The organism is Aquibium sp. ELW1220 (genome assembly GCF_030398385.1).
In the GTDB taxonomy this organism is placed as follows: domain Bacteria; phylum Pseudomonadota; class Alphaproteobacteria; order Rhizobiales; family Rhizobiaceae; genus Aquibium.
Window position 1 is genome coordinate 114,053 of the sequence record NZ_JAOAOQ010000003.1, and the last position, 55,773, is coordinate 169,825.

Annotated in this window: 52 protein-coding genes and 1 riboswitch (2 of these 53 only partly in view); of the genes, 16 read left to right on the plus strand and 36 right to left on the minus strand. The window is 69.2% G+C overall.

From position 1 onward, the window contains the following. Positions 1 to 283: the 3' end of an ABC transporter ATP-binding protein gene (locus tag N1F91_RS03825; RefSeq protein WP_289990413.1), read on the plus strand. Its footprint begins 740 nt before the window's first position; 283 of the gene's 1,023 nt are visible here — the last part of the coding sequence; its start codon lies beyond the left edge, outside the window; it ends in the stop codon at positions 281 to 283. Further along, positions 280 to 1,236, plus strand: coding sequence for a hypothetical protein (locus N1F91_RS03830; protein WP_289990414.1), 957 nt, complete (start codon positions 280 to 282; stop codon positions 1,234 to 1,236). Before N1F91_RS03825 ends, N1F91_RS03830 begins: the two co-directional genes overlap by 4 nt. A gap of 29 nt (positions 1,237 to 1,265) precedes the next feature. Here the strand turns inward: N1F91_RS03830 and modC are convergent, their stop codons facing one another. From modC to N1F91_RS03850, 4 genes are all read right to left on the minus strand, one after another. Next, the gene (gene modC, locus N1F91_RS03835; protein ID WP_289990415.1) at positions 1,266 to 2,381 is read right to left on the minus strand and encodes a molybdenum ABC transporter ATP-binding protein; all 1,116 of its coding nucleotides are present in this window, start codon (positions 2,379 to 2,381) and stop codon (positions 1,266 to 1,268) included. Further along, positions 2,378 to 3,079, minus strand: coding sequence for a molybdate ABC transporter permease subunit (gene modB / locus N1F91_RS03840; protein WP_289990416.1), 702 nt, complete (start codon positions 3,077 to 3,079; stop codon positions 2,378 to 2,380). The genes modC and modB overlap by 4 nt, the downstream gene beginning before the upstream one ends. A 17-nt stretch (positions 3,080 to 3,096) precedes the next feature. Then, positions 3,097 to 3,816: a molybdate ABC transporter substrate-binding protein gene (gene modA / locus N1F91_RS03845; RefSeq protein ID WP_289990574.1), complete on the minus strand. Its 720-nt coding sequence runs from the start codon at positions 3,814 to 3,816 to the stop codon at positions 3,097 to 3,099. 383 nt (positions 3,817 to 4,199) lie between these two features. Next, positions 4,200 to 6,482: an FdhF/YdeP family oxidoreductase gene (locus N1F91_RS03850; RefSeq protein ID WP_289990417.1), complete on the minus strand. Its 2,283-nt coding sequence runs from the start codon at positions 6,480 to 6,482 to the stop codon at positions 4,200 to 4,202. Positions 6,483 to 6,647: 165 nt separating this feature from the next. On the opposite strand from N1F91_RS03850, the gene N1F91_RS03855 reads away from it, so the two are divergent. The 3 genes from N1F91_RS03855 to N1F91_RS03865 all read left to right on the plus strand — a co-directional run bounded on the left by N1F91_RS03855 (position 6,648) and on the right by N1F91_RS03865 (position 8,666). Then, the gene (locus N1F91_RS03855; protein WP_289990418.1) at positions 6,648 to 6,818 is read left to right on the plus strand and encodes a hypothetical protein; all 171 of its coding nucleotides are present in this window, start codon (positions 6,648 to 6,650) and stop codon (positions 6,816 to 6,818) included. Between the two features lie 85 nt (positions 6,819 to 6,903). Next, positions 6,904 to 7,680: a DUF2243 domain-containing protein gene (locus tag N1F91_RS03860; protein ID WP_289990419.1), complete on the plus strand. Its 777-nt coding sequence runs from the start codon at positions 6,904 to 6,906 to the stop codon at positions 7,678 to 7,680. Positions 7,681 to 7,730: 50 nt separating this feature from the next. Beyond that, positions 7,731 to 8,666, plus strand: a complete 936-nt coding sequence (locus tag N1F91_RS03865) for an NAD(P)/FAD-dependent oxidoreductase (protein WP_289990420.1) — start codon at positions 7,731 to 7,733, stop codon at positions 8,664 to 8,666. Positions 8,667 to 8,690: 24 nt separating this feature from the next. On the opposite strand, the gene N1F91_RS03870 is transcribed toward N1F91_RS03865, so the two are convergent. From N1F91_RS03870 to N1F91_RS03930, 13 genes are all read right to left on the minus strand, one after another. After that, the gene (locus N1F91_RS03870; RefSeq protein ID WP_289990421.1) at positions 8,691 to 9,563 is read right to left on the minus strand and encodes an SDR family oxidoreductase; all 873 of its coding nucleotides are present in this window, start codon (positions 9,561 to 9,563) and stop codon (positions 8,691 to 8,693) included. Positions 9,564 to 9,718: 155 nt separating this feature from the next. After that, on the minus strand, positions 9,719 to 10,045 hold the full coding sequence (locus N1F91_RS03875) for a hypothetical protein (RefSeq protein WP_289990422.1): 327 nt from the start codon (positions 10,043 to 10,045) through the stop codon (positions 9,719 to 9,721). A gap of 70 nt (positions 10,046 to 10,115) precedes the next feature. Next, positions 10,116 to 11,306, minus strand: a complete 1,191-nt coding sequence (locus N1F91_RS03880; protein ID WP_289990423.1) for a zinc-dependent alcohol dehydrogenase — start codon at positions 11,304 to 11,306, stop codon at positions 10,116 to 10,118. Between the two features lie 10 nt (positions 11,307 to 11,316). Next, positions 11,317 to 11,979, minus strand: coding sequence for an SRPBCC family protein (locus N1F91_RS03885; protein WP_289990424.1), 663 nt, complete (start codon positions 11,977 to 11,979; stop codon positions 11,317 to 11,319). Beyond that, positions 11,976 to 12,131, minus strand: coding sequence for a hypothetical protein (locus tag N1F91_RS03890; protein WP_289990425.1), 156 nt, complete (start codon positions 12,129 to 12,131; stop codon positions 11,976 to 11,978). The genes N1F91_RS03885 and N1F91_RS03890 overlap by 4 nt, the downstream gene beginning before the upstream one ends. A gap of 246 nt (positions 12,132 to 12,377) precedes the next feature. Next, entirely contained in the window at positions 12,378 to 13,124 is a 747-nt protein-coding gene (locus tag N1F91_RS03895) for a TIGR04290 family methyltransferase (RefSeq protein ID WP_289990426.1), read from the minus strand. Then, the gene (locus tag N1F91_RS03900; protein ID WP_289990427.1) at positions 13,124 to 14,119 is read right to left on the minus strand and encodes a UDP-glucuronic acid decarboxylase family protein; all 996 of its coding nucleotides are present in this window, start codon (positions 14,117 to 14,119) and stop codon (positions 13,124 to 13,126) included. Before N1F91_RS03900 ends, N1F91_RS03895 begins: the two co-directional genes overlap by 1 nt. Beyond that, entirely contained in the window at positions 14,106 to 15,224 is a 1,119-nt protein-coding gene (locus N1F91_RS03905) for a glycosyltransferase (RefSeq protein ID WP_289990428.1), read from the minus strand. The genes N1F91_RS03900 and N1F91_RS03905 overlap by 14 nt, the downstream gene beginning before the upstream one ends. Next, positions 15,221 to 16,315, minus strand: coding sequence for a glycosyltransferase (locus tag N1F91_RS03910; protein ID WP_289990429.1), 1,095 nt, complete (start codon positions 16,313 to 16,315; stop codon positions 15,221 to 15,223). Before N1F91_RS03910 ends, N1F91_RS03905 begins: the two co-directional genes overlap by 4 nt. Further along, positions 16,312 to 17,424, minus strand: a complete 1,113-nt coding sequence (locus N1F91_RS03915; protein ID WP_289990430.1) for a glycosyltransferase — start codon at positions 17,422 to 17,424, stop codon at positions 16,312 to 16,314. The genes N1F91_RS03910 and N1F91_RS03915 overlap by 4 nt, the downstream gene beginning before the upstream one ends. Next, positions 17,424 to 18,587 (minus strand): glycosyltransferase family 4 protein, encoded by a 1,164-nt coding sequence (locus N1F91_RS03920; protein ID WP_289990431.1) that lies wholly within the window; start codon positions 18,585 to 18,587, stop codon positions 17,424 to 17,426. The genes N1F91_RS03915 and N1F91_RS03920 overlap by 1 nt, the downstream gene beginning before the upstream one ends. Then, complete coding sequence (locus tag N1F91_RS03925) at positions 18,584 to 20,608, minus strand: NAD-dependent epimerase/dehydratase family protein (RefSeq protein ID WP_289990432.1); 2,025 nt, start codon at positions 20,606 to 20,608, stop codon at positions 18,584 to 18,586. The genes N1F91_RS03920 and N1F91_RS03925 overlap by 4 nt, the downstream gene beginning before the upstream one ends. Further along, positions 20,605 to 21,714: an SDR family NAD(P)-dependent oxidoreductase gene (locus tag N1F91_RS03930; protein ID WP_289990433.1), complete on the minus strand. Its 1,110-nt coding sequence runs from the start codon at positions 21,712 to 21,714 to the stop codon at positions 20,605 to 20,607. Before N1F91_RS03930 ends, N1F91_RS03925 begins: the two co-directional genes overlap by 4 nt. 11 nt (positions 21,715 to 21,725) lie before the next feature. Between N1F91_RS03930 and N1F91_RS03935 the strand changes: the two genes are divergently transcribed. The 5 genes from N1F91_RS03935 to N1F91_RS03955 all read left to right on the plus strand — a co-directional run bounded on the left by N1F91_RS03935 (position 21,726) and on the right by N1F91_RS03955 (position 24,858). Continuing rightward, positions 21,726 to 22,031, plus strand: coding sequence for a hypothetical protein (locus N1F91_RS03935; protein ID WP_289990434.1), 306 nt, complete (start codon positions 21,726 to 21,728; stop codon positions 22,029 to 22,031). After that, the gene (locus N1F91_RS03940; protein WP_289990435.1) at positions 22,028 to 23,029 is read left to right on the plus strand and encodes a zinc-binding dehydrogenase; all 1,002 of its coding nucleotides are present in this window, start codon (positions 22,028 to 22,030) and stop codon (positions 23,027 to 23,029) included. Before N1F91_RS03935 ends, N1F91_RS03940 begins: the two co-directional genes overlap by 4 nt. Next, entirely contained in the window at positions 23,026 to 24,084 is a 1,059-nt protein-coding gene (locus N1F91_RS03945; protein ID WP_289990436.1) for a Gfo/Idh/MocA family oxidoreductase, read from the plus strand. The genes N1F91_RS03940 and N1F91_RS03945 overlap by 4 nt, the downstream gene beginning before the upstream one ends. 86 nt (positions 24,085 to 24,170) lie before the next feature. Next, on the plus strand, positions 24,171 to 24,395 hold the full coding sequence (locus N1F91_RS03950) for a hypothetical protein (RefSeq protein WP_289990437.1): 225 nt from the start codon (positions 24,171 to 24,173) through the stop codon (positions 24,393 to 24,395). Between the two features lie 85 nt (positions 24,396 to 24,480). Beyond that, positions 24,481 to 24,858, plus strand: coding sequence for an STAS/SEC14 domain-containing protein (locus tag N1F91_RS03955; protein WP_289990438.1), 378 nt, complete (start codon positions 24,481 to 24,483; stop codon positions 24,856 to 24,858). A 10-nt stretch (positions 24,859 to 24,868) separates the two neighbouring features. Here the strand turns inward: N1F91_RS03955 and N1F91_RS03960 are convergent, their stop codons facing one another. Then, positions 24,869 to 26,314: a ferredoxin reductase family protein gene (locus tag N1F91_RS03960; protein ID WP_289990439.1), complete on the minus strand. Its 1,446-nt coding sequence runs from the start codon at positions 26,312 to 26,314 to the stop codon at positions 24,869 to 24,871. 173 nt (positions 26,315 to 26,487) lie between these two features. Here N1F91_RS03960 and N1F91_RS03965 point away from each other — a divergent pair, with 173 nt between their 5' ends. Next, a complete protein-coding gene (locus tag N1F91_RS03965; RefSeq protein ID WP_289990440.1) occupies positions 26,488 to 27,579 on the plus strand; it encodes a polyheme membrane-associated cytochrome C in 1,092 nt (363 codons plus the stop codon). A 62-nt stretch (positions 27,580 to 27,641) separates the two neighbouring features. Here the strand turns inward: N1F91_RS03965 and N1F91_RS03970 are convergent, their stop codons facing one another. From N1F91_RS03970 to N1F91_RS04025, 12 genes are all read right to left on the minus strand, one after another. After that, positions 27,642 to 28,973, minus strand: a complete 1,332-nt coding sequence (locus tag N1F91_RS03970) for a sigma-54 dependent transcriptional regulator (protein ID WP_289990441.1) — start codon at positions 28,971 to 28,973, stop codon at positions 27,642 to 27,644. A 2-nt stretch (positions 28,974 to 28,975) separates the two neighbouring features. Next, positions 28,976 to 30,412 carry an ATP-binding protein gene (locus N1F91_RS03975; protein ID WP_289990442.1) on the minus strand — a complete coding sequence of 479 codons (1,437 nt, stop codon included), beginning with the start codon at positions 30,410 to 30,412 and terminating at the stop codon, positions 28,976 to 28,978. Positions 30,413 to 30,485: 73 nt separating this feature from the next. Beyond that, on the minus strand, positions 30,486 to 31,751 hold the full coding sequence (mnhG, locus tag N1F91_RS03980) for a monovalent cation/H(+) antiporter subunit G (RefSeq protein WP_289990443.1): 1,266 nt from the start codon (positions 31,749 to 31,751) through the stop codon (positions 30,486 to 30,488). Then, complete coding sequence (locus N1F91_RS03985) at positions 31,748 to 32,041, minus strand: monovalent cation/H+ antiporter complex subunit F (RefSeq protein ID WP_289990444.1); 294 nt, start codon at positions 32,039 to 32,041, stop codon at positions 31,748 to 31,750. Before N1F91_RS03985 ends, mnhG begins: the two co-directional genes overlap by 4 nt. Beyond that, entirely contained in the window at positions 32,038 to 32,376 is a 339-nt protein-coding gene (locus tag N1F91_RS03990; RefSeq protein ID WP_289990445.1) for a Na+/H+ antiporter subunit E, read from the minus strand. The genes N1F91_RS03985 and N1F91_RS03990 overlap by 4 nt, the downstream gene beginning before the upstream one ends. Continuing rightward, a complete protein-coding gene (locus N1F91_RS03995; protein WP_289990446.1) occupies positions 32,373 to 33,893 on the minus strand; it encodes a Na+/H+ antiporter subunit D in 1,521 nt (506 codons plus the stop codon). Before N1F91_RS03995 ends, N1F91_RS03990 begins: the two co-directional genes overlap by 4 nt. Then, entirely contained in the window at positions 33,886 to 34,272 is a 387-nt protein-coding gene (locus N1F91_RS04000) for an NADH-quinone oxidoreductase subunit K (protein ID WP_289990447.1), read from the minus strand. Before N1F91_RS04000 ends, N1F91_RS03995 begins: the two co-directional genes overlap by 8 nt. Beyond that, the gene (locus tag N1F91_RS04005; protein ID WP_289990448.1) at positions 34,269 to 34,673 is read right to left on the minus strand and encodes an MnhB domain-containing protein; all 405 of its coding nucleotides are present in this window, start codon (positions 34,671 to 34,673) and stop codon (positions 34,269 to 34,271) included. Before N1F91_RS04005 ends, N1F91_RS04000 begins: the two co-directional genes overlap by 4 nt. 4 nt (positions 34,674 to 34,677) lie before the next feature. Then, positions 34,678 to 36,993, minus strand: a complete 2,316-nt coding sequence (mbhE, locus tag N1F91_RS04010; RefSeq protein ID WP_289990449.1) for a hydrogen gas-evolving membrane-bound hydrogenase subunit E — start codon at positions 36,991 to 36,993, stop codon at positions 34,678 to 34,680. A gap of 173 nt (positions 36,994 to 37,166) precedes the next feature. Beyond that, a complete protein-coding gene (locus N1F91_RS04015; protein ID WP_289990450.1) occupies positions 37,167 to 37,418 on the minus strand; it encodes a hypothetical protein in 252 nt (83 codons plus the stop codon). Beyond that, positions 37,415 to 38,521: a hybrid-cluster NAD(P)-dependent oxidoreductase gene (locus N1F91_RS04020; protein WP_289990451.1), complete on the minus strand. Its 1,107-nt coding sequence runs from the start codon at positions 38,519 to 38,521 to the stop codon at positions 37,415 to 37,417. The genes N1F91_RS04015 and N1F91_RS04020 overlap by 4 nt, the downstream gene beginning before the upstream one ends. A 223-nt stretch (positions 38,522 to 38,744) precedes the next feature. Next, positions 38,745 to 39,992 (minus strand): aromatic ring-hydroxylating dioxygenase subunit alpha, encoded by a 1,248-nt coding sequence (locus tag N1F91_RS04025; protein ID WP_289990452.1) that lies wholly within the window; start codon positions 39,990 to 39,992, stop codon positions 38,745 to 38,747. A 118-nt stretch (positions 39,993 to 40,110) separates the two neighbouring features. Then, positions 40,111 to 40,330, minus strand: a riboswitch (cobalamin riboswitch). Positions 40,331 to 40,572: 242 nt separating this feature from the next. Between N1F91_RS04025 and N1F91_RS04030 the strand changes: the two genes are divergently transcribed. After that, on the plus strand, positions 40,573 to 42,696 hold the full coding sequence (locus tag N1F91_RS04030) for a DUF294 nucleotidyltransferase-like domain-containing protein (protein ID WP_289990453.1): 2,124 nt from the start codon (positions 40,573 to 40,575) through the stop codon (positions 42,694 to 42,696). A gap of 189 nt (positions 42,697 to 42,885) precedes the next feature. Further along, complete coding sequence (locus tag N1F91_RS04035) at positions 42,886 to 47,394, plus strand: autotransporter domain-containing protein (protein WP_289990454.1); 4,509 nt, start codon at positions 42,886 to 42,888, stop codon at positions 47,392 to 47,394. Positions 47,395 to 47,462: 68 nt separating this feature from the next. Here N1F91_RS04035 and N1F91_RS04040 read toward each other — a convergent pair whose 3' ends face one another. From N1F91_RS04040 to N1F91_RS04055, 4 genes are all read right to left on the minus strand, one after another. After that, a complete protein-coding gene (locus N1F91_RS04040) occupies positions 47,463 to 48,332 on the minus strand; it encodes an NAD(P)-dependent oxidoreductase (RefSeq protein ID WP_289990455.1) in 870 nt (289 codons plus the stop codon). Positions 48,333 to 48,399: 67 nt separating this feature from the next. After that, positions 48,400 to 48,588 (minus strand): hypothetical protein, encoded by a 189-nt coding sequence (locus tag N1F91_RS04045; RefSeq protein ID WP_289990456.1) that lies wholly within the window; start codon positions 48,586 to 48,588, stop codon positions 48,400 to 48,402. 137 nt (positions 48,589 to 48,725) lie between these two features. Beyond that, positions 48,726 to 49,133 carry a hypothetical protein gene (locus tag N1F91_RS04050; RefSeq protein WP_289990457.1) on the minus strand — a complete coding sequence of 136 codons (408 nt, stop codon included), beginning with the start codon at positions 49,131 to 49,133 and terminating at the stop codon, positions 48,726 to 48,728. A 123-nt stretch (positions 49,134 to 49,256) separates the two neighbouring features. Then, positions 49,257 to 49,817, minus strand: coding sequence for a glyoxalase superfamily protein (locus N1F91_RS04055; RefSeq protein ID WP_289990458.1), 561 nt, complete (start codon positions 49,815 to 49,817; stop codon positions 49,257 to 49,259). Between the two features lie 278 nt (positions 49,818 to 50,095). Here N1F91_RS04055 and N1F91_RS04060 point away from each other — a divergent pair, with 278 nt between their 5' ends. Continuing rightward, positions 50,096 to 52,897 carry a UvrD-helicase domain-containing protein gene (locus tag N1F91_RS04060; protein WP_289990459.1) on the plus strand — a complete coding sequence of 934 codons (2,802 nt, stop codon included), beginning with the start codon at positions 50,096 to 50,098 and terminating at the stop codon, positions 52,895 to 52,897. A 406-nt stretch (positions 52,898 to 53,303) separates the two neighbouring features. Further along, a complete protein-coding gene (locus tag N1F91_RS04065) occupies positions 53,304 to 54,038 on the plus strand; it encodes an isochorismatase family cysteine hydrolase (protein ID WP_289990460.1) in 735 nt (244 codons plus the stop codon). A 300-nt stretch (positions 54,039 to 54,338) separates the two neighbouring features. Here N1F91_RS04065 and N1F91_RS04070 read toward each other — a convergent pair whose 3' ends face one another. Continuing rightward, complete coding sequence (locus N1F91_RS04070) at positions 54,339 to 54,968, minus strand: DapH/DapD/GlmU-related protein (RefSeq protein ID WP_289990461.1); 630 nt, start codon at positions 54,966 to 54,968, stop codon at positions 54,339 to 54,341. A 45-nt stretch (positions 54,969 to 55,013) separates the two neighbouring features. Next, positions 55,014 to 55,502, minus strand: a complete 489-nt coding sequence (locus tag N1F91_RS04075; RefSeq protein WP_289990462.1) for a CreA family protein — start codon at positions 55,500 to 55,502, stop codon at positions 55,014 to 55,016. Positions 55,503 to 55,650: 148 nt separating this feature from the next. On the opposite strand from N1F91_RS04075, the gene N1F91_RS04080 reads away from it, so the two are divergent. Beyond that, positions 55,651 to 55,773, plus strand: the 5' portion of a protein-coding gene (locus tag N1F91_RS04080) for a hypothetical protein (protein ID WP_289990463.1). It continues 21 nt past the right edge of the window; 123 of the gene's 144 nt are visible here — the first part of the coding sequence; the start codon lies at positions 55,651 to 55,653; its stop codon lies beyond the right edge, outside the window.

The following is a 55,773-nucleotide window of genomic DNA, read 5'->3' on the forward strand; positions in this document are numbered from 1 at the left end:
GGCCCATCCCTATACGCGGGCGCTCCTCGACGCCGTGCCGGTCCTCGACCCGGATGCGCAGCGCCGCCGCCGCGCGAGCCGCAAGGCAGCGCCGGCGCGGGAGACGCCGCGGCTTGCCGCGCAAGGCTGCCCCTATCGCAACCGCTGCCCCTTCGCGATGCCGCGCTGCGAGGCGCAGCTGCCGCCGGATTATCCCGTCGACGGCGGCGGCACGGCCGCCTGCTTCCTGTTCGAAGCGCCTGCCGGACAGGGGTCGGCCCGGCTGCGGCTGGTGCAGGCATGACGTCCCTGCCCTGCGCGTCTGTCGTCGAGGCGGGCGGCATCCAGGAGGCGCAGGACGTGCTGGCCGACGATCCGGCCATCGGCGAGGGCCTGACGTGCCGCTGGCCTTCGGAGGTCGAGCCGCGCGGCTTGGTGGTGTTCTGCCACGGCCTGGGGTCGAGCGGGCGCGGCTACCGCGACCTTTCGCGGCACTGGGCCCGATGCGGGTATCTGGTCCTCCAGCCGACCTTTTCCGACGCGATCGGCCGGGTGGCCGCAAAGGAGCCCGAACTTGGGCTCGATCCGCAAGCCGACCTCTCCGGCTGGCTGCAGATGCCTGCTGCCCGCGCACGCATGTTCGAGATCCTGCATGCGCCGGAGCACTGGCTGGAGCGGGTCGCCACCGTCGGCCGCGTGATGGACAGGCTGGACGCGGTGCTGCAGGCGACCTGCGGCCGGCCGGACCGGCCATTGCCGTCTGCCATCGCCGGCCATTCCTTCGGCGCCTATACCGCCCAGCTTCTCGCTGGCGCAGAGATCGACCTGCCGGACGGACAGCCGCACCGGTTCCGCGACGACCGGTTCGGCGCCGCGATGCTGCTCAGCGCGCAGGGCCGCGACCAGCAGGGCCTGCGCGACGGCTCGTGGGACGCGATGGACGGACCTGTCCTGACCGTCACGGGCACGCTCGACCGCGGCGCGAAAGGCGGCGACTGGCACTGGAAGTCGGAGCCCTTCGACCTCGCCCCGCCCGGCGGGAAGTATCTTGCCGTGCTGCAGGACGGCGACCATCATCTGGGCGGCTTCGGCGACAGCGGCGCCTACCCGCAGGTCGCCACCCAGCAGGAGGCCGTGCGGCTGCTGACGACCGCCTTCCTCGACGCTCACGTGACGGGCGTGCCGGCAGCGCTGGGCTGGCTGGGAGCGGTGGAGGCGAACGTCGCGGGCTGCCCACTGCTTTTCAGGCGGAAGTAGCGGACCGGAGACCGCTTTGGCGCTGGGGCTCACTCCAGCGCTGTGACGCGCGGCGCGGCGTGGGCGGGATTGCCGCCGTCGAAGGTCACCGACTTGACGACGGTATAGACCTCCCTGCCGGCGGCGAGATCGAGCGCATGGATCGAGCGGCGGGTGATGCGGGCGAGCAGGCGGTCGGTGCCGCATCTCAGCGTCACCAGCGCGTCGGCCCCCTCGCCCGATGTCACGTGCTCGACGCGCGCTGCCAGCACGTTGAGCGCGCTGATGCCCACGGGCGCCTGCGTCATGATCATGACGTCGCGGGCCCGGATGCGGGCGCGGACCTTGGTGCCGACCGGCCGGTCGATGCGTGGCAGGCGCCATTCGCCGGCCGACGAGCGCAGCACGGTCAGGCCGAACGCGTCGTCCTGGGACGCGATTTCCAGGTCCACCAGCGCGCCCGTCTCGTCGCGCTCGCCCGTCGGCAGCGCGTCCGGCCGCGACAGCACCTCGGCGGCCGGACCCGCGGCGCGCACGCGGCCGCCGGACAGGACGACCACGTCGGTCGCCAGCCGCGAGACCTCGGCGATCGAATGGCTGACATAGACGACGGGAATCCGCGTTTCATCGCGCAGCCGCTCGATATAGGGCAGGATCTCGCCCTTGCGCGCATCGTCGAGCGAGGCGAGCGGCTCGTCCATGAGGATGAGCAGCGGACTGGCGATCAGCGCGCGGCCGATGGCGACGCGCTGCTTCTCGCCCCCCGACAGGTGGCCCGGACGGCGGTCGAGCAGGTGGCCGATGCCCAGCAGGTCGACCACCCCGGCCTCATCGGCATAGCGCTCGCCGGGCGGCGTGAAGAAGCGGCCGTAGCGCAGGTTCTGGCCGACCGTCAGGTGCGGGAACAGCCGCGCGTCCTGGAACACGTAGCCGATGCGCCGGCGGTGTGCGGGCACGACGATACCGGCCGCCGTATCGACGAGGACGCGGCCGTCGATGGCGATGCGGCCTTCGGCCGGTCGGAGGAGACCGGCGACGAGGTTGACCAGCGTCGTCTTTCCCGATCCCGACGTGCCGAAGAGCGCCGTCAGGCGGCCGCCGCTCTCGAAGGCTGCTTCGAGGTCGAAGGCACCCTGCCGGTGGCGGATGTCGACGGACAGCGTCATTCGATGTCCATCCGCCGGCTGATGCGCCGCGCCAGCACTTCGGACGCGACCAGCGCCGCCATGGCGATGGCGATCGAGACGAGGGTGAGCCGGAGCGCGCCGACGTCGCCGCCGGGGACCTGCGTGAAGGTGTAGATCGCCGAGGGCAGCGTCTGCGTCTCGCCCGGGATGTTGGAGACGAAGGTAATGGTCGCGCCGAACTCGCCCATCGCCTTGGCGAAGGCGAGGATCATGCCCGCGACGATGCCGGGCAGGATCAGCGGCAGGGTGATGGTGGCGAAGACCCAGGCCGGATGGGCGCCGAGCGTGCCGGCCGCGGCCTCCAGCCTGCGGTCGACCGCCTCGATCGACAGCCTTATCGCCCGAACCATCAGCGGAAAGGCCATCACGGCGCAGGCGAGCGCCGCCCCCGTCCAGCGGAACGAGAAGACGATGCCGCAGCAGCTTTCGAGGAACGCGCCTGCGGGGCCTCGCCGGCCGAAGGTCAAAAGCAGCAGGTAGCCGGTGACGACCGGCGGCAGGATCAGAGGCAGGTGGACGATGCCGTTCAGGATCGACTTGCCCCAGAACGATTTGCGCGCCAGCACCCAGGCGACGAGGATGCCGAGCGGCAGCGAGGCGATCGTGGCCCAGAGCGACACGCGCAGCGACAGCCGGACGGCGTTCCATTCGTCGGGACCGAGCTCCAGCCACCCCATGCGTCAGGCCATCCGGATCAGTTCGACGCGACGGGCGCCAGGACGGTGAAGCCCTGCTTCTCGAACAGCGCCCTCGCCTTGCCCGTCTGCAGACAGTCGAGGAAAGGCGCGGCGGCTTCATGCGTGGAAGCCGCTATCTGTGCGACGGGGTAGACGATCGGCGGGTGCGTCTCCTGCGGGAAGGTCGCGAGGATCCTCACCTTCGGATCGGCCGCCGCGTCCGTCTGGTAGACGATCCCCGCCGGCGCCTCGCCGGTCGAGACCAGCGCCAGCGCGGCGCGGACGTTCTCGGCCTGTGCCACGTCGGCTTCGACGGAGGCCCAGACGCCGAGCTTTTCCAGCGCCGCCTTGCCGTAGCGGCCCGCGGGAACCGCGTCGACATTGGCCATGGCGAGCTTGCCGTCGCCGAGAAGCCCGGCAAGATCGAAGCCGGGGACGATCTCGGCCGCGCTCGTCGAATCGGCGGGCGCGACGAGGACGATCCGGTTGCCGAGGAGTTCCAGTTCCGTGTCCTTCCTGGTCAGGTTCCTCTCGGAGAGATAAGCCATCCAGGCGAGGTCGGCCGAGATGAAGACGTCGGCGGGCGCTCCCTGCTCGATCTGCCTGGCCAGGGCGGAACTGCCGGCATAGGAGATCGTCGCCTTCTCGCCGACGTCGGCCGCACAGGCCGCGTTGACCTCGTCGAGCGCGTTCTTCAGGCTCGCCGCCGCGAAGACGGTCAGCTTGCCCTGCGCCATGAGCGGCGAAGCGCCCGCAGCCAGCGCCAGAGCGCCGGCGAGGACCGACGCACATGCAAGACCGGCTTTCCGATGTGGCGACATGGGACTGACCTCTGCTGGAGACATGGGTGACCGGGGCGGTGAAGCGACCGCCGCCGGACCAACCGATATTTCCAGTCAAACATATCACTCGCGCCCTGTCCATCGGCAAGGTGCGAGGAACCCGCGCCTGGTGGCGGCATGAGACGGCCGCCCCCCCGGGCGGCGGCAGAGGCAGATCGGGTGCGCGGGACAGGACATGCGGGCGGTCAGCGCGCCATCGCGGGCGGCCCGAGCGAGACGTGATCGACGTTCGGCCGGCCTGTCGACGCATTCGCGTACCAGGCCGGCGCCAGTCTCCGCTATTCCGGCGCGATGCGCACCGGTACCGACTTCGCGGCAGGCGTCTTGCTCTCCTCGGCGTAGTGCCACAACGGAATGAGCGGATTGCACTCGGGATAATAGGCGGCGACCGTCCCGGAGGGCAGGTCGTAGTCGATGGCCTGGAAGCCGCCCATGCTGCGCGCCAGCCCGTCGTCGGCCGCTGTGGTCAGGCGCATCATGCCGCCCTCGGCGACCCCGAGCCGTTCCCGGTCCGCCCGGTTGATCATGACGATCATGCGCGAGCCGTGGATGCCGCGGAGCCGATCGGCATAGCCGTAGACCGTGGTGTTGAACTGGTCGTTCGAACGCAGCGTGATCAGCCGCAGAATGTCCGGATCCTTGCCGTCGTCGAAGCTGGCGGACAGGGCCTTGGGCAGCTTGAAGTTCGCCTTGCCGGTGTCGGTCTCCCATTTGCGGTTGCGGGCCGCCACCGGACGCGGAAAGCCGCCGGGGATATCGAGACGCGCATTGAAGTCGTGGAAATCGTCCGGAAACGTTACCGCGATCGCGTCGCGGACGCGGGCATAGTCGGCCACCCAGTCGTCCCAGGGCACCTTCGGGTTCGGCGCCAGCGTGGCCTTGGCGATCCCGGCGACGATCTTCGGCTCCGACATCAGATGCGGGCTCGCCGGCCGATGCTTGCCGTGCGAGGCATGGACGCAGGTGGTGGAGTCCTCCATCGTGACGATCTGCGGTCCGGTCGCCTGCTCGTCGATCTCGGAGCGGACGAGCGTCGGCAGCAGCCAGGTCGACCGCGCCGTCACCAGATGCGTTCGGTTGAGCTTGGTGGCGATCTGCACGGAAAGGTCCATGTCGCGCCACGTCCGCTCCATCAGCTCCCGCTCCGGGATGGCGCGGACGAAGTTGCCGCCGAGACCAACGAATGCCTTGACCTTTCCGGCAGCGATCGCTTCGCAGGCCTCGACCGTGTTCAGCCCGTCCTCGCGCGGCGGTTCGAAGTCGAACTGCGCGGCGAGGCGGTCGAGCGGCACGAGCTTCGCCTTCTCGGCGATGCCGACGGTTCGCTGGCCCTGAACGTTCGAATGGCCGCGGACGGGGCAGATGCCGGCACCCGGCTTGCCGAGGTTGCCGCGCATCAGGAGCAAGTTGATCAGCATCTGCACGTTGTCGACCCCGAGCCGATGCTGCGTCAGGCCCATGCCGTAGATGGCGATGACGGCCTTCGCCCGCGCATAGGTGGCGGCGGCGGCTTCGAGCGATGCGCGCGTGAGGCCGCTCGTGGTCTCGATCTCAGCCCAGGACGTCGCGCGAACCTTCGCCTCGAAGGCTTCGAACCCATGCGTGTGCTCGGCGATGAAGGCTTCGTCGAGAATGCGCTCGCGGCCGGCCGGCCGCGCCGCGTCGTCGAGCTCGAACAACGCCAGGGCGATGCCCATCATCACGGCGATGTCGGCGCCCGCCCGCGGCTGGCAATATTGCGTGGCGATCTGTGTGGGGCTGTTGGTCATCATCTGCGCGGGACGCTGCGGATTGACGAAGGCCTCCCAGCCGCGCTCGCGAAGCGGGTTGAAGACGATGATCGGCACGTCGCGCTCGCGCACCTCCTGCAGGCTGTGCAGCAGGCGCGGCGAGTTGGTGCCGACGTTCTGGCCGAACGAGAGGATGCAGTCGGTCTGCGCGAAGTCCTCCAGCAGCACGGTCCCCACCGGCGTGCCGATGCTCTGAGGCAAGGCCACCGAGGTGGTCTCGTGGCACATGTTGGAACTGTCGGGCAGGTTGTTGTTGCCGTAGAGCCGCGCCAGCAGCTGGTACATGTACGACGTCTCGAGCGAGGCGCGGCCGGAGGCGTAGAACACCACGCTCTTGCGGTCGTATCCCTTGAGCTTCCCGCCGATCTCCCGGAAGGCTTCGTCCCAGCTCGCTTCTACATAGTGATCGATGGTGGCGTCGTAGCGCATCGGATGCGTCAGCCGGCCCTCGTTCTCGAGATCGAAATCGGACCAGCCGAGCAGTTCGGACACCGTGTGGCGGGCGAAGAAATCGGGCGTGGTGCGCTTGCCGGTCAGGTCCCAGAAGGTCGCCTTGGCGCCGTTCTCGCAGAACTCGGCAGCATGCGGCTGCGCCGGCTTCGCCCAGGCGCAGCTGGTGCACATGTAGCCGCCGGGCTTGTTGTGGTCCTTCACGAGGCTGCCCAGGCTTGCGACGGCCTTCTGCCCCTTGGCATGCCTGGCAAGCGACTTGACCGACCCCCAGCCTCCCGTTGGCTGGTCGTAGGTCTTGTGGCGGGCGCGTCGCGTCATCGAGGTTCTCCCGGTTGAGAACCGCAAATGCCGCCCGGCCGGATCGGTTCCTCGCGCGCCACCGGCCGCTGCGCCCGTCATCCCGCTCCCGCGGCCGTGCTGCGGGTGTGCGGGAACAACGGCGCCGCGCGGAGGTTTGGAGCATCCACGATCGAGGGCGCCAGAATGAGCACGAACGAACGCGAGACCGGGGCGCGCAAGCTTCAGCCGATCCCGCCCCGTGACGAGACCGACCAGAACGCCGCCCTGCCGAAGAAGCCGGGCGCGTCGGGAACGAATGCACCCGGTAGCGACGCTCCGGAGGATCCGGGCGGGCTCCCGCCGGACGGACGATAGCGCAGACGAAGGCATCGACATGGCCATTGCCGCTTGCGCACCAAGTTCCGCCCGGCTCGACGGAACAACGCGAGCCGGCTGGCTCATGGTCGGTTTCGCGGTGGGCGGCTTCTTCGACGGGATCGTCCTTCACCAGATCCTGCAGTGGCACCATCTGCTGTCGGGCCTCGACGAGCTGGCGGGCTCCGACCTCCCCTTCCAGATCCTCGCAGACGGGCTGTTTCACCTCCTCATGTACGTCATCGCGCTGGCCGGTGCGGTGCTGCTGGTGGCGGGGCGCGCGGCGGGCGGACGCGGCGGGACCACGAGCGAGATCCTGCGGCTGACGCTGATCGGCTTCGGCACCTGGCATGTGATCGACGCCGTCCTCTCCCACTGGCTGCTCGGGCTGCACCGAATCCGGATGGACAGCGACACCCCGCTGGCCTGGGACATCGGCTGGCTCGTGGTCTTCGGCATCGCGCCGCTGGTGCTGGCAGCCGTCCTGCCCAACCGCGGCGGCCCGTCGCGGGGAGCGGCTGCGGCGGTGGCCTCGGTTGCAGTCCTGGCGGGCCTGCTGGCTGCGGCCGGTCCGCGTTTTTCCGGCCAGCAGGAGACCATCATCGTCTTTCGTCCCGGCATGAGCGAACCGGCCATGATGCGGGCGGTCCTGGCGGCCGGAAGCCGGCTGAAGTGGACCGACGCGGGCGGCACCGTCTGGGGTGTCGAGACCGTATCCTGGTCCGGCCTCGCCACGCTCCACGGGCGCGGAGCGCTCCTGGTTTCGTCGACGCCCGTTCTCGCCGGGTGCCTCGCCTGGACCAGAAGCGCCGCGCCCGGCAACGCGCCCCAGGCTGCTCGCCCGCCGCGCGGCGAGGCGTGACGTCCGCGACCAGGAGAGGAACAACGCCGCGCGCGCCGGGTTTGCCGGACATGGTCCACGAGCAATCCCAACACCCTCTCGACGTCGCCATCATCGGCGGCGGCCCGGCCGGACTGGCCGCTGCCGTCTACCTGGCGCGGTTCCTTCGAAGCGTGGCCGTCTTCGATGCCGGCGATCCTCGCGCCCGCCTCATTCCCCGCACGCACAACTGTCCCGGCTTTCCCGACGGCATCGGCGGGGAGGAACTGTTGCGGCGCCTGCGCCTCCAGGCGCTCTCGTTCGGCGCGTGCATGGTCGAAACGCCGGTGAAAACGCTGGGCCGCACCGATGATCACTTCACGCTGTCCACAAATGCGGGCACCGTGTCGGCCCGCTACGTCATCCTAGCCACAGGTATCGTCGACCGGCCGCCACCGATCGCCGATGCATGGGCCGGCGTCGAAGCCGGCCTCGTCCGTCTCTGCCCTGTCTGTGACGCCTACGAGGCCCGCGGCCGGCGGATCGGCGTGATCGGCCGGGAAATCACGGCCTTGAAGGAGGCTGAGTTCCTCAGGCACTTCAGCTCGAACGTCGTCATGCTCTTCAGCCATCCTGACGACGCTTCCACGGCGACGCGCAGTCAGGCTTCGGGTGCCGGCATCGGGCTCTGCGACCGGACCGGCGAGGTTGTCCGGCTTCACGACGGCTTCGAGGTCGGCAAGACGGACGGAACACCACCGTTTCGGATCGATCTGCTCTATGCAGCGATGGGTTGCGACGTCCGTTCGGGCCTCGCCGCCATCGTCGGCGCCAATTGCGACGATCATGGCTACGTGCTGGTGGGACAACACCAGGAGACATCGGTGCCGAGGCTCTACGCGATCGGCGACGTCGTCCAGGCGCTCAACCAGATCGCGGTCGGCTTCGGCCATGCGGCGCTCGCTGCCACAGACATCCACAACGCGCTGCGGCACGGCGATTTTCCGCGCCCGCCGGCGGTCAGGTGACCACCGGCGGACGCCCGCGAAACGTCAGATCATCGGCCGGCCGCCGGTCACCTCGTAGAGCGCGCCCGTGGTGTAGCTCGCATCGTCGGACGCCAGGAGGACATAGGTCGCGGCGAGTTCCGCCGGCTGGCCGGGCCGTTTCATCGGCGTGTTCTTGCCGAAGCTCTCGACCTTTTCCGGCGGCATGGTCGAGGGGATGAGGGGCGTCCAGATCGGACCGGGCGCGACCGCGTTGACGCGGATTCCACGCTCCGCGACGAGGCCCGCCAGACCCGCCGTGAAGTTGGCGATGGCGCCCTTGGTCGTGGCATAGGCCAGGAGCGTCGGCGAGGGGCTGGTGGCGTTGATCGACGAGGTGTTGATGATCGCGGCGCCGGGCTTCATGTGCTTCACGGCCTCCTGGCAGAGATAGAACATGGCGTAGACATTCGTGCGGAAGGTGAGATCCCACTCTTCCGACGATATATCCTCCAGCTTCTCGAAAGTGGCCTGATGGGCGGCGTTGTTGACGAGGATGTCGAGCCGCCCGCACTCCTCGACGGTCCGCTGCACGAGCGAGCGGGCGAAGCCCTCGTCGCCGATGTCGCCGCGCAGGACGACCGCCTTGCGGCCCGCCTCTTCGACCCATCGCGCCGTCTCGCGCGCATCCTCGTCCTCCTCCAGATAGGAGATGACGACATCCGCCCCCTCGCGCGCAAAGGCGATGGCCACGGCGCGGCCGATGCCCGAATCGGCGCCGGTGACGAGAGCGACGCGGTCCGTCAGCTTGCCGCTTCCGCGATAGCTCTCCTCCCCGTGGTCGGGCCGCGGGTTCATGTCGTCTGTGTAGCCCGGCATGTCCTGCTGCTGTTTCGGCATGGGCGGCTGGGGATGCTTCGACTGCGGATGCTCCTGCATCGGGAAAATCCTTTCTGATTGGCTTGGCCCAGGCACGGACTGCCCGGCATTCTTGAAGTTCGCCTCCCGACAACCCGGCTGACCTGTCCGGCAATACGACGGGCACCTGCTCGGGAGACCCCATCGCCTGCTTCAGGGCTGCGTCGGCGCCCGTCTCAGGCGAAGGCTACGGCTACGAAGACGGCCGCAGCGATGACGGCGAGGATCGTCACGACAAGCAGCCATCCCCTCTTCCCGCCAGGCGTATCGACGCCGGCCATCGCCTGCATGGCGCTGCCGGTGCTGCTCTGCGGCGGACGATGCGTGCCGGCGGCAGGCGCCGACGCGGCCGGGGCAGCCCCGCCGGACGGCGAGCCTCCTGCTTCGGCATCGGTCTCCATCGGTGCCGCCGCCGGATCGAAGCCCGGAATCTTGTCGCCGGTTTCGCCGCGTTCGGTGGCGGCACGCGCGCCGAGTTCGCTGGTCCTGGACGGCTCTGTCATGACCGTACTCCGCATCCGCACCGGGACGGCGGGGTCTCCATCGCGCAACTGCAGGACGGCGCGAGGCTCGTCATTGCGCGCGCTCCCAGCCGGGCTTGAGCACGACCTTGGTCGTGTCGTTCTGCTCGTCGGAGAAGATCCGATAGCCCTCGGCTGCGTCTTCCAGCGCCATCCGGTGGCTGATCAGGAAGGTCGTGTCGATGCGCTTCTCGCGGATCATGTCGAGGAGCTTGGGCAGATAGCGCTGCACATGGGTCTGGCCGGTTCGAATGGTGAGGCCCTTCTGCATCAGCGCGCCGATCGGGAACTTGTCGATCAGGCCGCCGTAGACCCCGGGAACCGAGACGCGGCCGCCCTTCCGGCACGCCATCAGCGCCTCGCGCAGCACGTGGGGACGGTCGGTTTCCAGCATCAGCGCCTGCTTGGCGCGGTCGTAGACATTGTCGATGGAGAAGCCGTGACTTTCCATGCCGACCGCATCGATCACCGCGTCAGGCCCGATGCCGCCCGTCATGTCGAGCAGCGCCTCCAGCACGTTGGCGGTGGTGTAGTCGAGCGTCTGCGCGCCGAGACCCGCCGCCAGTTGCAGCCGCCGCGGGTAGTGGTCGATCGCGATGACCCGCGCCGCACCCATCAGCAGCGCGCTCTGGATCGCGAAGAGTCCGACCGGTCCGCAGCCCCAGACGGCGACGGTGTCGCCTTCCTCGATCTCGCAGTTCTCCGCGGCCATCCAGCCGGTCGGAAGAATGTCGGACAGGAAGAGGACGTCGTCGTCTTCAAGCTCGTCGGGAACCACGATCGGGCCGACGTCGGCGAAGGGCACGCGGACATATTCGGCCTGTCCGCCGGCATAGCCGCCGGTCATGTGTGAATAGCCGAACAGCCCGCTCATCTGATGGCCGTAGAGCGTTTCGGAAATGTCGGCCTCGTCGGCGGGGTTGGAGTTGTCGCAGGCCGAATACTGCAGCTTCGAGCAGTGATAGCAGGCGCCGCACGCGATGACGAAGGGCACCACGACGCGCTGCCCCTTGCGCAGGTCGGTCACGCCCCTGCCGGTCTCCACGACCTCGCCCATGAATTCATGGCCCAGCACGTCGCCCGCCTGCATCGTCGGGATCATGCCGTCATAGAGATGCAGGTCCGAGCCGCAGATCGCGGTCGAGGTCACCTTGATGATGATGTCGCGCGGATTGACGATCGCCGGATCGTCCACCGTCTCGACGCGGACGTCCTTCTTGCCCTGCCAGGTCAGTGCTCGCATCGTCTGCTCCTTATCGTTCGTCTTCGGAAACCGGGTGAGTCCGCGCGGTCGCGACCTCGCCGGTCTCCATCAACTGCTTGAACCGCTTGAGGTCGCGCCTCGCCTGGATGCTCGGCTCGCGCTGGAACATCTTGGCCACCATGGCGCCCACAGCCCCGCCGGGCGGGTCGTAGGACATGGTCAGGTCGACCACGGTGCCGCGGTCGCCGGGCGCGTCGCGGAAGGTGATCCTGCCGGCGTTGGGCACCGAGGTTCCCTCCTCCGCGGTCCAGGCGATCCTCTCGCCGGGAACGTCGTCGACGATCCTCGACACGAACTCGATGGTGCTTCCGCCGGGACCTTCGACCGACCAGCGCGAGCGGGTGTCGTCGAGCGAGACGACCGAAGCGACGTTTTCCATGAAGTCCGGGAACCGCGTGAATTCCCGCCAAGCGCGGTAGACCTCCTCACGCGGCTTGGCGATGGTGACGCTGCGCCCGACGACGCGGGCGGAGCCGCTCTGCGGGCGACGCTGCGACCGGCGCGGGGCGTCCTCGAAGCCATGGCGCAACCCGTCGCCGCGGCGCGAGAGGACGACCGCGCCGACCACGCCGGCGGCAACGGCCAGGAGTCCCAGCGCCAGCGGCGCGACGGAGCCCGACCGGGCCTGTCCGTACATCGGGCGCCGGGTCATCCGCCGACCACCGCATAGGTCGTCAGCGGCCCGAGAGCCATCACGGTGGCGACCGCGAGCGCCATCACGTCGAGCGCCGCAAGACGGCTGTCGGAAACGGGTTTCGGCTGGTGGAGGGGGTAGGTCTCCCTCGTCTGGACGTGCTGCACCATTGGTCTTCTCCTCGTGCGTGAGTATCGTTGTGCCGGAAGGCAACGGAGAGGGTCTGAGGCCGGTAACGGCTCGCGGCTCCCTCTCCCTTGGCCGATCCAACCGCCCGTCGCGGCCTTTGTTCCCTCCCCGACGCAGCCGGATGTTTGCCAAGCCGACCGCTGCTCAGGCCGCACGGCAAGGACCGTCCGCCCCGGTTGCCGCAGGCCGAACGGAGGGCGGGAGGGTCCCTCGAATCTTACCTGCCGTCAGCAGGGCGGCGGCTCGACCATCGGAGGCCGCGCCGCCTTGGTGCAGAGGAAAACCTCGCGTTCCGGGTGGGCGACGATGCGGAAGCCGGCGCTCCGCAGCATCGCCTGCATCGCGGCCACGTTCGGCACGAACCAGTTGGTCGGATCGCCCGCATAGCGATGTTCGATGAAGTGCAGCTTCGGAAAGTCGCTGCGGTCGAACACGCTCCACTCGTCGATCGGATAGTCGGCGGCGACCGGCTCGGCCGCTCCGCTGCCGCGCGACAGCGACTGGAACAGCAGCAGGTCGTCGGCGACGTGCTCGTGGATCATGTCGAGTGCCAGCAACGGATGGCGCAGGTGGTAGAAGACGCCCATGAACAGCACCAGGTCGAACCGTCGTCCGAGCCGCGGCAGGTCGTAGACCGACATATGCCGGAAATCGATCTCCGCGCCGGCGACCTCCGCGGCGAGCCTGGCCTGTTCCAGGTAGCGCTCGTCATGGTCGATGGCGACCACGTCGCCTGCGCCGCGCCGCTTCATCTCCAGTGCGTAGAAGCCGGCATTGCAGCCGATCTCCAGGACCGACCGACCTTCGAGATCGTCCGGCAGGACATGCGCGAAGCCCTGCCACTTGGCACGCGGATAGTCGCCGAGAAAATGGTCGGGGGCGGTCTCGACGCCGCCGATGGCCATGTTCTGGAACCATGGACCCAGTTCGCGGATGCGATGCTCGATCCTTTTCGACGCGTTGTTCCGGCTCATCACTCCGCCGCCTCCAGCTTGCGGCCGGCCCGCTGCTGGCTGAACCAGGCGATGGTTTGGGCAAGGCCCTCGTCGAGCGCGACCTTCGGTTCCCAGCCGAGCAGGGTGCGGGCCCTCGCGATGTCCGGCTGGCGCCTGCGCGGATCGTCCTGCGGCAGCGGCATCCTGCGGATGCCCTGCGCGGTCGGGATCTTGCGCGAGACGATCGCCGCCAGCTCCTCGACCGTGAACTCGCCGGGATTGCCGAGGTTGACGGGGCAGCCCGGATTGGGGTCGACGCGCATGAGCCGGACCAGCCCGTCGATCAGGTCGCTCACATAGCAGAAGGAGCGGGTCTGGCTGCCGTCGCCGAACACGGTCATCCGTTCGCCCGCGAGCGCCTGGACGATGAAATTCGAGACGATGCGGCCGTCGTCGGCACGCATGCGCGGTCCGTAGGTGTTGAAGATGCGGGCGATGCGCGCGTCGGCGCGGCCGACCCGCAGGAAATCGAAGCAGATGGTCTCGGCGGCCCGCTTGCCTTCGTCGTAGCAGGCCCGCGGTCCAGTGCAGTTGACGCTGCCGACATAATCCTCCGTCTGCGGATGCACCTCCGGGTCGCCGTAGATCTCGCTGGTCGAGGCCTGCAGGAAGCGCGCGCCGCGGGCGGACGCGAGTTCGAGCAGGTTGGAGGTGCCGATGACGCTGGTCATCATGGTGTGGTGGGGATCGGCCTGATAGCGCGGCGGCGAGGCCGCGCAGGCGAGATTGTAGATCTCGTCGATCGCCTCGCCGTCCAGAGGCAGCGGCCGCTGGATGTCCTGCCGCACCAGCCGAAACCCGGGATGGGAGGCGAAGCGGGCGATGTTGTCGCCCGTGCCCGACAGGAAACTGTCGACGCACACGACCCTGCGTCTTTCCGAGAGAAGACGCTCCACCAGATGCGAACCGAGGAAACCGGCGCCACCGGCCACCAGGCTGATGCCGTTCCAACGAACTCCGTTATCGTGCTGCATGATGCGCCTCCGTCGAGTGGGTTGAGACTTGTTTCGTCGCGTATGTCCGTTCCGATGCGAGTGCCGCCGCCAGCTCTGCGGCGCGGACCATGCCGGTATGGCTGGCCAGGGCGATGCGCATGGCCGCCAGCCCCTGGTCGAGGGCGGCTTTCGTCGGGCGGGAGACAATGGCGACCACCTCCTCGGCCGTGGCGGCGGTCGCGATCGCCTCCGGCTCAGGGAAGAAGTCGCCAAGGCCGTCCCAGCGGTCGCTGATGACCGGCGTGGCGCAGGCCGCTGCCTCGAACAGCCGCACGCTCGGCGACCAGCCGACCGCGATCATGTCGCTGCGGGTCACGTTCAGCGTGTAGCGCTGGCGGCTGTAGAACGAGGCGTGACGTTCCGGCGGCAGGTGGTCGATGCGCTCGACATTGGCGGGCCAGCCGATGGTTTCGGGATATTGCGGTCCCGCCACCACGAAGCGGCGGTCGGGCATCAGCGTGGCCGTCCGCAGCAGCAGTTCGTCGAGCATCGGCTGCCGGTCGGGGCTGTAGGTGCCGAGGTAGCCGAGGTCCCAGGTCCTGGCCTCGCCGCTCGGGCGGTAGGCCTGCGCGTCGACCGAGCAGAACAGCGGCTCGGCCCGCCGAACCCCGAAATCCTGCTCCAGGATCTCCAGTGCACGCCCGCCGGAAAAGGAGAAACAGGCGTCGAAGCCGGGAAGCTGGCGCGGCGCGACATAGGTCTCCTCCCCCCGCGCGAGGCGGGCGAGCGTGACGGGCGTATCGATGTCGTAGAAGCAGAGCTGCCGCGGACCCATCGCCGCGATCCGGTCGATGACCTCGATCCCGTCCGGCACGTAGGATCCCACGATTACGGCGTCGGCCGTGGTCAACGCTTCGCGGCAGGCGTCGAGGTCCTCCACCCCGGCGTAGAAGCGGAGCGTGCAGTAGTCCGGATCGGCGAGGTCGCGGTTCTGCAGGTACCAGGGCTGCTCGCGCTCGAGGAAGAGCACCTCGTGTCCGAGCCGCCCGAGGCCCGACAGCAGTGCACGGTAGGTCGTCGCGTGGCCGTTCCCCCAGGAGGAGGACAAAGACAGTCCGACGAAGACGATCGACAGCGGCTTCATTCGGCGGCCTCGAGGTTGCGGCGCTGCAGGAGCGTCCGGACGACCGAGGCGAAACGGTCGGCGCGCGCGGTGTAGGTATGCTCGGCCAGCACGCGCAGCCGCGCCCTTTCGCCGATCTCGCGGGCGCGCTGCGGCGTCAGCGCGGACAGCCGTTCGGCCACCTCCTGCCCGTCCCGCGCCTTCAGCACCTCCTCGCCGTCCTTCAGGAACAGGTCGAGCCCGGCCCATTCGTCGGTGATGAGGCAGGCCCCTGCGCCCGCGGCTTCGAAGACGCGGGTCGCCGGCGAAAAGCCGATCGAGGCCATGCTGTCGCGGCTGATGTTGAGGACGGCGAGCGCCGAGCAGTTGAAGACGTTGTGATCGGCCGTGGGGACATGACCGATGGCGCGCACGTTGGCGGGTACCGCCTTGTCGCCCCAGCCCGATCCCCCGAGCAGCATCGGGCGCTGCGGCAGCCTCGTCGCGGCCTCGAGGAAGAACTGCTCCACCCGCGCCTCGCGGTCCGGCAGGCGGTTGCCGAGAAAGGAGAGGTCCGCCGCAAAGCGCGGATCGGGCGAGACCGGGTGATGGTCGCGCGGATCGACGGCGTTGTAGATCGCAACGCAGTCGGCAGCGCCGAAGCGGCGGTATCCATTGACCACCGGATCACCGCCGCCATAGGTCAGCACCATGTCGATACGGGCGAGCTGGCGATGCAGCGGGTGGTCGGGCTCGGCGGCCAGTTCGGCAAGCGTCGCCGGGGCGTCGACGTCCCAGAACAGCATCAGCGCCTGCTCCGGGCAGTGCCTGATCAGAAGGTCGAGCAGCGCGTCGTCCTCGTAGCCGCAGCCGCTCGCCTTGACGACGATGTCGGCATCGTGCGCCTCGGTCGCGGCCCTGGCCAGGCCTTCGGCGCTGGCTTCGTAGACCACGACCCGGCACCAGTCCGGCGGGTCGATATCGCGGTGCGCCTGCCGGTCGAAGGCATCGGATTCGTAGAAGGTGACCTCGTAGCCGATCTCCGAGAGCGCCCGCACCATCCCGCGATAATAGGTGGCCGCGCCGTTCCAGTAGGAGGACAAGAGGCTCGATCCATAGAAAGCGATCTTCATTCGGCTGCCTCCGCAATCGGCTGGTTTCCGTGTCGCGCCACAAGGCCGAGCAACTGGTCGGCGCGATGGTCGCAGGTGTGGCAGGAAAGGATCGTCTCCAGGCCGCTCGCCGCCAGGTCGCGACGCAGCTCGGGATCGTGGCGCAGTGCTCGCATGTGAGCCGTCATCTCGTCTTCGCCGCGGGCGACGAGATAATCCCGGCCCGGCCGGAACAGGCCTTCGCGATCCTCCCAGGGCGCGCTGATCAGCGGGATGCCGCAGGCGAGCGCCTCGAAGACGCGGATGGTCGGTATCCCCGGCAGCGCCTCGACATAGGGCCGCCGCGGAACGTGCACGGTAAACAGGTGGCGGGCGAAGGCACGCGGAACCTCGTGGTTGGCGATCCAGCCGCCGTAGCGGATACCCGCCTCGCGCAGCGATGCGAGCGCGCCTGCCGGATAACGCACGCCGCGGACGGTGGCATCGAGGCCGAGCCGGCACGCCGGGCGGACGAGATAGGCCTGGAGTTCCGCGCTGCGCTCGCCGTCGCCCCAGTTGCCGATCCAGACGAGTTCGTGCCCGGGCTCGACGTCCGGCATCGGCTTGAACAGGGCGACATCGGCAGCCTCGTGGAACGTCTCCACCTGCCGGCCCCAGCCGGCCGCGAGATAGCGTTCCTTCAGGGTCTCGCCGAAGGCCAGCACGCCGTCATAGCCGTCGAGATGGAGCCCCGCGATCTCCGGCTGCCGCGACACCGCCCTGTGGTGGGTGTCGTGGAAATACAGCAGGAACCGTCCGCCCCGGCCGCGCAGCCGGCCGATTCGGCCGACCAGCGCGGCATCCGTCCATTCGTGCACGACCACGACGTCGGCATCCGCACAGGCCGCCTCGTGGTCGAAATCCGGTCCGTAGTCCTGCCAGAGCAGATCGGGAAAGGCCTGCGCGAAGCGCTCGCCAGGCGGCGTGCCGCCTTCCGCGGCGAGGTTCGCCCGGCTCCATCCGTCGGCCGGCTCGAGCGCGAGCGTCTCATGACCCTTGGCCTGCAGCGCCCGCATCAGGCCGCGCAGGAAATGGGCGTTGCCGTGGTTCCAGTCGGAGACCAGGGAGTGGGTGTAGAACAGGAAGCGCATCAGGCGGTCTCCGTCGCGGCGGGCGCCGCCTTTGCCAGGCAGCGCGCATAGATCTCGCTCATCGTCTGCGCCTGCCGGTCGGGCGTGAAACGGCGCGATCTGGCCAGCGCCAGCGAGGCCTGGGCGGCGCGCAGTTCGTCGTCGCGGATGAGCAGGTTGGCCTTCCCGGCGAGATCTCCGGGATCGGCGGGGTCGAAGAACAGCGCCGCGCCCTTCCACAGCTCGCGGTAAGTCGGGATGTCGGCCAGAAGCAGGGCCGCGCCCGCCCTTGCGCCTTCGAGGGCGGCCAGGCCGAAAGGCTCGTAGATCGACGGCGATACGACGATCCCGGCGCGCCGCGCGTGATCCAGCACGGCGTCGTGCGGCATGGCACCGAGCGTCCGAACGCCGGCCAAATCCTGTCGCTGGCCCGTCGGGCTCTCCAGGGCACCCGCCATTACGACCGGCCAGTCGATCGCTGCCGCGGCGCCGGCCAGGGCGGCGCCGTTCTTGCCCTCGTCCCACCAACGGCCGGCGGCGAACAGGAAGGGCTCCCGCGGGGCGGACGGCACGAAGGCGGCGATGCCGTTGTAGGCCACTTCCAGGCCCAAGGGCCGCTTGTAGCACTCCTCGACGGCCTGGGCGTAGCTGCCGCTCGGCACAACGACGGCATCGGAGGCCTCCATGCCGGCCTGGTTTGCCCGCTGGTGCCAGCGCCACTCGCGGGGGAGCTGCGTGCCCTTGACTGCCTTCCACCATGTCGGAAGGCACGAATGCACCACGCTGACGACGGGAACGGAGACGTCGAGACCGACGACCTGGGACGGCGCGTTCAGGTGGACGAGGCTTGCGCCGCAGTCCCTGGCGAGGGCGGCCAGCGCCGGGCCGACCGTCGACAGCCGTTCCGGGCCGTCCACCATCCAGTCGAGCGGCTGGTCGAGCCAGACGAGATCACCGAGCCGGCGAGCCTCCTCGGCCTGCGCGGCACCCGGGGCGGGCCCGAGCACGGCGAACACGACGCGGTAACCCTGGACAGGAAGGGCGCGGGCGAGTTCCATCGCATAGCGCCAGACCCCGCCCACGGCGTCGACGCTCATCAGGATCACCGGCGCCTCGTCCGGGCGGCGCGGCTTCAGCGGCATCGCTGCGCCGACGAAATCATCGCGGGAGACAGCGAGCATCATGCCGATAGCCTCTTGTGCCTTGCGGCGCCGACGCCGCCGAAGCGCTCGGCCTGGAGCCAGCGGGCGAGGCGCAGGACGCCGCGCTTCCACGGGATGGTCGGCTGCCAGCCGGTGGCGGCCTGTAGGCGCGCGGTGTCGGCGACGAAATAGAGCTGGTCGCCGGTCCGCCACGGCTCGTGGCTGGTCTCGATCGGCTCGCCGATGATGCGCGCCATCTCGGCCAGCACCATGGACAGGCTGACGGCGTTGGAGGGTCCGCCGCCGAGATTGAAGGCCTGGCCGCTCAGCCGGTCGACATGGGCGTGCAGCGCGCGATAGGCGGCCACGGCGTCGTCGACGTCGAGAATGTCGCGGACCTGGTGGCCATCGCCGAAGATCGTGATCTTCTCGCCGCCGAGCGCCCGGATCAGGAAATGCGCGACCCAGCCCTGGTCCTCGGTGCCGAACTGGCGCGGGCCGTAGATGCAGCTCATCCGCAGCACCGCGGCCGGCGTGCCATAGGACTTGGCATAGTCGAGCACATACTGGTCGGCAGCGCCCTTCGAGCAGCCATAGGGCGTGCAGAAATCGAGGCCGCGATCCTCGCCGATGCCGTTGCGAGCGATCTGCGGGTCGGCGGGCTGGTGGCACCTCGCCGTCGCCACCGTGTCGATGTCCTCCAGCGCGCCATAGACCTTGTTGGTGCTGGCGAAGATGACGCCCGGCCTGCGCCTGGCGGCGCGCGCGCCCTCGAGCACGTTCAGCGTGCCGCGCACGTTCACCTCCATGTCCTCGATGGGATGGTCGAGGCTGGTCGTCACCGCCGTCTGGCCGGCCAGGTGGAACACCACGCTGGCGTCCTTCACGGCGTCACGAACCTGCGCCGTATCGCGCACGTCGGCGATGCAGGCGTGGACCCTGTCGCCGAACTGCTCGCGCAGCCAGGCGAGGTTGGAATCGACGCCGGAGCGGGCCAGGCTGTCGAAGATGACCACGTCCTTGCCGTCGCGGAGGTAGGACGAGGCGAGATTGCTGCCGACAAAGCCGCTGCCGCCGGTGATCACCACGGGGGCGACGCTGGACGCGATGGAGGGCTTGGCGAGGGTGAACAGCTCCTGCACCCGGCGCACGCCGCCTTCCTGCAGCAGCCGCGCCAGAAGCTTCGGCCGGCCGCCATGCTCGGTGGCGCCGAGATGGTAGTGGCGGGGATCGAACCAGAGGCCCTCCTGCACCGCCACGTCGTGCGGCACGTCGCGCCAGCTGTACCAGTAGACGCGGTCGGCCGGCACGCTCAGCGCTGCCATGAAGCGGCGCACCTGCTCGACCTCGTCCTGCCGCCAGGTCGAGTAGCCTGTCTCCGTGACCCAGAGTTCCGCCTTCGGATTGTAGCCGTCGACGATGCGGCGAAGCTCGCCCAGATGGAGGTCCCAGCCGTTCCAGCTGCCCTCGTCGCTGTCCCAGGTGCCCGGAAAGCCGTGGAAGCCGACGGCGGAGACGACGTCGAGCACCCCGCGCTGTCCCATCAGGTTGACCCACGCGGGATCGAACGGGCACGGCGCGCCCAGCACCGCCTTCCAGCCGCGTTTCTGCACCCAGTAGGCGGCGCCGCCGACCATCTCGCAGAACAGCGAGAAGTCCTTGTCTTCGCGCCAGTCCCAGTCGAGCAGGTTGTTGGGCTCGTTCCAGAGTTCGATGTGCCGGAAATGCCGCCCGTAGCGGTCGAGCACATGGTCGACGAAGTCGGCATAGTCCCTGAGGCGGCGCGGTGCACCGGTCGCCTTGCCCGTCCGCGACAGCGACGGCGGCGTGTAGTGGATGCAGGGCAGGACGTCGAGTTCCGCCGCAAGCTTCGGAAACAGCCAGTCGAACCATTCCTCGCCGCCGGGCGCGAGATACTCCGCCCACGAAAGATGCGTGCGCAGGTAGCTTGCGCCGGAGGCGACGATCTCGGGCAGCACGTCTTCGGTCCGCTCGTATTCCCCCCGTCGGAACCACTCCACGAAACCGAAGCCCGATGCGGCCGGATGCAGGCGCGGATTCATGCCACCAGCCCCCGCCGTTCGAGTTCGCTGCGCATCTGGCCGTTGCGGTCGACGACCGTCTCGCGGCGCACCCATTCGACGAAGGGCTCGAGCGACGTCTCGAGCCGGTGCTCGGCCGTGAAGCCCAGGAGGTCGCGGGCCCGCTCGGTCGAAGCGAAGCAGTGGCGGATGTCGCCGCTGCGCGCCTTGCCGAGGATCTCCGGCTGGAGGTCAGCCACCCCCATGGCCGAGGCGAGCAGCGCGGCGATCTCCCTGATGGAATAGGATCGGCCGCTGCCCACATTGATGACCTGGCCTGCCGCGGAAGGCGCCTCCAGGGCCAGGCGGAAGGCCCGCGCGACGTCCTCGACATGGACGAAATCGCGCCGCTGCTCGCCGTCCTCGAACACGGTCGGCCTCTGGCCGCTGGCCAGACGCGAGGCGAAGTTGGCGAGGACGCCGGTGTAGGGATTGGACAGCGCCTGCCCGGCGCCGAAGACGTTGAACAGCCGCAGCGCGACGGCGGGGACATCGTAGGCCGCGCCGAAGATCATGACCGCGCGCTCCTGGGCGAACTTGGTCAGCGCATAGATGGAGGCGAGGTCGACCGGCTTGTCCTCGTCGGTCGGCACCGGTTCGAGCCGCCGCCCGGCGTCGTCGCGGGGATCCCAGCGGCCCGTCCCGATCATGTCGCGCCGGCGGCGGACCTGGTCGTGCAGCCGCCCGTCGGCGTCGCGATAGCGGCCCTCGCCGTAGACGCTCATCGAGGATGCCACGACGATGGACTTCACCGGATGCTCGATCAGTGCCTCGAGAAGCACGGCCGTCGCCAGTTCGTTGCCGCCGACATAGCGCGCGATCTCGTACATCGACTGGCCGACGCCAACCTCGGCCGCCAGGTGCGCGACATGGTCGACACCGCGCACCGCCTTGCGGCAGAGGTCTGCATTGCGGACGTCGCCGATGATGTACTCGGCGCCGTCGATGCGCGACGGTTCGCCAGCCTGGTGCACCTGCTCCACGAGACTGTCCAGCACGCGGACGCGGTAGCCGTGGCGGAGAAGTTCCGAGACGAGATGGCGTCCGATGAAACCCATTCCGCCCGTGACGAGTACTGTGCTTACCACGCTGTATTCCCTTGTCGTTTGCGAGCTCTTTCCGCCGCTCCGAACCGGGCCGGAACCGAAATGTTCCGGATGAAGCTGTTGATGAGGTTGAAGAGGAAGAAGCGGACGCCGCGCCCCTGGATGACGCCTTCGCGGGGGAACCGGAGCGGCCCCGCACCGTTCGAAACCACGTGCCGCATCGCCCGGATGCGGAGCAGAGCCCGGTCCGTTCGGGCTACCGGCGAGCCGGTCCGGCGTGCTTCATCTTCATCATCTTCTTCCGGAACATCTTCGGCCTGCCGCTGTTCGGCGAACGCAACAGATGGAGAAGCCGATGAACATCCACGCCGAGACGGACGCCAGGCGGGCGCGCGGGACGACACGCGCGATGCGGGCAGCCGTCCTGACTGCGCCGCGCAGGATCGAACTGCGCGAGGTGCCGCTGCCGGAACCGGGTCCCGGTGACGTGCGGGTCCGTCTCGAAGGCTGCGGCGTCTGCGCGTCCAACGTGACGCCCTGGACGGGTCCGGAATGGATGCGTTTCCCGACAGCGCCGGGCGATCTCGGCCATGAAGGCTGGGGTGTCGTCGACGCCGTCGGTCGCGACGTCCGCCATCTGCGGGAGGGCGACCGCGTCACGACGCTGTTCCAGAAGAGCTACGCCGAGTTCGACGTCGGCCCGGCAGACCAGGCGGTTGCGCTTCCGCCCGCCCTCGGCGACGCGCCGTTGCCGGGCGAGCCGCTCGGCTGCGCGGTCAACGTGATCCGGCGCGCGCGGCTGCAGCCGGGTGAGACCGTGGCGGTGGTCGGGCTTGGCTTCATGGGCCTGCTCCTCGTCCGGCTCGCCGCGCTGGCGGGTGCGCGGGTAGTGGCGGTCGGCCGCAAGCCGCAGGCGCAGGCGCGCGCGCTCGATCTCGGTGCCGCCATGGCCGTCGCGCCCGACGACGCCGCCGCAGCGGCCGCCGGGATCGCCAGGGACGGGTTGTTCGATTGCGTGATCGAGGCGACCGGACACCAGGAGCCGCTCGATCTGGCGGCGACGCTCACCACGACGCGGGGCCGCCTGGTCATCGCCGGCTATCACCAGGACGCGCCGCGCCGGGTCGACATGCAGCTGTGGAACTGGCGCGGCCTCGATGTCATCAACGCCCACGAGCGCGATCCCGCCATCTACCTGGACGGGATCCGCGAAGCGATCGCGCTGGTGGCTGCGGGACAGCTGGACCCTTCGCCTCTCTACACCCACGTGCTTCCGTTCGACCGGCTGAACGAAGCCCTGCAACTCGCCGCCACGCGGCCGGAGGGTTTCGTCAAGTCGCTGGTGGTGATGCCATGACGTTCGCGCTCAAACCCGCCGTCATCGCCGCCCGTCCCCTGCGGCTCGGCTTCCTCGGCGTGGGCTGGATTGGACTGGCGCGGATGAAGGCACTGCTCGGCACCGGCCTCGCCGAAGCGGCCGCCATCGTCGACACGAATACGGAGATGGTCGCGCAGGCACAGGCGCTTGCCAGCGGCGCCGAGGTCTTCGACAGCCTCGACGCCCTGCTCGACCGCGGTGTCGACGCCGTCGTCATCGCGACGCCCAGCGCGTTGCATGCAGAGCAGTCCATCAGGGCGCTGGACGCCGGCGTCGCCGTCTTCTGCCAGAAGCCTCTCGGCCGTTCGGCGGCAGAGGTGGCCGCCGTGGTGGAAGCCGCCCGCCGCAACGACCTGCCGCTCGGGCTCGACCTGTCCTACCGGCACACGGCAGCCATGCGGCACATCCGTGGCCTGATGACCGACGGAGCGCTCGGGAAGGTGCATACGATCGACCTCGTCTTCCACAATGGCTACGGCCCCGACAAGCCCTGGTTCCACGACCGGCGGCTGTCGGGCGGCGGCTGCCTGATGGATCTCGGCATCCACCTCGTCGACCTCGCCCTCTGGTCGCAGGATTTTCCGGCGGTCGCCTCGGCCGCGGGACACTTCAAGCGGGCCGGAGAGCCGTGGGACGGCAGCGACGCGTCCGTGGAAGACCTTGCCGTCGGCACGATGGTGACGCAGGACGGCACGCTGATCCGCCTCGCCTGCTCCTGGAACCTGAACGTCGGCCGCGACGCCGAGATTTCGGCCACGCTCCACGGCACCCGCGCGGCGGGGCGCTTCGCCAATGTCGGCGGCTCGTTCTACGACTTCACCGCCGAGGTGCTGACCGGGACGACGGCCACCACGCCGGTCTCGGGTCCCGACGACTGGGGCGGGCGGGCGGCGCTGCACTGGCTGGGCAAGGTTCAGGCCGGCGGGTTCGATGCGGACTGCCTCCAGTTCACGGCGGTGGCCGACGCGCTCGACCGCATCTATGCCTCGGGATCGCTTCCCGACCCGGCAAGCCCGGACCGCGTCTTCGCCTGACGCGGCAACGCCAAAGGGGCCTTGCGGGCGACCTCCGGAACATCCGCGCGTCCGGGTGGTTGCGGTCATGCAACGGGAGGCACGCCATGCCCGCGCTCGTCCGCTTCGTCATCGTGAACTTCGCTGCCGGCACGGCGATCGGCGTGATTGTCGTCGCCGTCGCCTTCTTCGGTTCCAGTGGCGCCTTCGGTGTCCTCGGCGCCGCGAACGACCGCCTGCTCGCCTTCGCCATGCTGACGCTCACGGTCGCACCCAGCTTCGGCCTCGGCTGTCTCGGAACGGCGCTGGCCTTCCTCGCCTGGGACGACTGAAACCGGGCCTGACTCCGGGCAGTGGAATTTCGGAGGGGCGCGCCCGCTCGACGACCCCGGCTTGTGCCGGCAGAAAGGACGATTCATGGCTTCCCGATCCATCCGCGCCATCCCGGCCGCCCTTCCCCCGCTCTACGCCTTCGAGGCCGACGGCAGGATCACCGCTCCGGATGTCGAGTGGATGGCCGGCGTCCTTCAGGCGGCCTTCGAGGCCCAGGAGACGGTCGATATCCTGATCGTCATGCGCGATTACCAGGGCCTGGACATCGGCGCCGCCTTCGATCCGAAGGCGCTCCGGGCGCAGGCCCGTGCGGCGTCCCACGTCGGCAAGTATGCCGTCGTCGGCGCGCCCGACTGGGCCGAAACCATGATCAACCTATTTTCGCCGGTGTCGCCGGTGGAGGCGAGGACGTTCGACCTCGAGGACGAAGCCGCCGCCTGGGACTGGGTCCGCGCCGCCTGAGCAACGCGCCTCAGCGGATGAACACGGCAAGCAGACCAAGCATCGCGGCCAGCGCGACACCTATCCCCGCAAACTGCAGCGCACGGCGCCGGTCCAGCCGCGAGGTCACGCCGCCACCGTAGTCGAACCGCTCGTAGACGACGTTGTCGATCGGCAGGCCGAGATCGAGCAGCGTGTCGGAGACGGCGGTGACCATCGGTCCGGGGCCGCACATGAGCGCGATGGTCTGCCTGGGGTCGAGGCCCTCGAGGAGTTCGGCAAGCCTCTGCCGGTCCAGCCGCCCGACCACGCCGGCCCAGCCCTCGGCGTCCTCTTCGCTCGCGAACATCGTGCGCAGGTCGAGCATCCGTCCCGCCGTCTCGATCTCGTCGAGACAGGCGAAGTTGACGGGCGTGCCTGCCGCATAGGCAAGGCGGACCGGCCGCGGGTCGCGGCGCGCCACCATGTCGCGCAGCAGCCCCATGATCGGCGCGATGCCGACGCCTCCCGCCAGCAGGACCACGGCCTTCGCGTCATGCGCGGCCAGCACGAATTCGCCGTAGGGTCCGTCGATCCCGATCGGAGTGCCCGGTTCGAGGCGCCCGATCGCGCCGGTGAAGTCGCCCGCTTCCTTGACGATCAGGCTGATGCCGGCACGGGACGGGCTGTCGGCGATGGAGAAGGGATGGTCGAAGAGCGGGAAGCGGCGGTCGCCCACCGTCATCCAGACGAACTGCCCCGCCTCGTAGGGCCAGGCCGGATTGCCCGGCTCGGGCTGGATGTCGAGTTCCCACATGCGGTCGGCAACCTTCCGCACCGAGGCGAGCCGCCAGGGCCTGCGGTGCAGCATCAGCCAGCGCCAGCCGTAGAGGATGGCCAGAACCGCGGCGACGGCGAGCGCGACCAGCCACCAGAACGCCTCCACCAGCCCGGCGGCGCTGAAGCGGCCGGTCGTCAGGGCATGATGAAGGCCCGCGCCCACGGCCACTGCGCCGAGAATCAGATGGCTGGCACGCCAGATCTCGTAACGCCACGGCAGGCGCTCGCGCAGCAGCGAGCTGAGGACCAACAGGAAAAGGGAGCCCAGCGCCACGACGCCGGAGCGGTAGTGGGGCAAGGTCAGATAGGCGATGAACCGTTCCTGCCCGAGGGCCGGATCGTCCAGCCAAGTCGGCAGGACGTAGAGGACGGGGTGCAGCACCAGGCCGAGCATGACCCAGCGGGCGGCGATCTTGTGGAAGGCCATGATCTTGTCGATGCCGAGCCGCCCCGACACGATGCCGAAACGGCCCGAGGTGACGAACTGCACCGCCATGGCCGTCAGGCCGGCGAGCCCCAGCGCCGCCGCCCCGACCTCCCAGGGATCCAGAGGCGCGACGGTGCCCGCGGCGGCCAGAATGACCGGCGTCAGGCAGACGAGGATGTAGAGAGCGGCGAGCGCGGGGCCGGACAGGCGCATGGCACGGCTGGTCTCCATCACGTCGGCTCCATGACTGCTGCGGTCCTGCCGTTGTTCATCCGGCTGGCGATCCAGGCGATCCGATGTCTATCCTAGAAAGACAACCGGCAGATGTCTTGATCCAGGTCATGGAACGGTCATCGGTTGTCGGCAATGTTTTATTCCGGTGGTGACAAGAACGGAGGACAGCCATGCGCTTCATGACGCTCAGCCGCAGATTTCTTGTTTCCATTCTGGCGGTACTATGGCTTTGCAGCCCCGCGGCCGCTCAGCAGGACGATCCCCTGTCCGCCCTGGTGGACGCTTGGCTTGCCTCGCCGCACGGCAACTACCATTCGCCCTCCTTCACCTACTGGAACAAGGAGGGCGCCGTACCGGTGCAGTGCGCCGCCTGTCATTCGCAGCCGGGCTTCCTCGACTTCCTCGGCGCGGATGGAACCGCCACCGGCGTCGTCGATGCACCGGCAGCGATCAATGCGCCGATCGGCTGCGCCTCGTGCCACAATACGGCGGCGCAGGCGCTCGACGGCGTCCGCTTCCCCTCCGGCGTGAGCGTCGAGGGGCTCGGACCATCGGCCACCTGCAACGTTTGCCACCAGGGCCGGGCTTCGACCGACGCCGTCGCGGCGGCGACGCAGGCGCTGGAGGAGGACGCCGTGTCGGCGGATCTCGGCTTCATCAACGTCCACTACGGCGTCGCGGCGGCCGTCAATCAGGGTTCGCAGGTCCGCGGCGGATATCAGTATCCCGGACGCTCCTACGCGGGACGGTTCTTCCACGTGCCGAGCGCCAGCACCTGCGTGGACTGTCACGATCCGCATGCGACGACGGTGCAGCTGGAGCCCTGCCTGACATGCCATCGCGGCGTCGAGGAGGTCCGCGCCATCCGGATGCGCCATGCCGATTTCGACGGCGACGGCAATGCGGCCGGCGGGATTCACTCGGAGATCATCGGCCTGCATGCCCGGCTCGGCGACGCCATCCAGGCCTACGCCGCGGAGGTGTCCGCAGCACCGATCGGCTATGGCAAGGGGACGTTCCCCTACTTCTTCGCCGACACGAACGCCGACGGCGAGATCGGACCCGACGAGGCGGTCTTCCCGAACCGCTACCAGAGCTGGACGCCGCGGCTTCTCAAGGCCGCCTACAACTATCAGGTGGCGGCGAAGGACCCGGGCGGATACGTCCACAACCCGGCCTACGTGCTGCAGCTGCTCCACGACAGTCTCGAAAGCCTCGCGGAACGGGTGGAGATCGACATGGCAGGAGTGACGCGTCCCTGACCTCTGGTCACGGCGTCGATCCCCGCCGGGAACACGATGCCTCGCGCCGACGGCGTGCCGCGTCAGACCTCGATGCCGTATCGGCGCATCTTTTCCCACAGCGTGGTGCGCGAGACCTGCAGCAGGTCGGCCGCCTCCTTCGTCGAGCCACCGGTTCTGGCCAGAGCGGCAAGGATGTGGCGGCGCTCGGCCGCCTCGCGGATGTCGGACAGGCTGCCGTCGATCGCGTCTCCGCCGAGGGCGGCGCGCCGGCCGGTGTCGACGCCCTCGGGAAACAGGTCGGCGGCGGCAATGGTGCGACCGGCACCGAGCGCCACGGCGCGCTGCACGCGGTTGATCAGTTCGCGGATATTGCCCGGCCAGGCATGGGCGAGCGCCGCATCGACGGCCGAGGGATCGAAGGCGATACCCGGCAGACTGTTCTCGCGGGCGGCGGCGGCGGCAATGGATTCGAGCAGGTCGGCAATGTCCTCCGGCCGCTCGCGCAGCGGCGGCAGACGGCAGGTGATGACGTTGATGCGGAACCAGAGGTCCTCGCGGAACGTCCCGTCCGCTACCATCCGCTCCAGATCCTGGTTGGTGGCGCAGACCAGCCGGGCGCGGAAGTCGCGATCCTCGGCCGAGCCGAGCCTGCGGAACCGGCGCGTTTCGAGCACCCGCAGCAGCTTGACCTGGAGCGGCAACGGCAGGTCGCCGATCTCGTCGAGGAAGAGCGTTCCCTCGCCCGCCTCCTCCATCAGGCCGCGATGGGCGCCCGCCGCCCCCGTGAACGCGCCGCGCTCGTGGCCGAAGAGCATGGAATCGGCGAGCTCCGCCGGCATCGCGCCGCAGTTCACCGGCACGAAGGGCTGCCCGGCGCGCGGTCCGCTGTCGTGCACGTGACGGGCCGCGACCTCCTTGCCGCTGCCTGTCTCTCCGAGCAGCAGCACCGGCAGCGCGACGCCGGCCGCGCGCGACAGCATCTCGGCCACCGGCCGCATGGCGGCGCTGCGGCCGAGCGGTGCGCCGGTTCCCCCCGCATCCGCACGCGACCGGCGCACGATGTCGCGGAAGCGCTCGACCAGCTGGTCGAGGTCGAAGGGCTTGGTGACGTAGTCAAGCGCGCCCTCGCGCACCAGCCGCACCGCCTGCTCGATGTCGCCATAGGCGGTCATGAAGATGGTCGGCACCAGGCCGAAATTCTCGAAATGGCTGCGCATCACGCTCTCGCCGTCTCCGTCGGGCAGGCGGATGTCCGACAGGATGATGGACGGCTGCGTGCCAGGCAGCGCGGCGCGCGCTTCCCGCGCCGAACGGACCCAGCGGACGCGGAAGTCCTCCAGTTCCAGCCGCTGCTGCAGCGACGCGCCCAGCGTGGCGTCGTCCTCGATCATGAGGATCAGGGGATCCGGCATCGCTAGCTCCCGTTCCCGGCACCGGCGGGAAGCGACAGCGTCACCGTCGTGCCGCGTCCCTCCTCGCTGCGGATCGACAGGCTGGCGCCGATGCGCTGCACGAGGTTCGACACCACCCACAGGCCGATGCTGCGCTCCATCGGGATCTCGTCCATCTGGCCGGAGACGATCGCGGCCACGACTTCGGGCGGCATGCCGCTGCCCTGATCGGCGATGCCGATGGCGACGGAGCGGCCGTCCCCGGCGCGCACCAGGGTGATGGCGATCTCGCTGCCGGGAGGCGAGACGCCGACCGAATTCAGCAAGAGGTTCACCAGGATCTGCCTAAGCGCGTCGCCGTCGACGTCCATGACCACGCTCTCGTCGAGTTCCCATCGCAGCGTCACCTCCGCGCGCTGCGCGGTCGGCAGGATCAGCAGTTCGAGGTCGCGGATGTCGCGCGCGACGATCGACGTCCTGCCCGGCCTCCGGCGGTAGGTCGACAGCGTGACGTCGACGACGCGGCCGATGCTGTCGAGGCCGCTGTCGAGAAGCTCGACCGTCTGCTGGCGCACCTGCGGCTGGTCGCCGAAGCGCCGCAGCGTCGAGACGCCGTTCTTCAGGCCTGCCAGCGGGTTGCGGACCTCGTGGGCGATGGCCGCCGCCATCCGCGCCAGCAGCGCGTCGCGCTCCTGCTGGGCCATCTGCTCCACGATCCGGGCGCGATCGGCCTCCGACTGCTCGCGCAGCGCCAGCGCGGCTTCCAGCCGCTGCAGTTCGTGGCCCCTGCGCAGGCTGGCGGAGGGGACCGTGCCGTCGTCGCTGTGGGCCAGCCGGCTGATGAAGCCGTCGAGCGGCGAGAGCACGCGCCGCGCGATGACATAGACCGTCAGGGCGGCGAGAATCGCCACCAGCACGTCGATGCCGATCGTCAGGCGGAACGCCGTCTCGGCGGCGTCGAGGATGGTGGTCGTGTCGAAGGTGGCTGCCAGCAGAAGAACCCCCTCGCCGAGCGCGTAGGTGCGCAGCACAAGCAATACGGCCTCGCCGGGATCGTTCCATTCCGAAACGGCATCCGGCCCGATGTCGCCGGCCTCGTCGAGCGCCGCTACGAGCCGCTCTTCATGGGTCGCCTCGCCGAGCACGACGGTCTGCGCCGCGCCCGCCGTCCCGCCCCACCGCGCGGCAATGGCCTGTTCCAGCAGCGCGGTGCGGAAGATCAGCGAGGCCGCCATCTGCCGGCGCACCGCGTCGGGCGATTCGTCGGTCTCGGCCGCAATGTTGCCGGCGACGGCGTCGAGGAAGACCACGGCCTGGTCGCGCAGCGCGGTCTCGTCATTGGCCTGCAGGATGCGGACGCCGATCTGGGTCGTGCCGACCGCGACGACGAACATCGCCAGCGCCACGAAGAGCGGCAGCGCGAAGGTGAGCGGCAGGTTCGGCTTCAGGTTCAGGCGCATGGTCCGCCAAGCTAGCCCAGCCGCACGGGTCAGGGCCAGCGACCTGACGCCGCGCGTGCCGGCGGCAGGGCGATCAGCCCGGAGCCTCCATCAGCAGCACCTCGCAGGGCACGTCCGGCGAGATCCGGCGGCGCCAGTGGCTGCCGAACCAGCTGGTCCGCAACGGGCGCGGCGCCTGGCCGAGGATCACCGCGCGCGGCCGGCGGATGTCGTCCGGAATGGAGCAGTCGTCGGTGTTCACCGCGCGGCTTTCGAAGCTGCAGCCGAAACGGCGTGCGATCGCCTCGACCTCCTCCCGGCGGTCGGCGGCGCCGCGGCCGACGTGGACGATGTGCGACGCCTGCCACAGGTCGCCGGCCAGCGCCCATTCCAGGAGGGCGGGCAGATGCGCCTCGCCGCGGTCGCGCACGACGATCGTCCCCTGCCCCGGCACGGGTGCGTCGGGGGAGACGAAGAGCACCGGGCCGCGATGTACCATCGGCAGCCGCAGGAGACCGTCCGGGTCCCAGGTCGTCTGGTCGCGACGCACCTCCACCTGATGGTGGAACCAGCCCTCGCAGGGCAGGACCAGAAGCACGCGGCCCGGTTCGGACGACGCGAGCAGGCGCTCGGGATCGCCCTCGTCGTAGTTCAGCGCTGCCTCGCCGCCGCTCCCTTCCATGCAGGCGCGCATGTCGCGGATGGCTTCGCTGGCGCGCTCACGGATCAGCTGGCGTGCGCTGGCCGGGTCGGCCGCGCATTCGAAGGCGGCCGTATCGATGATGACATGCGCCGACAGGTCCGACCGGAGCCGCCGGGCGATGGCGCAGGCGCGGGCCGCGACGGCTGGCACCTGCCCCTGGATCACCGCGAACCGGACGGTCTCGATCGCCGGCAGCGAGACGACCGGCGCCGGGCGCGGCGCAGGCAGGTCATGCCTCTTCGGCGATGGAGCCGGTCGAAGCTGAGCGGCATCGGCCCCATGCGCGCCGGTCCCAGCGGGCAGCCAGGCGAGGCGCTCGTCCAGCGACCGGTCCGAGCGTTCCAGCACGCCGGCCAGCGCGTCGTCGCCGCGGAGCGACAGGCGGGCGCCGGACATGTAGGAGGCGCGGCCGAGGAGATGGCCCGCAACCGGGACGGTCAGGAGCAGGAAGACAATGGTCAGGAGCCCCATCACCGTCGCATCGGTGGCGCCGTGCGAGATCACCGACCCCAGGATGACCAGCCCGGCGCCCAGCGTGCCGGCCTTGGTGGCGGCGTGCATGCGCTGGAACGGATCGGCCAGCCGCATGACGCCGATGCCAGCGATGCAGAGGAAGCCGACGCCGAGAAGCTTCAGCAGGACGGAAACGACGATCATCGGCCCTCTCCCTTCTTCTTCTCCAGCAGCGCCGACAGCGAGCACGTCGCCAGGAAGCCGATCAGGGCGATGCCGAAGGCGATGTCGAGGAATTCGCGCCGGCCGGTCACGATCATCGTCAGGCAGGCCACGGCCACCGCGATGCCGGTCAGCATGTCGAGCGCGATGAAGCGGTCGGCGTAGCCGGGGCCCGTCGCCATGCGCAGGGCCGACAGGCCGAGCGGCACCATCAGCACGGTGATCAGCACTGCCGCGATCGTCGGCAGATGGGTGTCCAGGAATTCGATCATCCTTCAATCTCCTTGATGCGGGCCTCGAACGTCGACTTGATCGACGCGATCACCTCGTCGGCCGAGGGCGCGTCGAGCACGTGGATGTAGAGGGTCGACATGTCCTCGCTGACATGCAGCGAGGTCGTTCCGGGCGTCAGGCTGACGCAGTTGGCGAGCGTGGTGACGCCGGCGGCGGTGCGAAGGCCGATCGGCACGGCGATGATCGCCGAGGTCGTCGCATCCTTCGCGCCCAGCACCGAGCGGGCGACCGCGACGGACGAGACGACGAGTTCCCTGAGGAAGATGGTGGCGAGCGACGTCACCTGGATGGCTTTGGTGGCGATGGCGGTCATGGCGTTGCTCCTGCGATCTGCCGCTCGGCAAAGACCGCGGCGATGAACTCGGCCGGGTCGGTCATGGTGGCGGCGGCGACGTTGGCGAAGGCCACCAGCGGCTCCGGGTTGAAGCCGATGGCCAGCGTGATCAGGCCGAGCGCGGCGATGGGCACGAGCATGGCAACGGGAACCGCGCGCACCCGGGCGACCTTGCGCGGCGACGTCTTCCAGAAGGCCTCGATCCAGATCTTGCTCATCGAGAAGACCGTGAGCAGCCCGACGAAGAGCGCCAGCGCGCCTATCCAGGCCATGTCGCCGCGGAACGACGCGTCGATGACCATGAACTTGGCCCAGAAGCCCGACAGCGGCGGGATGCCGGCCAGCGACAGCGCCGGAATGAGGAACAGCACCGCCAGCAGCGGCGACGACTTCATCAGGCCGCCCGCCTTGCGCAGGTCGTAGGTGCCCGTTGCGCGGTGGATGGCGCCCGCCACGAAGAACAGGTTCGCCTTCACCACGATGTGGTGGATGATGTAGAAGACCGCGCCCGCCATGGCGAGCGGCGTGGCAATCGCCAGTCCCAGCATGATGTAGCCGATCTGGCTGATGATGTGGAACGACAGGATGCGGCGGATGTCCCACTGGATCGCCGCGCCGAAGACGCCGAACAGCATCGTTCCCGCCGCGAAGAAGGCGACGATCGGCCGGATGCCGCCGTCGTTCACCTCGAACAAAAGCGTGAAGACGCGGAAGCAGGCATAAACGCCGACCTTCGTCAGCAGCCCGGCAAAGACCGCCGACACGATGATCGTGGCCGTGTGGTAGGAGGCCGGCAGCCAGAAGAAGAGCGGGAAGAAGCCCGCCTTGATGCCGAAGGCGAGCAGGAACAGCATGGCCGAGACGGTCAGCGCCACCGAGCCCTCGGTCTGCGGCAGGACGCGGGCGAGGTCGGCCATGTTGAGCGTGCCGGTAACGCCGTAGAGCAGCCCGATCGCCATCAGGAAGAGGATGGTCGAGAACAGGTTGAGCACGGCGTATTTGATCGCGCCGTCGAGCTGCGCGCGGGTCCGGTCGAGCGTGATCAGGCCGAGCGTTGCGATCAGCATCACCTCGAACCAGACGTAGAGGTTGAAGATGTCGCCGGTGAGGAAGGCGCCGTTGACGCCCACCATCAAACCCTGGAACAGCGGATAGAAGCCCGCCTTCACTTGCCGGCGCCTGACGTCGGCGATGGCGAAGATGCCGGCGGCGAGTGCGAGCACGCTCGAGATCACCACCATGGCGGCGCTGAAGCGGTCGGCGACGAAGCTGATGCCGAAGGGTGGCGCCCAGCCGCCGAACTGCTTGGTGACGATGCCCTGCGACATGACGGAATCGAGCAGGAGCAGCGAGGCGGCGAGCGTCAGCACCAGGCCGGCAAGGCTCGCTCCCTGCTGGGCGCGCGGATAGGCCCAGGCCGCCGCGCAGATCGCCGCGGTGGCGAGCGGGATGGCCAGCGGCCACAGGAGCGCGGTGTCGTTCATGAACTCAGGCATTGCGGGGCGCCTCCCTGTCGAACGGGCTGCCGAGCGCCTCGGCGTCGACATGGTCGCTGGTCAGCACGGAGCCGACGGAGCGGTAGGTCTTCAGCATCAGTGCGGCGGCGAAGGAGACGAGCGCGAAACCGATGACGATCGCCGTCAGGATCAGCGCCTGCGGCAGAGCGTTGGCGGTCTCGGCCGCCAGCACCTGCAGGCCCGGCTCGATGACCGGCGGCGCGGTGAAGCGCAGACCGCCGGCGACGAAGATCAGCAGGTTGGTGGCCGTCGACAGAAGCACGATGCCGATCAGGATGCGCATCCCGTGGCGCGACAGCAGCAGATAGACGCCGCAGCCCATCTGGGCGGCAATGGCGAAGGCGTAGACGAGGTTCACTGCTCGATCCCTTCATAAAGACGGAAGACGAGGCACAGCACGCCGCCGACGACGACGCAGTAGACGCCGATGTCGAAGGTCGTGGCGGTGCCGAGATGGGTGGAGCCGATCTCCGTCCACCAATGGGTGAGGAAGGAGCGGTCCGACAGGAGGCCCGGCAGTCCGCTGACGAAGGCGAGCAGCAGGCCCGACCCCATCAGCGCGACAGGATGGACGACGAGCGCCCGGCGCGCCGTCTCAACGCCGCGGGCCATGGCCAGGAGCGCGAAGCCGAGTGCGGCGATCAGGCCGCCGATGAAGCCGCCGCCGGGTTCGTTGTGGCCGCGAAAGAGCATGAACAGCGACACGCCGATCATCAGCACGAAGAACAGGCGCGACATGGTGGCGAAGATGATCTGCATGGGACTACTCCTTGGCGCGCTTGCTGGGGCCGCTGCCGCGCAGCAGCGCCCAGGCAGCGATGGTGGCGAAGGCGACGACGGCGATCTCGCCCAGCGTGTCGATGGCGCGGTAGTCGACCAGGATCACGTTGACGACGTTGCGCCCGAAGCCTTCGAGGTAGCTCGTCTGGCCGAAATACTCCGTCAGGCTCATGTCGAGCGGGATGGCGCTCATGCTGGCCACGGCCAGGAAGATGACCAGCCCGAAGGCGCCCGCCAGCGCGGCGTCGCGGCGACGCTCGCCGACCGTTCTCGAATGCCGCTGGCGCGCGGGCAGGCGCAGCAGCACCGCCGTCAGCAGGATGACGAGCAGCGTCTCCACCGCGATCTGCGTCAGCGCGAGGTCGGGCGCGCCGTTGAGCATGAAGATGACCGCGACCGCGAAGCCGACGATGCCGACCGACACGAGCGCCGCGATCAGCGAGCGGCCAAGCACCGTGGCCACCGCGCCGGCCGCGCTGAGCAGCAGGACGAGCGTCACCGAGACGCGCAGCGAGCCGTCGGGCGCGGCGATGTACAGCCCGGCCGGGCCGGCGAAGAGCGCGATCGCCAGGCCGGCGACCACCACCGCCACGACGACGGCCGTGTAGCGGCGCTGGTCGCCGTTCTGCAGGATCCGCGTCGACAGGCGCGCGACGTTCAGCGTCCCGTCGACCACCCAGTGGTAGCCGCCGTCGCCGATCAGGCGGAAGAGCCGGTCATGGCGGCGCAGACGGTCATGGATGGCATCCCACCAGATGACGATCGCCACGCCGATCGAAACGACCAGGACGCTCAGCACCAGCATCGGCGTGAGGCCATGCCAGAGCTGGAACGACACGTCGATCGGGCTGCCGTACAGCGCCGAGGCAGCCGGGCCGATCAAAAGGTCGCCGATCCCGCCGGGGAAGAGGCCGATGACGATGCCGCCGGTCGCCAGCAGCAGCGGGCCGATCAGGAGCACCGGCGTCTCGCCGTGCTTCACGGCGTCGACGCGGTGGCTCTTGAAGTAGAACGGCTTGATGGAGACCACGCCTGCCACGCCGCACATCACCGCGTTGACCAGGACGGCGACGACGATGGGCACGACGTTCCAGCCGTTGGTGAGCTGTGCCTCGAAGAGATATTCCTTCGAGATGAAGCCGACGAAGGGCGGCAGCCCGGCCATGCTGAGGCTGGCCAGCACCGCCGCCACGGCCGTCACCGGCAGGAAGCGGGCGAGCCCGCCGAGCTTGCGCAGGCTTGTCTCGCCGGTGGCGTGGATGGCCGTGCCGGCGCAGAAGAACAGCGCTGCCTTGTAGAGCGCATGCGCCAGGATGAAGCCCACCGTGGCCACCGCCGCCACCTCGCCGTCGAGCCCGATCAGCATCACCAGGATGCCGAGCGAGGCGACCGTGGAATGCGCCAGCACGGCCTTGTAGCCCTCCGCGCGCAGCGCCTTCAGCGCGGCGACGGTCATGGTCAGAGAACCGACGATCACCAGCGTCGTGCCGAAGGCCGGCATGGTGGCGAAGACGCCGTCGAAGCGGGCGAGCAGGAAGATGCCGAGTTTCACCATGGTTGCGGAATGCAGGTAGGCGGAGGCCGGCGTCGGCGCGGCCATGGCGTTGGGCAGCCAGAAGTGGAACGGCACCTGCGCCGACTTGGTGAAGGCGCCGATCATGATCAGCACCGCGATGACGCCGGCCCAGGGGCTCGCCACGAGTTCGTCCGAGCGGGCCAGGACCTCGGTGAAGGAGAAGGTGCCGAGCGTCATGCCGATCAAAAGGATGCCCGCAAACAGCACCAGCCCGCCGCCCCCCGTGACCAGCAGCGACTGGATCGCGGCCTTGCGCGCTTCCGGCTTGTGGCCGTCGAAACCGATCAGCATGAAGGAGGTGAGGCTGGTCAGTTCCCAGAAGACGAACATGACGATCAGGTCGTCCGAGAGCACGGTGCCCAGCATCGCCGTCATGAACAGCAGGATCAGCGCCAGGAAGCGGCCCATGTCGGCCACCGGCTTCTCGGCGAAATAGGCGCCGGCATAGATGGTCACCAGCGTGCCGATGCCGGTGATCAGGAGGCCGAAGAGCATCGAGAAGCCGTCGAGCCGCAAGGTGAGGTCGACGCCCAGCGACGGCACCCATGACATCGTCGCGATCACCGCGCCGCCGTCCGCCACGTCGCCGGCATGCCGCAGGATCAGCACGAACAGGACGAGCGGCACCAGGCTCATCACCCAGCCGGAAGCCTTTCCCAACAGCTCGGCGGCCGGCCGCGCGATGGCCGCTCCCGCCAGTGCGATGATGATGATCCACGCCATGTCCACGATATTCCCTTCGCTGGTCACCCGTTCCCATGCAACGGGTGTGCCAGTTCAGGAAATCTCGTAAAATCAGTGCCTTGATCAGGTCGCTTCCGGTCCTTGTCCGGAAATCCGAAAATCCGGCGCGGCGCTTTTCGGATTTCCGAAAGACGCGGGCGGCGGTGCCTGCGCTATGGCCCCTCCCCCGCCACCGCCACCAACAGCACGCGCAGGCAGGCGATGTCGGGGTGCGACTGGCCGCGGTCGTCGATGATTTCGACCTGGCGTCGGGCGGCAGCAGCGAGGTCGGCGCCGTGCGGCACCGACAGCAGCCAGTCAGCGAAGACCTCGTCGGGCGGCGGCAGCGGCGACACGCGGGCCATCCCGCGCCCGCCGATCGGCCGCGGCCGCGTCGACAGGCCGTCCGGATCGCGCCCGCTCACGCCGCCACCTCGACCGCCGTCAGCGGCCTGGAGCAGCAGGCCAGGATGAAGCCCTCGGCGATCTCGTCGTCGAGGATGCCGCCATTGTGAGTCATCTCGACCTCGCCGGAGAGCTTCATCGTCTTGCAGGTGCCGCACAGGCCGAACTCGCAGGCCGCGGGAATGCGCACGCCGGCCGCCCGCGCGGCCTGGAGGATCGTCTGGCCGGGAAGGCACTCGCCGGTGGCGTCCGACGACGAGAAGCGGATCGGCAGCGCCTCCGGCACCGGGGCGCCGGGCTCGGCCGCGAGAGCCTCGACGTCCACGGGCGCCGGCGCGGGCGTCGGCGCAGCGAAACTCTCCTGGTGATAATGCGCCATGTCGAAACCGGCGGCCTCCAGCATGCCGCGCACCGCGCGCATGAAGGGCTCGGGCCCGCAGCAGAAGACCTCGCGCTCGCGGAAATCGGGTGACAGCAGCGGCAGGCGCACGGCGTCGATGCGGCCCATATGGCCGAACCAGCTCTCGCGGCTCGACCGCTCCTCGATCAGGAAGCCGAGCGACAGGCCGGGCATCCGGCTGCCGAGAAGCTCGAGCTCCTTGCGGAAGATGATCTCCTCGGGCCGCCGCGCGCAGTTGACGAAGGCGACGTCCGTCCAGGGCGCGCAGTCTGAAAACCAGCGCAGCATCGACATCATCGGCGTGACGCCCGAGCCCGCCGAGACGAAGAGGTACTTTCCCGCCGGATGGTTGTGGTGGGTGAAGTCGCCCGCCGGGCCGTAGGCGCGGACATGGGTTCCGGTCTGCAGGTTGTCGAACATCCAGCGCGTGCCGATGCTGCCCGGCTGCGCCTTGACCGTCACCGCGATCGAGAAAGGCCGCGAAGGCGACGACGACAGCGTGTAGGTGCGCAGGAGGGGCTCCGACCCGACCGGCAGTTCCAGCGTCACGAACTGGCCGGGCTTGTAGCGGAACCAGGTCTGGGCGTCGGAGCGGAAGGTGAAGGTGCGAACGTCGGGCGCCTCCTCCGTCACCCCGATCACCTCCAGCACCTGGAGACGATCGTCCCATGGCACCATCTCGTCGAGATGGCGATAGAGGCCGGGATCGGCGGGGGCGTTCATGGACATTCTCCAACCGCAGCGCCAAGCACCCCCTCACCGGTTCGCTGCGCGAACCACCTCTCCCCCTGCCCGGGGGAGAGGAAGCCACACTGGAGGAGCGCCGGCGTCCAAGCGGGCGTTTCCTCTCCCCCGGGCAGGGGGAGAGGTGGCCCGAAGGGCCGGTGAGGGGGTGCTTCGGCGACAGAGCGAGCAGTTCGGGGGGAATGCGCCATCCGCCCCGCCCTCACGCCACGCTCTTCAGCCGCGGCGCGGCGCCCTCGGCCAACCGCGGCGCCATGAAGCCGGCGTACCAGTCGACGAACTGGATGACGCCGCCCTCGTGCAACTCGGAGTAAGGCCCAGGCTCGTAGGCGGGCGATCGAATGCCGAAGGCGTTTTCCTCGACGATGCGGCGGTCCTCGTCGTTGGTCTCGGTCCAGACGTGGGTCAAGGTCTGCAGATCGTAGTCGACGCCCTCGACCGCGTCCTTGTGGACCAGCCATTTGGTCGTCACCGCCGTCTCCGTCGCGCTGATCGGCAGCACGCGGAAGGTCACGGCATGGTCGCCCAGCACGTGGTTCCAGGTCGTCGGGTAGTGGTAGAGCAGCAGCGTGCCGATGCGGTCGGTCGCGACGTCGTCGGACAGGTTCCGGCCCACCGCGCGCTTGCCGGTCGAGGTGTAGCTCACCGCGTCGCGCAGCAGCGGCGCGCGGGTGGCGCGGTACTGGCCGCCATCATCGATGCGGAAGCGCGACGGCAGGCCGGCCGCCTCGCATTTCGCCCAGTGCGCCAGCATGTCCGGGTCGCTCTCGGCGCCGTTGACCCCGGTCACCGTCGGCGCCTCGGGGAAGGTCTTGCACAGTTCCGGATGATTGGCCGCGCAGTGATAGCACTCGCGATTGTTTTCCCAGACGAGCTTCCAGTTGCCCTTCTCGACGATCGTCGCCTCGTGCGCGACCTTCGCCTCGGCCAGCCGGTGCGGCCGGAAATAGGGCTCCATCAGGGCGCGGAACGGCGCGAAATCGGCCGGTTCCCTGGCCAGGCAGACGAAGACGTAGCCGCCGACGCTCTCGCAGGCGACCGGCTTCAGCCCGAACTCCTCCTTGCGGAAATCCTCCGCCATCTGGCGCGCGAAGACGAGCGAGCCGTCGAGGTCGTAGGTCCACTGGTGATAGGGGCAGACCAGCCGCGCCGAGGTGCCCTTCGGCGTCGTGCAGACCCGGCTGCCGCGATGGCGGCAGGAATTGTGGAAAGCGCGGATCTGCCCGTCGCGGCCGCGCACGATCACGACGGGATAGTCGCCCACCTGGACGGTGAAGAACGATCCGGGCTTGGCCACCTCGCAGTCGTGGCCGACGAACAGCCAGTCGCGGTACCAGACCAGTTCGAGATCGAGCCGGTAGAAATCGGGGTCGATGTAGAAGGGTTGTTCCAGGCTGAAGCCCGGCCGCCGGCTCTTCAGGAGCCTCAGCATCTCGTTGCGCGTGTCCATGTCCGTCCTCGCTTCCGCACAAGGACTGAACTGGTGGTGATGGAGGAACAGCGGCGCGTGCGGCCGTCTAACGGCCACCCGAAGCGCTCTGCCTCTTGACCGCCCACCGCGATCAGTCGGTTTTCAACAGGTTCGAGGCTGGTTTCCGGGCTCCGGAGCTGGCCCGTGAAGGCCTGCCCGACACCTTCCCGGGCCATTCGGCCCAGTGGTCTCCCGTCGGGTTTGTCGCTCCGCCACCGTTGCGGGGGCAGCGCCGGCTTGCCCATTTGCGGGGTTCCGGCTTCCCAATTATCCCTCCGGCGATTCCGCCGCAGGGCACCTTGAACGTGCCCAGAACACCATGTCGCAATCGGGCAGGATCGCACGAATGCGACATGCGTCGCATTGGAAGACGACAGTCCCCAGGCTGGACAAGCGCCGGCCCGCCGACGCCCCGGAAGACGGCAGCCTGAAGCCGCGATCGCATCGGGTGCTGTAGCGCCCGCCAGACGCCGGACCCGGCCTGCGGACTGATCAGGATCAAGCGCCGGAGCGGCCTGCGTGCTATGATCTCGCCGACATTCCGGGGGGAGGACACCGCATGAGGATCCTGAGCGGGGCGACGCCGCTGATCGCGCTCGACGCCGTCTGCGCCGACACCGAGACGACCGGCCTCGACACGACGACAGCGCGCATGGTGCAGATCGGCGCGGTCGCGATCGCCGGTGGCCGTGTGCGCGCGGACGAGCGTTTCGAGACGCTGGTCGATCCGAAGATGCCGATCCCGCCGGGCTCGACGGCCATCCACCAGATCACCGACGCGGACGTCGCCGGTGCGCCGTCCTTCGCCGAGGCGCTCGCCCGCTTCGACGCCTTCGCCAGTCACCGCGTGCTGATCGGCTTCTCCATCGGCTTCGACCTCGCCGTCATCGAGCACGAGGCGAAGCGCGCCGGCATCCGCTGGGCCAAGCCGCGGACGCTGTGCGTGCGCCTGCTGTCGGCCGCCGCCAATCCGAACCTGCCCGACCAGTCGCTCGACATGATCGCGCAATGGCTGGGCATCGCCATCGAGGGGCGCCACCAGGCGCCGGGCGACGCGAGGGCCGCCGCCGACATCTTCGTGGCGCTGCTGCCGCGGCTGGCCGAGCGCGGCATCCGCACCCTGGCCGAGGCCGAGCGGGCGTGCCTGTCGCAGACCGCCCAGATCGACAGCCACCACAAGGCCGGCTGGGCGGAGCCGGCCACGCGGCCGGAAGCGCCCGGGCCGCGCGCCTTCGGTGCCGTCGATCCCTATGCCTACCGGCATCGCATCCGCGACCTGATGGCCGCGCCGCCGCTGATCGTCGCTTCAAGCCTCGACCTGCGCGGCGCCATCGACCTGATGGTGGAGAAGCGCATCTCCTCGCTGTTCGTGGCCGAGACGCCCGAGCCCGGCCAGCCGCTGCCGGCCTATGGCATCGTCACCGAGCGCGACGTAATGCGCCGCATCGCCGCCAGCGGCGCGGCCGCACTTTGCGAAGCGGTCGGGTCGATCGCCACGCGCAATCTCGCCTCGATCCGCGCCGAGGCCTTCGTCTACCGCGCGGTCGGCCGCATGGACCGGCTGAAGATCCGCCACCTCGCCGTGCGCGACGAGCTCGGCCGGCTCGTCGGCGTCGTCTCGGCGCGCGACCTCCTGCGCCTGCGCGCGGGTGCCGCCGTCAGCCTCGACGACGAGATCGAGGCCGCCGCCGACCCGAGCGCGCTGGCCTCCGCATGGTCCACCCTGCCCGCCGTCGCCGAGGCGCTGATCGGCGAGGCGATCGAGGCACGGGTGATCGCCGAGATCGTCAGCGAGGAACTGCGTATCGTCACCCGCCGCGCCGCACAACTGGCCGAAGCGGCGATGCTGGCCGAAGGCCTGGGCGAACCGCCCTGCCCCTATGCGGTGCTGGTGCTCGGTTCGGGCGGGCGCGGCGAGTCGCTGCTTGCCGCCGACCAGGACAATGCCATCGTCTTTGCCGGCGGCGCGCCGGACGGACCGGAGGACCGCTGGTTCGCCGCACTCGGCGAAGGGATGGCGGCGATCCTCGACCGGGCGGGCATCCCGCTCTGCAAGGGCGGCGTGATGGCGAAGAACCCGGCCTTCCGCGGCTCGGCGGCGCTGTGGGCCGACCGGGTCTCCGACTGGGTCGGCCGCTCGCGGCCGGACGACCTGCTCAACGTCGACATCTTCTACGATTTCGCGCCGGTGCATGGCGACCTTTCGCTCGCCGCCGGTCTCTTCGACCTCGCCTACGCCCTCGGCTCGCAGAACCCGGTCTTCGCCAAGCTGCTCGGCGAGCGTATCGCGGTCGGCTCCGGCCCCTTCACCCTGCTCGGCGGCTTCCGCACCGAGGAGGGGCGTGTCGACCTGAAGATGCACGGCCTGTTCCCGATCGTCGCCTTCGCCCGGGCGCTCGCCATCCGCCACGGCGTGGCCGAGCGCTCCACCAAGGCCAGGCTGACGGGCCTGATCGCCAAAGGGCTGGGAAGTACGGCCGACATCGAGCGGCTGATCGCCGCGCACGGCACCATCATCAAGGCGATGCTCGCCCAGCAGAGCCGCGACCTGCTCGCCGGGATAGCGGTCTCCAACAGGGTCGAGGTGGGCGTGATGTCACGGCCCGAACAGGCCGAACTGAAGGCGGCCCTGAAGGCGATCCAGGTCGTCCCGGACCTGCTGCGCACGCTGATGTTTTCCTGACCGCAGGCAGCGCGCTGGACCAAAGGATCGGCGTCAGACGAAAGTTGACTCCCCCCGCAGCCGTGATCTATCGATCACAGTATCTCAACTACTGATTGAGACTGCTGCATTGGGCTGGGGGAAATCGTGACGGTCAACCATTCGAATACCTGGAAGGGGCGCACGGCAAGATCGAACAATAGCCGGCCGATGCGGGAAGACAACCTGCTTCGCGCGTGGCCCAGCGGAAAGGCGCCACTGTCGCGTCCCCTGCGAACCAGCGTCTGCCTCGCAGCCCTCTCCCTGGCCGGGCTTGGGGCGCTGGACACCGCGCCGGCCTTCGCAGCCTGCTCGGTCACCGGCGCCACCACGCTCGTGTCCTGTGATTCGGCCAGCGTCAGCGTCACCATGACGCCCGGCACAGGCTCGCTGACGGTCGACGGAGTCGACACGGTCTCCGTCATCTATGCATCGCCCCAGGTCGTGGGCGTCTACGACCAGACCGTCACGCTGACGGGCACGACCTCCATCGACAATCCGGACTACAGCGGGCTGGTGATGCAATTCGGGACGACGCCCGACACCCCGCCGCAGCCCATTGCCGTCACCGTCAACGCGACCGTGGACATCGGCGCCGACGTCGTGGCGAATTCCGGGCCCGGCGGCTTCGGCACGATCTGGGTGCTGAACGATTACGCCGGCACCGTCGACATCGACAATGCGGGCAGCCTGTCGGGCACTTTCGCCAGTTCGGACACGTCGGTGCTGAGCGGCGTCACCAACCTCGGCGCGGTGACCATCACCAACAGCGGCTCGGTGACCTCCAACGGCGGGCGCGGCATCTATGCCGACGGCAACAAGAATGGCACGGACGACGCCACCATTTCGGTCACCAATACCGCCACAGGTTCGGTGCAGGCGACGACCGCGGGCATCCGGGTCATCGCCTACAACGGCCTCGCCAGCATCACGAACGACGGGACGGTCGATTCAACGCTGTTCCAGGGGCTGATCGCATGGTCGGCCGACGGCGACGCCACCGTCACCAACACCGGCACGGTCACCTCCAACACCGACAACGCCGTCTATGCGGCGACCAACGTCGGCACGGCGACGGTGACCAACAGCGGAACGGTCACCGCCACCGGCGACGCGTCCTACGACGCGGCCCGCGCCGAGATCCGCGACCCTGTGGGCTACAGCGGCCTCATCGGGACGGCCAGCACCTCCGGCGACATTTTCATCACCAACGAAGCCACGGGCATCGTCACCGCCGTCCGCGACAGCGCCATCCGCGCCGCGACGCCTGAGGGCGACGTCACCATCGTCAATGCCGGCTCGCTCACCGGCCTGACCGGCATCGTCGTCGACAACGGCCTATCGGGCGCCGTCGACGGCGACATCTCCGTCACCAACAGCGGCACGGTCACGGCGACGTCCCATGCGGTCTGGCTCGACGGGACGACGAACCTTCTCACGAACAGCGGCACCGTCCAGACCACGGGCGATACGGCGGTCTACACCGGCAACGGCGACACGACGATCGTCAATACCGGCACCATCGCGGCGTCGTCAGCGTCCGAGACCGCCATCAGCATGGGCTCGGGCAACAACCGCCTCGTTCTCTCCGACACCGCGACCCTCGTCGGCAAGGTCGAGAACGTCTCCGCCAGCAACACGCTCGATCTCACCGGCAGCGCGACCGGCGCCTTCGACCTCGGCACGGTCCATGCGGCGGGCCAGTTCCAGGGCTTCTCGAAGCTCGACAAGTCCGGCAGCGGCACCTGGACCATCACCGGCAGCGGTTCGAGCCTTTCCGACAGCCTTGCCGTCAACGAGGGCACGCTCGCCCTGCAGGGCACGCTCTCCGTCGTCACGGCCAGCGTCGGCAGCGACGTCGCGGCGACACTGGCGATTTCCAACGGCGGCAGCCTGACCAGCGAGAACGCCACGGTCGGCGGGCCCGACGGCGGCGCGGGTACCGTCACCATCAGCGGGACGGGCTCGAGCTGGACCAGCACCGGCGAACTCACCGTCGGTCTCGACGGCGGCGAAGGCAGCATCACGGTTTCCGGCGGCGCGTCCTTCACCGCGCGCCGGCTCGCCCTCTCCACCGCCAGCTGGCAGGCGGGCCAAGGCGGCGACGGCTCCTTGACCGTCACCGGCGACGGCACGACCTGGACCAACACCGGCGGCGTCGACATCGCCCGCACGGAAGGATCGACCGGTTCGCTGACGATCTCGGACGGCGCGAGCGCGTCCATCGTCAAGACCGGCATCTACTCCGGCGCGGGCGCCGAGATCACGATCACCGGCCAGGACACCTCGGTCACCATCGGATCCAAGACCGTGGAAGACGACAGGGCCTGGCTCAGCCCCGAGGGCGGCACGGTCACGGTCTCCGACGGCGCCTATCTCTTCGCCAACGGCATCTATGTCGGTCCGGGCGGCAGCAACCTCACCACCATGACGGTCACCGGCGAAGGCACCGTCGTGGAGGGCGACGTGCGCCTCTACGTCGGCGGCCAGAACGGCAGCCGCGACGAGGATCCGATGAACGGCAACGGCGTCCTCGTCGTCTCGGACGGCGCCGAAGTCACCATCGCCGGCACGATCGGCGCGGGCATGGACCCGAACTCGCAAGGCGTCATCACCGTCACCGGCGCTGGCTCGCTGCTCTGGGCCAAGGCCAATCCGACAGCCAGTACGCTCGGCAATTTCTACGTCGGCTACAACGGATCGGGCACCGTCACGGTGGCGAACGGGGCCGTCATCCGGGCCGACAACGAGGTCCGTATCGGCTATGACGATCAGGGCGACGGAACCCTGGTCATCGGCGCCGCCGAGGGCTCGGCCGCGGCGGCCGCCGGCACCGTCGACACCGCCAAGGTCGTCTTCGGCGCGGGCGGCGGCCAGATCGTCTTCAACCACATCCTGCTCGATCCCGCGACCGGGGACCTGATCGACTACACCTTCGCGCCGGAGATCAAGGGGAGCGGCTCCATCCTTCATCTCGAGGGCGTGACGCGGCTCACGGGCGACAGCAGCGACTTTTCCGGCTCGGTCCTGCACGAGAACGGCATCCTGATCGTGGAGGGAACGCTCGGCGACGGCACGGCGACGGTGACCGTCGGCGACCCCGGCGCCGTTGCCCCCTACGACGACGTCGACGGCAGCGCGGTGCTCGCCGGTACCGGCACGATCGGCGGCGACGTCGGCATCCATGCCGGCGGGGCGATCGTCGCCGGAACCGACGGCGAGCCGGGCACCCTCACCATCGCAGGCGATCTCGTCTTCACCGGTGGCGCGGTGTTCGGGGTCCAGTTCGACGAGGACGGCGAGCACGCCGGCCTGGTCCACGTCACCGGCACCGCCTCGCTCGCAGGCACCGTCGCGCCGGTCGGGCTCGAAGACCGTTTCCGCGGCCCGCAGTCGTACACGATCCTGACCGCCGACCAGGGCTATACGGGCACCTTCTCCGGCATCGACTACACGTCCGCGTTCCTCGACGCCGGGCTCGTCTACGACGACGACGACGTGCTCCTGACGCTCGCGCGCAATGATGTCGGACTGGACGACGTCGCCGGCACGCCGAACCAGGACGCGACCGCGAAAGGGATCGAATCGCTCGGGGAAAACGACGAAATCCTGCAGCGCATCCTGATGCTCGACGCCCTCGGTGCCAGCGACAGCTTCGACAGTCTGTCGGGCGAGATCGCCGCGGCCACGCAGGGCGGACTGGTCCTGTCGTCGCAGTTCTTCAGCCGCACGGCCATCGACCGGATCGCGCAGGCCTTCGGCGATGGCGACCGGACCCAGACGGGCAGCATCCTCGTCTCCAGCTACGGACCGGCGGGAGACCTCGCGCCGGCCGCCGCCGGGCACGGCGTTTCGCTCTGGACCTCCTTCGATGGTTCGAGCGGGTCGCTCGACGGCTCCGGCAACGCGGCATCGCTCGATCGCAGCTCGATCGGTGCCGCCTTCGGCGCCGACTTCGCGCCGGGCGAGGCCAGCCGCCTGGGCCTTCTTGCCGCCTACCATTCGTCGGACTACGACGCCGACGGTCGCGCCTCCACCTCCAGCGCCGACAGCTGGGAGGTCGGCGCCTATGGCGGCGTGCGGCTCGGCGAATTCGCGCTCAGCGGCGGCGCAGGCTATGCCTGGCACGACATCGAGACCGCGCGCGTCGCCTCCATCGGCAATTTCTCGGAAGCGCTTTCCGGCTCGACCACGGGCGGCTCGCTGCAGGTCTTCGGCGAAATCAGCCGGGCCTACGTCCTGCCATTCGGTGCCCAGACGCTGCAGGTCGAACCTTTCGCCGGGATCGACTACGTGCACCTCAGCGTCGACGGCTATCGGGAGACCGGCGGCATCACCGCCCTGTCGATCGCCGACAGCCAGAGCGACGTCGCCTATACCACCCTCGGCCTGCGCACCTCGATGCGCCTGCCTTCGGTCGGCGCCGGTGCGCGGGTGAACGGCATGCTCGGCTGGCGGCATGGCTTCGGCGACCTCACGCCGACGTCCACGGCAAGCTTCGCCGGCGGTTCGGCCTTCGCCGTCGACGGCGCGCCGCTGTCGGAAAACCTGGCGCTGGTCGGCGCCGGCATCGCGATCGACCTCGCCCCGAAGGCGTCGCTGTCGATCGACTATCGCGGCGCCTTCGGCGAAGCCTCGACGGAAAACGGCGGCGAGGCGCGGTTCACCCTGCGCTTCTGAGACGCTTTGGCGACAATGAGAACGGCCGGTCCCCCCGAGGACCGGCCGTTCCCTTTCCGCTCCTGCGATCAGCCCTGCATGCCGGCGAGCTTCGTGTCGGTCATGGCGAGCACCTCGTCCGGCACGAAGAAGTCCGCAGCCAGCGCTCCCGTCGCGCCCGGCGCGTAGGCGGAGAAGTCGCTCACGCCTTCCTCGCGCAGCACCAGTTCGTCGATGAAGAAATTGCCGGTGCAGTCGCGCGCGGATCGGTTCAGGATCGCATGCGCGGCATCCGCCATGATGTCGGGCAGCCGGCTCATCGAGGCCATCGCGTCGCCGCCGAGCAGGTTGCGCACGGCCGCCGTGTCGATCGCCGTGAGCGGCCAAAGCGAGTTCACCGCGATGCCGTCGCGGGCGAACTCGGCGCTCATGCCCAACGTGCACATCGACATGCCGAATTTCGCCATCGTATAGGCGACGTGGTTCCTGAACCATTTCGGGTCCATGTCGAGCGGCGGCGCGAGATTGAGAATATGCGGGTTCTGCGCCTTCTTCAGGTGCGGGATGCAGGTCTTCGAGACGAGGAAGGTGCCGCGCGTGTTGATCTGGTGCATCAGGTCGTAGCGCTTCATGTCGGTTTCCAGCGTGCCGGTGAGCTGGATGGCGCTGGCATTGTTGATGCAGATGTCGATGCCGCCGAAAGCGTCGACCGTCGCCTGCACCGCCTCCGCCACCATCTCCTCGCTGCGGATGTCGCAGAGCACCGGCAGCGCCTTGCCGCCGGCCTGCTCGATCAGCGCGGCGGCCGTGTGGATGGTGCCCGGAAGCTTCGGATGCGGCTCGGCGGTCTTGGCCGCGATGGTGACGTTGGCGCCGTCGCGCGCCGCGCGCAGGGCGATCGCGAGGCCGATGCCCCGCGATCCACCGGAGATGAACAGGGTCTTTCCCTTCAGCGACATGGCATGCTCCCGCATCGTGTTACGGGCGCATCCTTGCCTGCGCAGGGGTGCGACGCAAGCTACCGTGTCAGTCCTTGCCGGAAAGCTGGCGCAGGAAGTCGCGGACGCGCATCAGTTCGGGTGCGATCAACCCGTCCTGGGTCAGGTGCTCGTGGATGTAGCGATCGAGGTCCCGCCGCGCGCGCCAGAGGTCGTAGCCTTCGACCGGCGGCAATGACGGTGCATCTTCCACCGGACGCTTCTTGACTGCGGACATCCCCATCCCTCGCGTGGGCAAATGCCGTCTGTATTCCACAAGGCGCTCATAGACACATTGCGCTTAGTCAATTCGCCGGCGAAAAATCGCCCGGCCCGCCGCGGCGGTCGTCCGAAGGCGCCGCACCACGGCCACCCTCACTCTTCGCCGGCCTCGAGCCCCCATTGCTCGACCAGTTTCGGGTGGACCAGCTTTGCGTGGAGCGTCAGGAGCACCACGTCGGCGTCGAACCCCTCGCCCGCCTCGATCGCGGCCTCCAGCCGCCGCTCCGCGTCCTCGGCCGGCTGCGGGCCGTTGGCGATCGTGAAGGCCTCGGGGCCGAGCGCGCAATAGGCAAACAGCCAAGCCGTGAAGGGATAGGCGTGCGCGGGCGGCTCGCCCGCCGGATCGTGGTCCTTCATCAGGTTGACCAGCGCCAGCTTGGCGCCTTCCGGCACGCGGGCCGGATGCAGGTCGAAGGCGCGCAGCGCGTCGTCGAGAAGGCGCAGGTCCTCCGACCGCCCGAAACGCCCAAGAAACCCGAAAGAAGATCCGCGCCTGGCCATGCAACCTCCCTTTCGCCGCGCGACACCCGATCGCGGCGATCTCGACCCCACATCGGCATCGGCCGCGCCCCGTTCAAGAGGCCGCCGCCGGTTCTGCCCCGGCCGGTCCGGCGCCGGCCGGCCTCAGTCCGGCTTGCGCTCGATGAAACGCATGCGGTTGCTGAAGGGATCGGTCACCTGCATCTCGGCGCCCCAGTCCTGGTCGACGATCCCCGGCTTCATGTAGCGATAGTCCTTCGCCTTCAGCTCGGCGTGGAAGGCGGCGATGCCGGTCATGAAGACCACCATGTTGCCGCCGGGTGTTGCGTCGCCGGCATGTTCCGACAGGTGCAGCCGCAGATTTGCCCGCGAGACCTGGCAGTAGAGCGGAAAATCGTCGCCGAAGCGATGCTCCCAGTCCACCGAGAAGCCGAGGAAGCCGCAGTAGAACTCGCGCGCCTTGGCCTCGTCGAAGATGCGCATGATCGGCACTGGCGGTTCGAAGGCGAAAGGCGCGTCTCCCGCGCCCTCGCCGTCCGTCGTGCCGGCCGCGCCGATCTTCGCCGAAAGCACGTTCCAGTTCGGCAGGCCGAACTGCCGCGCCACCAGTTCGAGCGCGGCCGAGTGCGTGAGGTCGACGCCCGTCTCGCGCATGGCCTCGCGCAGCGACTTCGCCATCGCCTTGGCGTCCAGATATGTCCGCATGAAGAGTGTCCGATCCTTCCATAGGCGGCGGAACAGTCTCCGGCGCCCGCGTTGCCGGTGTCGTCCACCGAGGGAGAGACCGGTTTAAGGATGGTTCCTGCGCGTTCGCCATCCCCTTTCGGGGTGCGGGCTGCGGGCCGCGCCAGCCCGGGACCTACTATAGGCAGGCCGGCGCAGGACGGTCAACGACCCGCCTCGCCCCGCAGGCGAGCACCCCAAAGGGAACAAAACGGACACGCTCGCTGGCCTTTGCCGGGCGAATCATTACATTCGGGCGCATGTCAGACTTTCCCGATATGCCGTTCTTCGACGAGGACGACGCCCGGCCCCCCCGTCCCGCCGCGGGCGGCGGCGGCATCGCCGCGCGCGCCATGGCCGCGCGCCAGCCGAAGGCCGTGGACTATCTCTCCGGGCTCAACCCCGAGCAGCGGCGTGCGGTGGAGACGACCGAGGGTCCGGTGCTGGTGCTGGCCGGCGCCGGCACCGGCAAGACGCGGGTGCTCACCACGCGCATCGCCCACATCCTGGCCACCGGCCGCGCCTGGCCCTCGCAGATCCTGGCCGTCACCTTCACCAACAAGGCCGCGCGCGAGATGAAGCACCGCATCGGCGTGCTGGTCGGCGAGGCGAACGTCGAGGGCATGCCCTGGCTGGGCACCTTCCACTCGATCGGCGTCAAGATCCTGCGCCGCCATGCCGAGCTCGCCGGCCTGCGCTCCGACTTCACCATCCTCGACACCGACGACGTCATCCGGCTGATCAAGCAGCTGATCCAGGCCGAGGGGCTGGACGACAAGCGCTGGCCGGCGCGCCAGTTCGCGCAGATGATCGACGGCTGGAAGAACAAGGGTCTGGCGCCGAAGGACATTCCGGAAGGCGACGCGCGCGCCTTCGCCAACGGCAAGGGCCGAGAACTCTACGCCGCCTACCAGGAACGGCTGAAGACGCTGAACGCCTGCGATTTCGGCGACCTGCTCTGCCACCCGATCCGACTCCTGCGCGACAATCCCGACGTGCTGGCCGACTATCACCGGCGGTTCAAGTACATCCTCGTCGACGAGTACCAGGATACGAACACCGCGCAGTACATGTGGCTCAGGCTTTTGGCGCAGCGGCCGAAGCAGCCCTCTTCTCCCCGTTCACGGGGAGAAGATGCCGGCAGGCAGATGAGGGGCGGCGCGACGGTCAGCGAGGATGGCACCGGCCCCTCATCCGCCCCTTCGGGGCACCTTCTCCCCGTGGACGGGGAGAAGGAAAGACCCACCGTCAACATCTGCTGCGTCGGCGACGACGACCAGTCGATCTACGGCTGGCGCGGGGCGGAGGTGGACAACATTCTGCGCTTCGACAAGGATTTCCCCGGCGCCGCGATCATCCGTCTCGAGCGCAACTACCGCTCCACCGCCCACATCCTGGGGGCCGCCTCCCATCTCATCGCCCACAACGAGGGCCGGCTCGGCAAGACACTGTTCACCGAGAAGTCCGACCCCGAGGACGCGAAGGTGCAGGTGCATGCCGCCTGGGACTCCGAGGAGGAGGCGCGCGCGGTCGGCGAGGAGCTGGAGCAGATCGAGCGCAAGGGCGGATCGCTCAACGACGTCGCCATCCTGGTGCGCGCCTCGTTCCAGATGCGCGAGTTCGAAGAGCGCTTCATCACGCTCGGCCTCGCCTACCGCGTCATCGGCGGCCCGCGCTTCTACGAGCGCCAGGAAATCCGCGACGCCATGGCCTATCTCAGGGTCGTGTCCAATCCCACCGACGACCTCGCCTTCGAGCGCATCGTCAACGTGCCGAAGCGCGGGCTCGGCGACGCCGCCGTGCGCCAGCTGCACGACGCCGCGCGTACGCTGGGCGTCCCCATGATCGAGGCGGCTCGGCGGCTGGCCGAGAGCGACGAGATGAAGCCCAAGCCGCGTGCCGCGCTGCGCGAGCTCGCCGCCTCGTTCCTGCGCTGGCAGGAGGCGCTGGAGGCGACGCCGCACACCGAGCTGGCCGAGATCATCCTGGAAGAGAGCGGCTACACCGACATGTGGAAGGCCGACAAGTCGGCCGAGGCGCCGGGGCGGCTGGAGAACCTCAAGGAGCTGATCCGCTCCATGGACGGCTACGAGAGCCTGCGCGGCTTCCTCGAGCACGTCGCGCTGGTCATGGACACCGAGCAGACCGAGGCGACCGATGCCGTCTCGATCATGACGCTGCACTCGGCCAAGGGGCTGGAGTTCGACACCGTCTTCCTGCCCGGCTGGGAGGAAGGCCTGTTCCCGCACCAGCGCGCGCTCGACGAGGGCGGCCGATCGGGGCTGGAGGAGGAGCGGCGGCTGGCCTATGTCGGCGTCACCCGCGCCAAGCGCGTGCTGCACATCTGGTTCGTGTCGAACCGGCGCATCCACGGCCTGTGGCAATCCACCATCCCGTCCCGCTTCCTCGACGAACTGCCCGAGGCGCATGTCGAGGTGGCCGATGCCGGCCAGTCCTATGGCGGCTACGGCGGCGGTTCCGGATATGGCGGCCAGGGTTCCGGCTATGGCGGCACCCAGGGCTCCGGCCGCTTCTCCGACGGCAATGCCGGCCGCCGCAACCCCTACGGCGCCTCGCGCTTCGACACTCTGGGCGGCGGCGCGGCGAGCGGTTCGGGCGCCGGCGGCGCTTCAGGCGGCACGGGCGGACGCGGCGGCACGGGCGCATCAGGCGGCCAGGGCGGCGGCTCCGGCGGCCAAGGCGGCGCCTTCTCCAACACCTACGCCACGCCCGGCTGGGCGCGCGCCCAGAAGAACCGCACCGAAGCCACCGACCGCAACTGGGGCAACCGCTCCGGCCATGCCGTCGAGCGCATCGGCTACGGCGAGACCGACTCGGGCTACGGCGCCGGCCGCGGCTCGGTCAAGGGCCGCGTCATCGAGGGCGAACTGGTGGCCAAAAGCGTCTCCGACACCCCGTCGGCCTTTTCGGTCGGCGACCGGGTGTTTCATCTGAAGTTCGGCAATGGGAACATCTCGGCGATCGAAGGCAACAAGCTGACGATCGATTTCGACAAGGCGGGGCAGAAGCGGGTGCTGGACGGGTTTGTGGAGAGGGTGTGAGGTTTTTCCTCCTCCCCGACACCCTCCGGCCGAACGGCCCCGTCCCGGCTCGGATCACGCCGCCCCACCATCGGGGCACGTGCCCGCCTCTCCCTCCTGTCCCGTCGGCCGAAGATGCCGAAAACGGCGGAGCGCGTTTCCTCGCCCCCCATCGGGGGGAGAGGTGGCCCGGGCGCAGCCCGGGACGGTGAGGGGGGCAGGCGCAAGCGTTCGCGCCCTTGCATCGACCGGACTTCGTAATTCCCCACTCCTAGCGTATTGCGTTCTTTCTGGACCGGCCTCCCCCTCACCGTCTCGGGCTTCGCCCGAGCCACCTCTCCCCCATGGTCATGGGGGAGAGGAAACGCGCTCCACCGTCGCGTCCCCGCCCCTTGCCCCTCCCCGCCCCGCATGCCATCCCTGCCCCATGCACAGCGTCACCATCCCCGACACCTTCCGCGAAAAAATCGCCCGCCGGCGCGGGCGGTTCGAGATCTTCGACCGGCTCGACCCCGCCCGCACGGCGNGCCGGCGCGGGCGGTTCGAGATCTTCGACCGGCTCGACCCCGCCCGCACGGCGCTCGTCGTCGTCGACATGCAGAAGGCCTTCGTGGCCGAAGGCGCGCCCGTGGAGGTGCCGCTGGCGCGGGGGATCGTGCCCAACGTCAACCTGCTCGCCGGCGCCTGCCGCGCGGCCGGGGCGCCGGTGGTGTGGATCAGGACGACGCTGACCGACGAGACCGGCGCGCATCCCTGGCCGGTGTTCTTCGAACATTTCAACACGCCCGAAAGCGGCGCGCGGCTGCTGGCCGCCTTGAGCGAGAACTCGCCCTGGCACGGGCTCGCCGAGGGTCTCGCGGTCGAGCCCGGCGACCTGCACGTGTCGAAGAACCGCTTCTCCGCCTTCATCCAGGGCGCGTCGACGCTCGACATGGTGCTGCGCGCGCGCGGCATCGACCACGTCGTCATCTGCGGCACGCTGACCAACCGCTGCTGCGAGAGCACGGCGCGCGACGCCATGATGATCGGCTACCGGGTTGTCTTCGTCGAGGACGCCAACGCCGCCGTGACCGACGAGGAGCATGTGGCGGCGCTCATCAACGTCGCTGCCACCTTCGGCGACGTGCGGCGGACGGACGACGTGGTCGGCATGCTGGGCTGACGGCGGAGAGCGAGGCGAGGCACGGGAACGTAAGTGCGTCCTTCGAGGCTCGCCCGCCGGGACCCGTAAACACTGGTCCAATACCGTGCGGGCTCGCACCTCAGGATGAGGTCGTGCTGCTCAGGAGATCGGATAACGACCATCGCCGACACCCTTGGTCACGGAGTGAGGGCCGCCAAACATCGGTTCCGGGTCAGAGCGGCAGGGCGGAGCGGCCCTCATCCTGAGGTGCGAGCCCGCGCGACCTGTCGTAAGAGGGCGCAGACTTGGGCGGGCGAGCCTCGAAGGACGCACCACGCCCTACCGTGCTTCCCACTTGTCCAGGAACGCGCCGATCTCCAGCGCCTGCATGTCGGGCACGGCCTCGAACAGCCGCTCCCTCGGCCAGTCCCACCAGGCGAGCCGCTCCAGCCGCGCCGCGATGTCGGCGGCGAAACGAGGCCGCAGCAGGCGCGCCGGCGACCCGGCGACGATCGTGTAGGCGGCGACGTCCTTCGTCACAACGGCATTGGCGCCGACCGCCGCGCCGTTGCCGATGGTGACACCGGGCAGGATCACCGCGCCGTGGCCGATCCAGACATCGTGGCCGACCGTCACCGGCCGCGCCCGGCGACGCTCGCGAAAGGCCTGGTCGACGCCGAGATAGCGGAAATACTCGTTCGGCCGGTAGGTGAGCTTGTGGGTGGTGACGCGCTCCAGCGGGTGCTCCAGCGCATTGATGCGGCTGTTGGCGGCGATCGAGCAGAACTTGCCGATCCGCGCGTAGATGCCCTCGGCGTGGCGCTCGAAATAGGAATAGTCGCCCACCGTCACTTCGCGCAGGATCACTCTCTCGCCGACCGACACATGCCGGCCGAGCCGGCAGCCCTTCAGCTCGGCGGTGGGGTGGATGCGCGGTTCGTCGTCGGTGAAGCGGAGATCATCGGCCATGGCTGGGCTGTAGCGGGCGGCCCGCCGGGCGGCAAGCGGGAGCGCTTACTGCGGCTTGCCCTTCGTCCACTCGACCTGCTGGCCGTAGAGCGGCACGGTGGAGATCGCCATCTTGGCCGAGCCGTCCTGCACCTGGCGCGAATGCGACAGGTAGATCAGCGTCTCGTTCTTCTTGTCGTAGATGCGGTTCACCACCTGCTGCTTCCAGATCAGGCTGATGCCCTGGTTGAACACCTCCTCGCCGTCCTTCGACAGGTCGATGTCGCCGATCCGGAGCGGACCGGTCTGGCGGCAGGCGATGGAGGAATCCGACGGGTCCTCGAACCAGTTGCCCTTCTGCAGCCGGTCGACCAGCCCGCGCTCGAAATAGGAGACGTGGCAGGTCACGCCCTGGACCTCAGGATCGGAGATGGCCTCGATGATGATGTCGTTGCCCAGCCAGTCGACGCCGACTTCGCCGACCTCCTCGGCCCGCGCGGCGAGCGGAAAGGCGATGAGCGCCGCAAGGGCGGCCGTGGCGAGGGAGCGGATCATGGGCGTGTCTCCTGGAACTGTCGCCCCGCAGATGGGCGCTCGCGGCGCCTCGCGCAAGATTGATGCGGCAGCGACAACCGGCCGCCTTTGCACCGCGGCGCCGAAGCGCCTATATCGAGGCTCTACAAGACGAGAGAACCACGTCCCGATGTCCGCCCGCCCGGCCCTCCTGCCCGTAACGGCTCTCGCCGCGCTCGCCGCGGCGACCGGCATGGCGTTCGCGGCCTGGGGCGAGCACGGGCCGGCGATGTTCATGGCGCTCGCCGAAAGC

What these genes read in the sequence shown, in the direction of transcription:
- modA (WP_289990574.1), bottom strand. Translation starts at nt 3,816, where the DNA reads ATGGCGCAGGGCAAGCTGACCGTCTTCGCGGCGGCGAGCCTGAAGAAC.
- N1F91_RS03880 (WP_289990423.1), bottom strand. Translation starts at nt 11,306, where the DNA reads ATGCGAGCACTGACCTGGCAGGGCAAGAAGGACGTCCGCGTCGAGACG.
- N1F91_RS04045 (WP_289990456.1), bottom strand. Translation starts at nt 48,588, where the DNA reads ATGTCCGCAGTCAAGAAGCGTCCGGTGGAAGATGCACCGTCATTGCCG.
- N1F91_RS03905 (WP_289990428.1), bottom strand. Translation starts at nt 15,224, where the DNA reads ATGAAGCCGCTGTCGATCGTCTTCGTCGGACTGTCTTTGTCCTCCTCC.
- N1F91_RS03945 (WP_289990436.1), top strand. Translation starts at nt 23,026, where the DNA reads ATGACGTTCGCGCTCAAACCCGCCGTCATCGCCGCCCGTCCCCTGCGG.
- N1F91_RS03890 (WP_289990425.1), bottom strand. Translation starts at nt 12,131, where the DNA reads ATGGTGCAGCACGTCCAGACGAGGGAGACCTACCCCCTCCACCAGCCG.
- N1F91_RS03900 (WP_289990427.1), bottom strand. Translation starts at nt 14,119, where the DNA reads ATGCAGCACGATAACGGAGTTCGTTGGAACGGCATCAGCCTGGTGGCC.
- N1F91_RS03895 (WP_289990426.1), bottom strand. Translation starts at nt 13,124, where the DNA reads ATGAGCCGGAACAACGCGTCGAAAAGGATCGAGCATCGCATCCGCGAA.
- N1F91_RS03830 (WP_289990414.1), top strand. Translation starts at nt 280, where the DNA reads ATGACGTCCCTGCCCTGCGCGTCTGTCGTCGAGGCGGGCGGCATCCAG.
- N1F91_RS04030 (WP_289990453.1), top strand. Translation starts at nt 40,573, where the DNA reads ATGAGGATCCTGAGCGGGGCGACGCCGCTGATCGCGCTCGACGCCGTC.
- N1F91_RS03850 (WP_289990417.1), bottom strand. Translation starts at nt 6,482, where the DNA reads ATGACGCGACGCGCCCGCCACAAGACCTACGACCAGCCAACGGGAGGC.
- N1F91_RS03855 (WP_289990418.1), top strand. Translation starts at nt 6,648, where the DNA reads ATGAGCACGAACGAACGCGAGACCGGGGCGCGCAAGCTTCAGCCGATC.
- N1F91_RS03860 (WP_289990419.1), top strand. Translation starts at nt 6,904, where the DNA reads ATGGTCGGTTTCGCGGTGGGCGGCTTCTTCGACGGGATCGTCCTTCAC.
- N1F91_RS03885 (WP_289990424.1), bottom strand. Translation starts at nt 11,979, where the DNA reads ATGACCCGGCGCCCGATGTACGGACAGGCCCGGTCGGGCTCCGTCGCG.
- N1F91_RS04060 (WP_289990459.1), top strand. Translation starts at nt 50,096, where the DNA reads ATGTCAGACTTTCCCGATATGCCGTTCTTCGACGAGGACGACGCCCGG.
- modC (WP_289990415.1), bottom strand. Translation starts at nt 2,381, where the DNA reads ATGACGCTGTCCGTCGACATCCGCCACCGGCAGGGTGCCTTCGACCTC.
- N1F91_RS03915 (WP_289990430.1), bottom strand. Translation starts at nt 17,424, where the DNA reads ATGCGCTTCCTGTTCTACACCCACTCCCTGGTCTCCGACTGGAACCAC.
- N1F91_RS03960 (WP_289990439.1), bottom strand. Translation starts at nt 26,314, where the DNA reads ATGGAGACCAGCCGTGCCATGCGCCTGTCCGGCCCCGCGCTCGCCGCT.
- N1F91_RS03865 (WP_289990420.1), top strand. Translation starts at nt 7,731, where the DNA reads ATGGTCCACGAGCAATCCCAACACCCTCTCGACGTCGCCATCATCGGC.
- N1F91_RS04075 (WP_289990462.1), bottom strand. Translation starts at nt 55,502, where the DNA reads ATGATCCGCTCCCTCGCCACGGCCGCCCTTGCGGCGCTCATCGCCTTT.
- N1F91_RS04035 (WP_289990454.1), top strand. Translation starts at nt 42,886, where the DNA reads ATGCGGGAAGACAACCTGCTTCGCGCGTGGCCCAGCGGAAAGGCGCCA.
- N1F91_RS03875 (WP_289990422.1), bottom strand. Translation starts at nt 10,045, where the DNA reads ATGACAGAGCCGTCCAGGACCAGCGAACTCGGCGCGCGTGCCGCCACC.
- N1F91_RS04040 (WP_289990455.1), bottom strand. Translation starts at nt 48,332, where the DNA reads ATGTCGCTGAAGGGAAAGACCCTGTTCATCTCCGGTGGATCGCGGGGC.
- mbhE (WP_289990449.1), bottom strand. Translation starts at nt 36,993, where the DNA reads ATGGCGTGGATCATCATCATCGCACTGGCGGGAGCGGCCATCGCGCGG.
- N1F91_RS04050 (WP_289990457.1), bottom strand. Translation starts at nt 49,133, where the DNA reads ATGGCCAGGCGCGGATCTTCTTTCGGGTTTCTTGGGCGTTTCGGGCGG.
- N1F91_RS03940 (WP_289990435.1), top strand. Translation starts at nt 22,028, where the DNA reads ATGAACATCCACGCCGAGACGGACGCCAGGCGGGCGCGCGGGACGACA.
- N1F91_RS03910 (WP_289990429.1), bottom strand. Translation starts at nt 16,315, where the DNA reads ATGAAGATCGCTTTCTATGGATCGAGCCTCTTGTCCTCCTACTGGAAC.
- N1F91_RS04005 (WP_289990448.1), bottom strand. Translation starts at nt 34,673, where the DNA reads ATGCAGATCATCTTCGCCACCATGTCGCGCCTGTTCTTCGTGCTGATG.
- modB (WP_289990416.1), bottom strand. Translation starts at nt 3,079, where the DNA reads ATGGGGTGGCTGGAGCTCGGTCCCGACGAATGGAACGCCGTCCGGCTG.
- N1F91_RS03920 (WP_289990431.1), bottom strand. Translation starts at nt 18,587, where the DNA reads ATGATGCTCGCTGTCTCCCGCGATGATTTCGTCGGCGCAGCGATGCCG.
- N1F91_RS04070 (WP_289990461.1), bottom strand. Translation starts at nt 54,968, where the DNA reads ATGGCCGATGATCTCCGCTTCACCGACGACGAACCGCGCATCCACCCC.
- N1F91_RS03975 (WP_289990442.1), bottom strand. Translation starts at nt 30,412, where the DNA reads ATGCGCCTGAACCTGAAGCCGAACCTGCCGCTCACCTTCGCGCTGCCG.
- N1F91_RS04020 (WP_289990451.1), bottom strand. Translation starts at nt 38,521, where the DNA reads ATGAACGCCCCCGCCGATCCCGGCCTCTATCGCCATCTCGACGAGATG.
- N1F91_RS03965 (WP_289990440.1), top strand. Translation starts at nt 26,488, where the DNA reads ATGCGCTTCATGACGCTCAGCCGCAGATTTCTTGTTTCCATTCTGGCG.
- N1F91_RS03990 (WP_289990445.1), bottom strand. Translation starts at nt 32,376, where the DNA reads ATGACCGCCATCGCCACCAAAGCCATCCAGGTGACGTCGCTCGCCACC.
- N1F91_RS03970 (WP_289990441.1), bottom strand. Translation starts at nt 28,973, where the DNA reads ATGCCGGATCCCCTGATCCTCATGATCGAGGACGACGCCACGCTGGGC.
- N1F91_RS04025 (WP_289990452.1), bottom strand. Translation starts at nt 39,992, where the DNA reads ATGGACACGCGCAACGAGATGCTGAGGCTCCTGAAGAGCCGGCGGCCG.
- N1F91_RS03950 (WP_289990437.1), top strand. Translation starts at nt 24,171, where the DNA reads ATGCCCGCGCTCGTCCGCTTCGTCATCGTGAACTTCGCTGCCGGCACG.
- N1F91_RS03985 (WP_289990444.1), bottom strand. Translation starts at nt 32,041, where the DNA reads ATGATCGAATTCCTGGACACCCATCTGCCGACGATCGCGGCAGTGCTG.
- N1F91_RS03925 (WP_289990432.1), bottom strand. Translation starts at nt 20,608, where the DNA reads ATGAATCCGCGCCTGCATCCGGCCGCATCGGGCTTCGGTTTCGTGGAG.
- N1F91_RS03870 (WP_289990421.1), bottom strand. Translation starts at nt 9,563, where the DNA reads ATGCAGGAGCATCCGCAGTCGAAGCATCCCCAGCCGCCCATGCCGAAA.
- N1F91_RS03995 (WP_289990446.1), bottom strand. Translation starts at nt 33,893, where the DNA reads ATGCCTGAGTTCATGAACGACACCGCGCTCCTGTGGCCGCTGGCCATC.
- N1F91_RS04055 (WP_289990458.1), bottom strand. Translation starts at nt 49,817, where the DNA reads ATGCGGACATATCTGGACGCCAAGGCGATGGCGAAGTCGCTGCGCGAG.
- mnhG (WP_289990443.1), bottom strand. Translation starts at nt 31,751, where the DNA reads ATGATCGTCGTTTCCGTCCTGCTGAAGCTTCTCGGCGTCGGCTTCCTC.
- N1F91_RS03955 (WP_289990438.1), top strand. Translation starts at nt 24,481, where the DNA reads ATGGCTTCCCGATCCATCCGCGCCATCCCGGCCGCCCTTCCCCCGCTC.